Origin of the sequence: Microbacterium sp. 1S1 (assembly GCF_008271365.1) — a bacterium.
GTDB lineage: Bacteria > Actinomycetota > Actinomycetes > Actinomycetales > Microbacteriaceae > Microbacterium.
In genome coordinates, this window is the sequence record NZ_CP043430.1 from 727,608 (window position 1) to 781,944 (window position 54,337).

General features: G+C 70.5%; 59 protein-coding genes and 1 pseudogene (2 of these 60 only partly in view). 25 read left to right on the forward strand and 35 right to left on the reverse strand.

Going from position 1 to position 54,337, the window contains the following annotated elements; translation table 11 throughout:
* Positions 1-432: the 5' end (the start) of a carbohydrate ABC transporter permease gene (locus tag FY549_RS03695; RefSeq protein ID WP_149083882.1), read on the reverse strand. It extends 501 nt beyond the left edge of the window; the window shows 432 of its 933 coding nt (coding positions 1-432); its start codon is at positions 430-432; its stop codon lies off the left edge, out of view.
* On the reverse strand, positions 429-1,757 hold the full coding sequence (locus FY549_RS03700) for an ABC transporter substrate-binding protein (RefSeq protein WP_187614918.1): 1,329 nt from the start codon (positions 1,755-1,757) through the stop codon (positions 429-431). The genes FY549_RS03695 and FY549_RS03700 overlap by 4 nt, the downstream gene beginning before the upstream one ends.
* A 96-nt stretch (positions 1,758-1,853) precedes the next feature.
* On the opposite strand from FY549_RS03700, the gene FY549_RS03705 reads away from it, so the two are divergent.
* The gene (locus FY549_RS03705; protein WP_149083883.1) at positions 1,854-3,074 is read left to right on the forward strand and encodes an ROK family protein; all 1,221 of its coding nucleotides are present in this window, start codon (positions 1,854-1,856) and stop codon (positions 3,072-3,074) included.
* 129 nt (positions 3,075-3,203) lie between these two features.
* Positions 3,204-3,548, forward strand: a complete 345-nt coding sequence (locus FY549_RS03710; RefSeq protein WP_149083884.1) for a hypothetical protein — start codon at positions 3,204-3,206, stop codon at positions 3,546-3,548.
* A gap of 31 nt (positions 3,549-3,579) precedes the next feature.
* Here FY549_RS03710 and FY549_RS03715 read toward each other — a convergent pair whose 3' ends face one another.
* The 5 genes from FY549_RS03715 to FY549_RS03735 form a co-directional block, all read right to left on the reverse strand.
* Positions 3,580-3,852: a hypothetical protein gene (locus FY549_RS03715; protein WP_149083885.1), complete on the reverse strand. Its 273-nt coding sequence runs from the start codon at positions 3,850-3,852 to the stop codon at positions 3,580-3,582.
* Between the two features lie 54 nt (positions 3,853-3,906).
* Entirely contained in the window at positions 3,907-5,256 is a 1,350-nt protein-coding gene (locus tag FY549_RS03720; RefSeq protein ID WP_149083886.1) for a dihydrolipoamide acetyltransferase family protein, read from the reverse strand.
* 122 nt (positions 5,257-5,378) lie between these two features.
* On the reverse strand, positions 5,379-6,344 hold the full coding sequence (locus tag FY549_RS03725) for an alpha-ketoacid dehydrogenase subunit beta (RefSeq protein ID WP_149085979.1): 966 nt from the start codon (positions 6,342-6,344) through the stop codon (positions 5,379-5,381).
* Positions 6,345-6,355: 11 nt separating this feature from the next.
* The gene (locus FY549_RS03730; protein ID WP_149083887.1) at positions 6,356-7,483 is read right to left on the reverse strand and encodes a thiamine pyrophosphate-dependent dehydrogenase E1 component subunit alpha; all 1,128 of its coding nucleotides are present in this window, start codon (positions 7,481-7,483) and stop codon (positions 6,356-6,358) included.
* 104 nt (positions 7,484-7,587) lie between these two features.
* On the reverse strand, positions 7,588-8,655 hold the full coding sequence (locus FY549_RS03735) for a histidinol-phosphate transaminase (RefSeq protein ID WP_149083888.1): 1,068 nt from the start codon (positions 8,653-8,655) through the stop codon (positions 7,588-7,590).
* A gap of 94 nt (positions 8,656-8,749) precedes the next feature.
* Between FY549_RS03735 and FY549_RS03740 the strand changes: the two genes are divergently transcribed.
* Positions 8,750-9,154, forward strand: a complete 405-nt coding sequence (locus FY549_RS03740) for a phage holin family protein (RefSeq protein WP_149083889.1) — start codon at positions 8,750-8,752, stop codon at positions 9,152-9,154.
* Positions 9,155-9,186: 32 nt separating this feature from the next.
* Here FY549_RS03740 and FY549_RS03745 read toward each other — a convergent pair whose 3' ends face one another.
* Both FY549_RS03745 and FY549_RS03750 read right to left on the reverse strand, forming a co-directional pair.
* Positions 9,187-10,482, reverse strand: a complete 1,296-nt coding sequence (locus FY549_RS03745; protein ID WP_149083890.1) for a hypothetical protein — start codon at positions 10,480-10,482, stop codon at positions 9,187-9,189.
* A complete protein-coding gene (locus tag FY549_RS03750; RefSeq protein WP_149083891.1) occupies positions 10,479-10,733 on the reverse strand; it encodes a hypothetical protein in 255 nt (84 codons plus the stop codon). The genes FY549_RS03745 and FY549_RS03750 overlap by 4 nt, the downstream gene beginning before the upstream one ends.
* Positions 10,734-10,899: 166 nt before the next feature.
* Between FY549_RS03750 and FY549_RS03755 the strand changes: the two genes are divergently transcribed.
* Both FY549_RS03755 and purB read left to right on the forward strand, forming a co-directional pair.
* Positions 10,900-11,439, forward strand: coding sequence for a low molecular weight protein-tyrosine-phosphatase (locus FY549_RS03755; RefSeq protein WP_187614919.1), 540 nt, complete (start codon positions 10,900-10,902; stop codon positions 11,437-11,439).
* On the forward strand, positions 11,436-12,818 hold the full coding sequence (purB, locus tag FY549_RS03760) for an adenylosuccinate lyase (protein WP_149085981.1): 1,383 nt from the start codon (positions 11,436-11,438) through the stop codon (positions 12,816-12,818). The genes FY549_RS03755 and purB overlap by 4 nt, the downstream gene beginning before the upstream one ends.
* A gap of 144 nt (positions 12,819-12,962) precedes the next feature.
* On the opposite strand, the gene FY549_RS03765 is transcribed toward purB, so the two are convergent.
* Genes FY549_RS03765 through FY549_RS03775 form a run of 3 tightly spaced genes read right to left on the reverse strand, consistent with a single transcriptional unit; the run spans position 12,963 to position 15,446 of the window.
* Entirely contained in the window at positions 12,963-14,396 is a 1,434-nt protein-coding gene (locus FY549_RS03765) for an MFS transporter (protein WP_149083892.1), read from the reverse strand.
* Positions 14,397-14,445: 49 nt separating this feature from the next.
* Positions 14,446-14,799, reverse strand: a complete 354-nt coding sequence (locus FY549_RS03770) for a hypothetical protein (RefSeq protein ID WP_149083893.1) — start codon at positions 14,797-14,799, stop codon at positions 14,446-14,448.
* Positions 14,796-15,446, reverse strand: coding sequence for an acyl-CoA synthetase (locus FY549_RS03775; RefSeq protein ID WP_149083894.1), 651 nt, complete (start codon positions 15,444-15,446; stop codon positions 14,796-14,798). Before FY549_RS03775 ends, FY549_RS03770 begins: the two co-directional genes overlap by 4 nt.
* Before the next feature lie 289 nt (positions 15,447-15,735).
* On the opposite strand from FY549_RS03775, the gene FY549_RS03780 reads away from it, so the two are divergent.
* Positions 15,736-16,662, forward strand: a complete 927-nt coding sequence (locus FY549_RS03780; protein ID WP_149083895.1) for a hypothetical protein — start codon at positions 15,736-15,738, stop codon at positions 16,660-16,662.
* On the opposite strand, the gene FY549_RS03785 is transcribed toward FY549_RS03780, so the two are convergent.
* Positions 16,650-17,489 carry a sulfurtransferase gene (locus tag FY549_RS03785; RefSeq protein ID WP_149083896.1) on the reverse strand — a complete coding sequence of 280 codons (840 nt, stop codon included), beginning with the start codon at positions 17,487-17,489 and terminating at the stop codon, positions 16,650-16,652. The two genes, FY549_RS03780 and FY549_RS03785, sit on opposite strands and share 13 nt — an antisense overlap.
* 117 nt (positions 17,490-17,606) lie before the next feature.
* Here FY549_RS03785 and ribA point away from each other — a divergent pair, with 117 nt between their 5' ends.
* The 3 genes from ribA to FY549_RS03800 all read left to right on the forward strand — a co-directional run bounded on the left by ribA (position 17,607) and on the right by FY549_RS03800 (position 19,158).
* Positions 17,607-18,257 (forward strand): GTP cyclohydrolase II, encoded by a 651-nt coding sequence (ribA, locus tag FY549_RS03790; RefSeq protein ID WP_149083897.1) that lies wholly within the window; start codon positions 17,607-17,609, stop codon positions 18,255-18,257.
* A gap of 17 nt (positions 18,258-18,274) precedes the next feature.
* Complete coding sequence (locus FY549_RS03795; RefSeq protein WP_149083898.1) at positions 18,275-18,745, forward strand: MarR family winged helix-turn-helix transcriptional regulator; 471 nt, start codon at positions 18,275-18,277, stop codon at positions 18,743-18,745.
* Between the two features lie 62 nt (positions 18,746-18,807).
* Entirely contained in the window at positions 18,808-19,158 is a 351-nt protein-coding gene (locus FY549_RS03800) for a helix-turn-helix domain-containing protein (RefSeq protein WP_149083899.1), read from the forward strand.
* 128 nt (positions 19,159-19,286) lie between these two features.
* Here FY549_RS03800 and FY549_RS03805 read toward each other — a convergent pair whose 3' ends face one another.
* Positions 19,287-19,889 (reverse strand): ClpP family protease, encoded by a 603-nt coding sequence (locus FY549_RS03805; RefSeq protein WP_149083900.1) that lies wholly within the window; start codon positions 19,887-19,889, stop codon positions 19,287-19,289.
* Positions 19,886-20,500, reverse strand: a complete 615-nt coding sequence (locus tag FY549_RS03810) for a ClpP family protease (RefSeq protein WP_149083901.1) — start codon at positions 20,498-20,500, stop codon at positions 19,886-19,888. The genes FY549_RS03805 and FY549_RS03810 overlap by 4 nt, the downstream gene beginning before the upstream one ends.
* Positions 20,501-20,636: 136 nt before the next feature.
* Here FY549_RS03810 and FY549_RS03815 point away from each other — a divergent pair, with 136 nt between their 5' ends.
* Positions 20,637-21,107 (forward strand): acyl-CoA thioesterase, encoded by a 471-nt coding sequence (locus tag FY549_RS03815; protein WP_149083902.1) that lies wholly within the window; start codon positions 20,637-20,639, stop codon positions 21,105-21,107.
* Positions 21,108-21,200: 93 nt separating this feature from the next.
* On the opposite strand, the gene FY549_RS03820 is transcribed toward FY549_RS03815, so the two are convergent.
* Entirely contained in the window at positions 21,201-22,628 is a 1,428-nt protein-coding gene (locus FY549_RS03820) for a hypothetical protein (RefSeq protein ID WP_149083903.1), read from the reverse strand.
* Positions 22,629-22,778: 150 nt separating this feature from the next.
* Entirely contained in the window at positions 22,779-24,017 is a 1,239-nt protein-coding gene (locus FY549_RS03825; RefSeq protein ID WP_149083904.1) for a trans-sulfuration enzyme family protein, read from the reverse strand.
* Between the two features lie 112 nt (positions 24,018-24,129).
* On the opposite strand from FY549_RS03825, the gene FY549_RS03830 reads away from it, so the two are divergent.
* Both FY549_RS03830 and FY549_RS03835 read left to right on the forward strand, forming a co-directional pair.
* Positions 24,130-24,597: an Lrp/AsnC family transcriptional regulator gene (locus tag FY549_RS03830; RefSeq protein ID WP_149083905.1), complete on the forward strand. Its 468-nt coding sequence runs from the start codon at positions 24,130-24,132 to the stop codon at positions 24,595-24,597.
* 42 nt (positions 24,598-24,639) lie between these two features.
* A complete protein-coding gene (locus tag FY549_RS03835) occupies positions 24,640-26,349 on the forward strand; it encodes an AMP-binding protein (RefSeq protein WP_149083906.1) in 1,710 nt (569 codons plus the stop codon).
* Positions 26,350-26,352: 3 nt separating this feature from the next.
* Here FY549_RS03835 and FY549_RS03840 read toward each other — a convergent pair whose 3' ends face one another.
* Both FY549_RS03840 and FY549_RS03845 read right to left on the reverse strand, forming a co-directional pair.
* Positions 26,353-26,754 carry a hypothetical protein gene (locus FY549_RS03840; protein ID WP_149083907.1) on the reverse strand — a complete coding sequence of 134 codons (402 nt, stop codon included), beginning with the start codon at positions 26,752-26,754 and terminating at the stop codon, positions 26,353-26,355.
* Between the two features lie 114 nt (positions 26,755-26,868).
* On the reverse strand, positions 26,869-28,341 hold the full coding sequence (locus tag FY549_RS03845; protein ID WP_149083908.1) for an MATE family efflux transporter: 1,473 nt from the start codon (positions 28,339-28,341) through the stop codon (positions 26,869-26,871).
* Positions 28,342-28,540: 199 nt separating this feature from the next.
* Between FY549_RS03845 and cycA the strand changes: the two genes are divergently transcribed.
* A complete protein-coding gene (gene cycA, locus FY549_RS03850; RefSeq protein WP_200839045.1) occupies positions 28,541-30,010 on the forward strand; it encodes a D-serine/D-alanine/glycine transporter in 1,470 nt (489 codons plus the stop codon).
* A gap of 4 nt (positions 30,011-30,014) precedes the next feature.
* Here cycA and FY549_RS03855 read toward each other — a convergent pair whose 3' ends face one another.
* The 3 genes and pseudogenes from FY549_RS03855 to FY549_RS03865 all read right to left on the reverse strand — a co-directional run bounded on the left by FY549_RS03855 (position 30,015) and on the right by FY549_RS03865 (position 32,409).
* Positions 30,015-30,467: a DUF2871 domain-containing protein gene (locus FY549_RS03855; RefSeq protein WP_149083909.1), complete on the reverse strand. Its 453-nt coding sequence runs from the start codon at positions 30,465-30,467 to the stop codon at positions 30,015-30,017.
* Between the two features lie 78 nt (positions 30,468-30,545).
* A pseudogene (locus FY549_RS03860) lies at positions 30,546-31,168 on the reverse strand (response regulator).
* The gene (locus FY549_RS03865; RefSeq protein ID WP_149083910.1) at positions 31,165-32,409 is read right to left on the reverse strand and encodes a sensor histidine kinase; all 1,245 of its coding nucleotides are present in this window, start codon (positions 32,407-32,409) and stop codon (positions 31,165-31,167) included. Before FY549_RS03865 ends, FY549_RS03860 begins: the two are co-directional and overlap by 4 nt.
* 132 nt (positions 32,410-32,541) lie before the next feature.
* Here FY549_RS03865 and FY549_RS03870 point away from each other — a divergent pair, with 132 nt between their 5' ends.
* From FY549_RS03870 to FY549_RS03890, 5 genes are all read left to right on the forward strand, one after another.
* On the forward strand, positions 32,542-33,195 hold the full coding sequence (locus tag FY549_RS03870) for an IMPACT family protein (RefSeq protein ID WP_149083911.1): 654 nt from the start codon (positions 32,542-32,544) through the stop codon (positions 33,193-33,195).
* Between the two features lie 66 nt (positions 33,196-33,261).
* Complete coding sequence (locus FY549_RS03875) at positions 33,262-34,176, forward strand: J domain-containing protein (RefSeq protein ID WP_149083912.1); 915 nt, start codon at positions 33,262-33,264, stop codon at positions 34,174-34,176.
* Between the two features lie 69 nt (positions 34,177-34,245).
* Positions 34,246-34,665, forward strand: a complete 420-nt coding sequence (locus tag FY549_RS03880) for a Fur family transcriptional regulator (RefSeq protein WP_149083913.1) — start codon at positions 34,246-34,248, stop codon at positions 34,663-34,665.
* Between the two features lie 63 nt (positions 34,666-34,728).
* Positions 34,729-36,198: a catalase gene (locus FY549_RS03885; RefSeq protein WP_149083914.1), complete on the forward strand. Its 1,470-nt coding sequence runs from the start codon at positions 34,729-34,731 to the stop codon at positions 36,196-36,198.
* A gap of 110 nt (positions 36,199-36,308) precedes the next feature.
* Entirely contained in the window at positions 36,309-37,109 is an 801-nt protein-coding gene (locus tag FY549_RS03890; protein ID WP_187614920.1) for an alpha/beta fold hydrolase, read from the forward strand.
* A gap of 87 nt (positions 37,110-37,196) precedes the next feature.
* Here FY549_RS03890 and msrA read toward each other — a convergent pair whose 3' ends face one another.
* From msrA to FY549_RS03940, 10 genes are all read right to left on the reverse strand, one after another.
* The gene (msrA, locus tag FY549_RS03895; protein ID WP_149083915.1) at positions 37,197-37,739 is read right to left on the reverse strand and encodes a peptide-methionine (S)-S-oxide reductase MsrA; all 543 of its coding nucleotides are present in this window, start codon (positions 37,737-37,739) and stop codon (positions 37,197-37,199) included.
* Positions 37,736-38,203, reverse strand: a complete 468-nt coding sequence (msrB, locus tag FY549_RS03900; RefSeq protein WP_149083916.1) for a peptide-methionine (R)-S-oxide reductase MsrB — start codon at positions 38,201-38,203, stop codon at positions 37,736-37,738. The genes msrA and msrB overlap by 4 nt, the downstream gene beginning before the upstream one ends.
* 104 nt (positions 38,204-38,307) lie before the next feature.
* On the reverse strand, positions 38,308-39,225 hold the full coding sequence (locus FY549_RS03905) for a DUF4862 family protein (RefSeq protein ID WP_159463840.1): 918 nt from the start codon (positions 39,223-39,225) through the stop codon (positions 38,308-38,310).
* Complete coding sequence (locus FY549_RS03910; protein WP_149083918.1) at positions 39,222-39,908, reverse strand: N-acetylmannosamine-6-phosphate 2-epimerase; 687 nt, start codon at positions 39,906-39,908, stop codon at positions 39,222-39,224. Before FY549_RS03910 ends, FY549_RS03905 begins: the two co-directional genes overlap by 4 nt.
* Positions 39,905-40,837 carry an ROK family protein gene (locus FY549_RS03915; RefSeq protein ID WP_149085984.1) on the reverse strand — a complete coding sequence of 311 codons (933 nt, stop codon included), beginning with the start codon at positions 40,835-40,837 and terminating at the stop codon, positions 39,905-39,907. The genes FY549_RS03910 and FY549_RS03915 overlap by 4 nt, the downstream gene beginning before the upstream one ends.
* Positions 40,837-41,781, reverse strand: coding sequence for a dihydrodipicolinate synthase family protein (locus tag FY549_RS03920; RefSeq protein ID WP_149083919.1), 945 nt, complete (start codon positions 41,779-41,781; stop codon positions 40,837-40,839). The genes FY549_RS03915 and FY549_RS03920 overlap by 1 nt, the downstream gene beginning before the upstream one ends.
* Before the next feature lie 15 nt (positions 41,782-41,796).
* The gene (locus tag FY549_RS03925) at positions 41,797-42,597 is read right to left on the reverse strand and encodes an ABC transporter ATP-binding protein (protein WP_149083920.1); all 801 of its coding nucleotides are present in this window, start codon (positions 42,595-42,597) and stop codon (positions 41,797-41,799) included.
* On the reverse strand, positions 42,594-44,645 hold the full coding sequence (locus FY549_RS03930; RefSeq protein WP_149083921.1) for a dipeptide/oligopeptide/nickel ABC transporter permease/ATP-binding protein: 2,052 nt from the start codon (positions 44,643-44,645) through the stop codon (positions 42,594-42,596). The genes FY549_RS03925 and FY549_RS03930 overlap by 4 nt, the downstream gene beginning before the upstream one ends.
* A 1-nt stretch (position 44,646) precedes the next feature.
* The gene (locus FY549_RS03935) at positions 44,647-45,603 is read right to left on the reverse strand and encodes an ABC transporter permease (protein ID WP_149083922.1); all 957 of its coding nucleotides are present in this window, start codon (positions 45,601-45,603) and stop codon (positions 44,647-44,649) included.
* A gap of 76 nt (positions 45,604-45,679) precedes the next feature.
* Positions 45,680-47,275: an ABC transporter substrate-binding protein gene (locus FY549_RS03940; protein WP_149083923.1), complete on the reverse strand. Its 1,596-nt coding sequence runs from the start codon at positions 47,273-47,275 to the stop codon at positions 45,680-45,682.
* Between the two features lie 128 nt (positions 47,276-47,403).
* On the opposite strand from FY549_RS03940, the gene FY549_RS03945 reads away from it, so the two are divergent.
* The 5 genes from FY549_RS03945 (at position 47,404) to FY549_RS03965 (ending at position 51,772) form a co-directional block, all read left to right on the forward strand.
* Positions 47,404-48,126 carry a FadR/GntR family transcriptional regulator gene (locus tag FY549_RS03945; RefSeq protein ID WP_200838990.1) on the forward strand — a complete coding sequence of 241 codons (723 nt, stop codon included), beginning with the start codon at positions 47,404-47,406 and terminating at the stop codon, positions 48,124-48,126.
* 49 nt (positions 48,127-48,175) lie between these two features.
* Positions 48,176-49,093, forward strand: coding sequence for a DUF808 domain-containing protein (locus FY549_RS03950; RefSeq protein WP_149083924.1), 918 nt, complete (start codon positions 48,176-48,178; stop codon positions 49,091-49,093).
* A gap of 1 nt (position 49,094) precedes the next feature.
* Complete coding sequence (locus FY549_RS03955; protein WP_149083925.1) at positions 49,095-49,622, forward strand: GNAT family N-acetyltransferase; 528 nt, start codon at positions 49,095-49,097, stop codon at positions 49,620-49,622.
* A 3-nt stretch (positions 49,623-49,625) separates the two neighbouring features.
* On the forward strand, positions 49,626-50,333 hold the full coding sequence (gene pnuC / locus FY549_RS03960) for a nicotinamide riboside transporter PnuC (RefSeq protein ID WP_187614921.1): 708 nt from the start codon (positions 49,626-49,628) through the stop codon (positions 50,331-50,333).
* Positions 50,334-50,407: 74 nt separating this feature from the next.
* Complete coding sequence (locus FY549_RS03965) at positions 50,408-51,772, forward strand: LLM class flavin-dependent oxidoreductase (RefSeq protein WP_149083926.1); 1,365 nt, start codon at positions 50,408-50,410, stop codon at positions 51,770-51,772.
* 21 nt (positions 51,773-51,793) lie between these two features.
* Here FY549_RS03965 and FY549_RS16440 read toward each other — a convergent pair whose 3' ends face one another.
* Both FY549_RS16440 and FY549_RS03970 read right to left on the reverse strand, forming a co-directional pair.
* Complete coding sequence (locus FY549_RS16440) at positions 51,794-51,970, reverse strand: hypothetical protein (RefSeq protein WP_025102796.1); 177 nt, start codon at positions 51,968-51,970, stop codon at positions 51,794-51,796.
* A gap of 9 nt (positions 51,971-51,979) precedes the next feature.
* Positions 51,980-52,345, reverse strand: coding sequence for a DUF4406 domain-containing protein (locus FY549_RS03970; RefSeq protein ID WP_149083927.1), 366 nt, complete (start codon positions 52,343-52,345; stop codon positions 51,980-51,982).
* Between the two features lie 54 nt (positions 52,346-52,399).
* Between FY549_RS03970 and FY549_RS03975 the strand changes: the two genes are divergently transcribed.
* Positions 52,400-53,155, forward strand: a complete 756-nt coding sequence (locus tag FY549_RS03975) for a DeoR/GlpR family DNA-binding transcription regulator (protein WP_149083928.1) — start codon at positions 52,400-52,402, stop codon at positions 53,153-53,155.
* A 15-nt stretch (positions 53,156-53,170) separates the two neighbouring features.
* Here FY549_RS03975 and FY549_RS03980 read toward each other — a convergent pair whose 3' ends face one another.
* Positions 53,171-53,884 carry a MerR family transcriptional regulator gene (locus tag FY549_RS03980; protein WP_149083929.1) on the reverse strand — a complete coding sequence of 238 codons (714 nt, stop codon included), beginning with the start codon at positions 53,882-53,884 and terminating at the stop codon, positions 53,171-53,173.
* A gap of 86 nt (positions 53,885-53,970) precedes the next feature.
* On the opposite strand from FY549_RS03980, the gene FY549_RS03985 reads away from it, so the two are divergent.
* Positions 53,971-54,337 carry the 5' portion of a DUF6194 family protein gene (locus FY549_RS03985; RefSeq protein ID WP_149083930.1) on the forward strand. The gene runs 74 nt beyond the window's last position, so the window shows 367 of its 441 coding nt (coding positions 1-367); the start codon lies at positions 53,971-53,973; its stop codon lies beyond the right edge, outside the window.

Sequence of the window (54,337 nt, forward strand, 5' to 3'; positions counted from 1 at the left end):
GAAGACGTAGGCGATGATGATGCCCGAGATGACCATCGGGATCACGAAGATGGTCCGCAGCCCGGTCTTGAACCGGATCCGGGAGGTGAGCCCGACTGCGAGCAGGAACGCGATGACGTTCACCACGATCACGGTCGCGATCGAGAACCCGAAGGTGAAGAGGTAGCTCTGCAGGATCGCCGGGTCGCTGAACAGCGCGATGTAGTTCGTGAGCCCGTTGAAGCTCCACTCTCCGATGCCGATCGAGTCGGTGAAGCTGAAGAAGATGCCGACGACGCCGGGGACCGTGATCGCGAGCGTGAAGATCACCAGGGTCGGGAGCAGGAACAGGTAGTAGATCGGCTCGACGCGATGGGTGTGGCGGCGGATCTTCCGCTGCTGGCCGGTGACGATCGCGGTGGTGCTGGTGTCGGTGGTCGTCGTGGTGCTCATGACGCGGACTCCTCCGTCTCGGCCGACGCGGAATCCTCGGAGCTCGGGATGGGGGCGCGGAAGGCGATGCGAGCCCAGTCCGCGTCCATGGTGCGGAGGATGGATGACGGCGCGGCACCGAGGACCATGGCCTGCGCGTAGTTGAAGATCGGCAGGGTCTTCGGCACGAGCACCGAGGGCCCCTGATAGATCCGGCCCTCGTCGTAGTACTCGATCATGCCCTCGACGCGCGGGTCGTCCGGCGGAGCCGCGTCGGTCGTCGGGGTGAACCCGAGCTGTGAGGCGTTGTACTCCTCGATGTTCTCGGGGAGGTAGAGGTACTCCAGGAAGTCGCGCGCGGCCTCCTGATGCTGGGACTCCTCCGGGATCATGACCGCGAGGTCCATGTTGACCCGGACGGCCAGGTCGTCCGGGTCATCGGTCATCGGCAGCGGGAAGGTGCCGAGATCGAGGTCGGGGTCGGTCTTGGCGATCTCGCTGAACGCCCACGGACCCTGGAGGTACATCGCGGCCTCCCCCTTCGCGAAAGCGAGGTTCCCGTCTCCGTACGCGCGGCTCGCGGCGTCCTCGTTCGTGTACTCGTTCGCGAGCTGGATCATCTTGTCCATCGGCTCCGCGAAGTCCTTCTCGAAGGAGACCTCCGAGTCCGGTCCCACCTCGGTGCCCTCGGCGGCGAGCGCATCGAAGAACGCCAACACGTCGAGCGAGCCGCCGACCGCGTAGTCGTACCACCCCTGCCCCACGGTCCAGTCGTCCTTGAAGGTGCCGTAGAACGGGTCGATGCCGGCCTCGCGGAGGGTGTCACTGACGGCGATGAGCTCGTCCCACGTCTGCGGCACCTCCAGACCCTGCTCGTCGAAGATCTGCTTGTTGTAGATGACGGACGCGGCCATGACGGAGTAAGGCAGTGCGCTCGTGCGCCCCTCGCACGAGCCGTACTGGTCCATGAGCGGCTGCAGGTCCTCGCGGATCCCGGCGGCAGCGTCGGTGTCGGAGAGGTCGGTGAGGGCGCAGCGCTGCACGAACCGGGCGACCTCGTAGTTGTAGTTGGCGAGCATGATGTCGGGCGGGTTGCCGCGGACGAAGCTCGCGGAGACGACGTCGACACCGGACGTGTCGATCTCCACCCGCACGTCGTCCTGCGAGGCGTTGTACTCCGCGACGAGCTCCGTCATGAAGGGGATCGCCTCGCGTTTGCTGAACGTGAAGCGGATCGTCTCCGCTCCCCCGCCCGCGGCGCAGCTCGTGAGCGCAGCGCCGGTCAGCACGAGGCCGACCGCTCCGGCGGTCCAGCGCACCGCCCGTGATCGTGTTTCAGACACCATCGTCCTCCGGACCTTAGATCGAATGACTAAATCTAATGAGCGAATCTACTCGCACGAGATGTACTCTCTCATTCGGACGACAGGAAGGCAAGCGGCGTGGCAGATGTCTCGACGGGGCTCGGCACCGGGCGCGCCAGCGTGGGCGCCGTGCTCGACTTCGCCTGGACGGCGGGCGAGTTCACCGCGACGGACGCGATGACCGCGACGTCGCTGACCCGCTCGACGGCGATCGACGCGATCGAGACGCTCCTCGGCGCCGAGGTCCTGCGTGAGCTCCCCAATGCCAGGGCGGCCGGCGACTATCGCTCGGGGCGTCCCGCGCGCCGCTTCGCCCTCGCGGTCGACCTCGGTGTGGTCATCGGCCTCGACGCCGGAGACACCCACCTGGCGGTGACGGTCGCCGATCTGCTCGACCGCACGCTCGTCCACCACCGGGTCGACCTCGACCCCGCCCAGACCGCGGACGATCGTCGGGCGACGATCCTGCGGCACCTCGCCGCCGCCAGGGACGAGGCCGGGGTGTCGCCCGAGCGCGTGCTCGCGGTGTGCGCCGGCGTCGCCGCCCCCGTGAACCGCGACGGCATCTCTCCCCCTCACCCCGACGGCTTCTGGGAGCGCACGAACCCCGGCCTCGCGGACGCGCTGCGCGACTGGGCTCCCGTCGTCCAGGTCAAGAACGACGCGCAGCTCGCGGCCATCGCCGAGGGCGCGCTCGGGGGCGCCATCGGCTGCCGCGACTACGTGGCGCTGCTCGCCGGCGAGCGGTTCGGCGGAGGCGTCGTCGTCGACGGACACGTGCTGCACGGAGCGCACGGTGGTGTCGGCGAGGGCGTGGTGTTCGACCACATCGTCGGCGTCGGCTCGGCGGTGGGCCTCCGATACGCGCTGGAGGAGCAGGCCAGGGGCGCCGTCGAGGACGGGGACGCACCCTCGGAGGGGACCCTCGGTCGGCTCGTGGCGGACGGGCCCGTCGACCCCCGGCTGGTGCTGACGCTCGCCTCTTCCGGAGACCCCGACGCCCTCCGGGTGACGGAGCGGGTGGGAGCCACTCTCGCCCGCGTAGTCGGCGTGCTCGGCAGCATGTACGACCCTGCGCGCGTCATCGTCTGCGGGGCCGTCGCCGAGAGCATCGAACCCGTGCTGGCCGCCGCCCGCCGGATCCTTCCCGAGGAGTTGCACCTCCCGGCACCCGAGATCATCGCCTCGACGCTCGGCGCGGAGGTCGTGTCGGCCGGCGCGGTCGCGACCGCCCGGAAAGCGGCACGAGAGCGCGCCGTCCCCCGCCTCGCGGAGCAGCGCCTCTCGGCCACCGTCTGACGCCGACACAGGCCGACACGCGACATCAGGCGGCACTGCCCCTGGCTGCCTGTCGCGGCGCGTTTGCCTGTCACTCGCAGGTGCTGGACGCCGTCCATCATCCCCACCCCGGTCGGGTATGTTCGACTCATGGGAACAATCCAGTACGGCGGTGGGAGCGAGATCCACATCGAAGACCGTGCACTCGCACATCTCAAGGTCGCCATCTCGACCAAGCTCCGCCGCAACGAGAGCTTCACGCTCTCCTGGAGGCACCCAGAGGGGGACGCGTCCGGTCGTTCGACGATCTGGCTGCACCCGTCGATCCCGCTCCGTTTCGTCTTCGACGAGGCGGAGACACCTCAGCTCAATGCGAAGTGGATCCAGACCCTGATGATCGAGGCCAGCTCGTCGAGCGGAATCACCCTCGTCGACGAGGTCATCGACGGTCCGGGGGAGCTGGATTCCTCTCCCGTGCCTGCCGGCGCCCTCTGAGGTCGGAGCGGTCCGCCACGGCTGAGGGCGGTTACATGTCCCAGTCGAAGAAGGCGGCCGTGTCGCTTTCGGCGTCCCCGGAGTCGTTCACCCGTTCCATGGAGACCACGACGCGAGAGCTCGCCGTGATCAGAACGCTGACGAGTCGCGAGGTGGTCGCGATGTCGACGAAGGTGGGTTCAGAGCGCGCCGCTGCCTCGATGCGATGCATGAGGTCGATGACGTCGTGCTCCGCCGACACGACGAAGTCATGACCGTCGATCTCGAAGTGCGCCCGCATCGTCCCCAGACTGCCCCGACTCATCCCCCATCTTATGCGCGTGCATGAGGTGGGGTGAAGGGTAGCCTTCCTCGGCGATCAGTCGACGAGGAGTGCCGGCTCCTCGAGGATCGAGGCGACATCGGCGATGAAGCGGCTCATGCCGTCGCCGTCGATCACGCGGTGGTCGAACGAGCCGGCGACCGTGGTCACCCAGCGCGGACGCACCTCGCCGTCGACGACCCACGGCTTCTGGCTGATCGTTCCCATGGCGACGATGCCCGCCTCGCCCGGGTTGATGATCGGGGTGCCCGCATCCATCCCGAACACCCCGATGTTCGTGATGGTGATGGTGCCGCCCTGCTGGTCGGCCGGCGGGGTCTTCCCCTCGCGCGCCGTGAGGGTGAGACGGTTCAGGGCCCGGGCCAGGTCCTTCATGCTGAGGTCCTGCGCGTCCTTGATGTTCGGCACCAGCAGGCCTCGGGGCGTCGCGGCGGCGATGCCGAGGTTCACGTAGTGGCGCACGGCGATCTCAGCCCCGGCCTCCGTGTCGATCCAGGCCGCGTTGACCATGGGGGTGCGACGGACCGCCCAGATCACCGCACGGGCCATGATGAGCAGCGGCGACACCTTGATGTCGGCGTAGTCGGGCGAAGCCTTGAGGCGCTTGACGAGCTCCATCGTGCGGGTCGCGTCGATCTCCTTCCACACCGTCACGTGCGGCGCGGAGTAGGCACTCTGCACCATCGCCGACGACGTCGCCTTGCGCACGCCCTTCACCGGGATGGACTCGGTGCGGTCGTCGCCCGCCGCGGAGGGACGAACCGGAGCGAGGCCGCGGGCCAGCCCGGACGGTGCCTGCGGAGCCGGCACGGTCTCCTCCCGCACGGTGCCCCATTCGGGGGTCTCGATGTTCCGGAAGACGCTGGCCTGCGACGCGTGCTTCATGACGTCGTCGCGCGTGACCTCGCCGTCGGCACCGGTGGGCGTCACGCTCGTGAGGTCGACCCCCAGGTCGCGGGCGAGCTTCCGGATCGGCGGCTTCGCGATCACGCCGACCGAGGAGCGCACGGGACGCTCGGCCGGCCGCTTCCTCCGGGAGGTCGCCCCGCCGCCGGAACCGTAGCCGACGAGGACCGAGCCCCCGCCCTCCTCGGGCGCGGGAGCCTCCGCGGTCGCGACGACACCAGGCCCCGCGTCGTCCCTGACGTCCGTGACGAAGGTGATGATCGGCGTGCCGACCTCGACCGTCGCCCCCTCGTCGACGAGCAACTCCCCCACGACGCCGGCATGCGGCGAGGGCAGCTCGACCAGGGACTTCGCCGTCTCGATCTCACAGATCACGTCGTTGATGGCGACCCGGTCGCCCGGTGCCACCTTCCACGTGACGATCTCGGCCTCGGTCAGCCCCTCGCCGACGTCCGGAAGGGGGAAGTTCTGCGTGCTCATGCGGAGTCCTTTCGTGGGCCGCGTTCATAACTCAGGAGACTCGAATCGGAGCCCGCCCCTGCGCCCGCGCTGGACGGGTGAAGTGGGCGATTCTCCTGAGTTGTGAACATGGAACGGCGGTGTCAGTAGGCCAGGGAGCGGTCGACGGCTTCCAGGATGCGGTCGGCGTCCGGCAGGTAGGCGCCTTCGAGCTTGGCGGGCGGGAACGGGGCGTCGTAGCCGGAGACGCGCAGCACCGGGGCCTCCAGAGCGTAGAACGCGCGCTCCATCACGGTCGCTGCGATCTCGCTGCCGAGGCTCGTGAAGCCCTGCGCTTCCTGTGCGTAGACCATGCGCCCGGTCTTGCGCACCGACCTCAGGATCGGCTCGTAGTCGACCGGCGACAGCGACCGCACGTCGACGACCTCGCAGCTCATCCCCTCGGCCTCGGCGAGCGCCGCGGCCTGCAGCAGCGTCGTGACCATCGCGCCGTGCCCGACGAGTGTCACGTCGGTCCCGGTCCGCACCACTCGCGAGGAGTGCAGCGGCACGGCGGGGGCGTCGAGCTCGACCTCTCCCTTCGGCCAGTACCGGCTCTTCGGCTCCAGGAAGATCACCGGGTCGTCCGAGGCGATGGCCTCCTGGATCATCCAGTACGCGTCGTTCGCGGTCGAGGGCGACACTACGCGCAGGCCGGGGGTGTGCGTGAAGTACGCCTCCGGGCTCTCCTGGTGGTGCTCGACCGCGCCGATGTGGCCGCCGTACGGGATGCGGATCACGACGGGCAGCCGGAGCGAGCCCTCGTGCCGGTTGGTGAGCTTCGCGAGCTGGGTGGTGATCTGGTCGAACGCCGGGAAGACGAACCCGTCGAACTGGATCTCGACGACGGGACGGAACCCCGCCATTGCGAGACCGATCGCGGTGCCGACGAGACCCGACTCGGCCAGCGGGGTGTCCAGCACCCGCCGCTCGCCGAAGTCGCGTTGCAGGTGCTCGGTAATGCGGAAGACACCGCCGAGCTTGCCGATGTCCTCGCCCATGAGCAGGACCTTCGGGTCGTCCTCCATCGCCTTGCGCAGGCCGGCGTTCAGCGCCTTGCCGAGCGGCATGGTCTCCAGGGTCACTGGCCTTCTCCTTCGAACGACGCCTCGTAGCGGGCCCGCCAGGCTTTCTGCTCCTCGATCAGCGGATGCGGCTCGCTGTACACGTGGTCGAACATGAGCTCAGGGCGAGGCGGACCGAGCTGCACGGTACGCGCGCGCAGATCCTCCGCGGCATCCGCGGCCTCGGCGTCCACCTCGGCGAAGAAGCCGCCGTCGGCACCACGGTTCTCGAGGAACGCACGCATGCGGACGATCGGGTCGCGCCCGGCCCACGCGAGCTCCTCGTCGTTGCCGCGGTACTTCGTGGGGTCGTCGCTCGTCGTGTGTGCACCGAGCCGGTAGGTCACGGCCTCGATGGCGCGAGGACCGCCGCCGCCGCGCGCCTCATCGAGGGACACCCGGGACACGGCGTAGCTGGCGAGGACGTCGTTGCCGTCCACACGGACGCTGGGGATACCGTAGCCGGCACTGCGCTGCACGAGCGGCACCCGCGACTGCGTGGTGACCGGGACCGAGATCGCCCAGTGGTTGTTCTGCAGGAAGAACAGCGTCGGTGCCTGGTAGCTCGCCGCGAAGACCATCGCCTCGTGCACGTCACCCTGGCTGGAGGCACCGTCGCCGTAATAGACGACCACGGCCTCGTCCCGGTCGGCGTCCCCCGTTCCGGTGCGGCCGTCGAACGTGAGACCCATCGCGTATCCGGCAGCGTGCAGGGCCTGGGAGCCGAGCACGAGCGTGTACAGCCGGGTGTTGCCGTTCTTCGGGTCGGTCGGGTCCCAGCCGCCGTGGGAGACGCCCCGCATGAGCTTGATGATGTCGAGGGGATCGACACCGCGGATCCGCGTGACGGCGTGCTCGCGGTAGGAGGGGAAGATCGTGTCCTGCGCGCGAGCGGCACGGCCGGAGCCGACCTGGGCCGCCTCCTGTCCACGGCTCGGCGGCCACAGGGCCAGCTGCCCCTGCCGCTGCAGGTTGGTGGCCTGGGTGTCGATCGCGCGGATGCCCACCATGTCGCGGTAGAACTGCGCGAGCTCGGCGTCGGGGATCGACTCGATGAGCGGTAGGTACTGCTCGGCAGCGGGGCTCGGGGTGACCTTTCCGGTCTCGTCCAGAACGCGCACGAGGGGGATCTCAGAGGTGCTCACGGCCCCACGGTACCCACGTCGGCATGCCGGGGCGCGTATACCTAGGACGCCCTCGTATCTCGCCGGAACCCCGAGATTCCGCGGCTGAGCGGGTCTCGCGCCGCTCAGCGGAGGGCCGAGGCGACCTCCAGCACGCGGGCGATGGCCTCCTCCTCGCCGACCGAGATCCGGATGCCGTCGCCCGGGAACGGACGGACGATCAGGTCCGCGTCGACGAGGGCCGCCGCGACCTCATCCGTGCGCGCCCCGGTCGGCAGCCACACGAAGTTGCCCTGCGCGTCCGGCACGTCCCAGCCCTGGGCACGAAGCCCTTCGACGAGACGCCCGCGCCGCTCGATGATCACCGCGACCCGTTCCAGGAGCTCGGACTCCGCGTCGAGACTGGCGATGGCGGCGTTCTCCGCTGCGGACGTGACCGACAACGGGATACCCGTCGTCCGAGCCGCGTCGAGCACCTTCTCCTGGCCGATCGCGTAGCCGACCCGAAGGCCCGCGAGACCGTACGCCTTGGAGAACGTGCGGAGGACCACGACGTTCGGGTGCGCCTCGAAGACGCGCTCGGCGAGCCCGTCGACGGCGTCGGGGGCGGTGACGAACTCCGCGTAGGCCTCGTCGAGGATGATGAGCACATCGGACGGCACGCGATCCACGAACGCCGCGAACTCGGCGGAGGTGACGATGGGACCGGTCGGGTTGTTCGGGGTGCAGACGATGACGGCGCGCGTACGGTCGGTCACGGCGTCGGCCATCGCGTCGAGGTCGTGTCGGGAGTCGGGGGTCAGCGGCACCGGCACCCCGGTCGCCCCCGCCACGAGCGGCAGGCTCGGGTACGCCTCGAACGACCGCCAGGCGTAGACCACCTCGTCGCCGACGGACGCGGTGGCGAGCACGAGCTGGTGCAGGATCGCGACACTGCCCGAGGCGACGTGGACCTGCTCGGGCTCGACCCCGTAGCGGGACCCGAGTCGGGCACGGAGGCGGGCGGCCGTGGCATCCGGATACCGGTTGATCGGCGTCGTCTGCTGCAGCGCCTCGAGGACCGACGGCAGCGGATCGAACGGGTTCTCGTTGCTGGAGAGCTTGAAGGCCTCGGGACCCGCCTGCTTGCCCTGGCGGTACGGCGCGAGGGAGGCGATGGCGGGACGGATGCGGGGCAGGGTCGGCTCGGTCACGCGTCGAGTCTAGGACGTGACTCGTGCGCTCTCCGGTGCTGGAGCATCCACCGCTGCTGACACCGGAGGCCCCGCATGGGAGACTGAACGCATCATGCGCTTCATCATCCGGGTCGTCGTCAATGCGTTCGCCATCTGGGTCGTCACGCTCATCCCCGTGCTCCAGGTCACGGTGCGCGCCTTCCCTCCGGGCGAGACGCTGCAAGTGGTGCTGACGCTCCTCGCCGTCGGAGCCATCTTCGCGCTGGTGAACACCATCATCGGGACCGTCGTGAAGATCGTGGCCTTCCCGCTGTACATCATCACGTTCGGCCTCATCGGCTTCGTCATCAACGGCTTCCTGCTCTGGCTGACCGCGTGGATCACCAGCGGCTTCGGCTGGGGTCTCTCCGTCGGCTCCTTCTGGTGGGGCGTGCTCGCGGCGTTGATCATCTCGATCATCAACGGCATCTTCGGCTTCGTCCTGCGGCCGCAGAGCAAGCGCTCCCGCCGCGACTGACACCTTCCTCACCGACTGAGGGAGCACCGCGGTCACGGGACCGGCACCACGCGCTCGGCGCGGTACTCGGTGCGCTCCACGGCGACGGCGCGGTCGAGCTCTCGCCAATAGGCGTCCAGCGCCACGGCCCGAGGATCGGAGGACGCATCCACCGTCGCCGCAGTCTCGATGTAGTTCTCCAACGCGTGGGTTCTCAGGTCGAGATCCTGAGGTCCGTCATCCGGGTCGCCCACCCGGCTCGCCGTGAAGCTGTCCGGAGACCCCGCCCCCTCCGCTGAGCCGCCCGCGGCGAGCGCGGAGACCACGTCGTCGGTGTGTCGGAGCTGCACCAGGGTCTGATCGGCGCGGAGGGTCGGCTCGACGGGACTTCCGGCCGTCATCTGGGTCGTCACCGCGAATTCGCTCTCCATCGCGAGGTGCGCCGCGATCATCCCGCCCTGCGAATGGGCGACGACATCCACGCGATCGCCCGGTCTCGCGCCGGACGCACGCACCGCGTCGAGAGTCGCCTGATACGACGCGGACCTTCCCCCGGCGTAGAGCTCGACGTTGGACTTCATGTCCCAGGGCTCGGAGCCCCCGGCCTCCCGCAGCGACATCGACCGACTCCCGCTCAGGTACGCGACGTATCGCGCCGCCCCGCCGGGCATGGTGTACTTCTCGACCGCGACCTGGGCTCCGGTTGCGGCGGGCATCCTCCGGAACGCGGCCGCCAGCCCGCTCGGCGCTCCGTCCGGACGGGCCGTCGCGGCGACCGCGACACCCACCCGGTCCGCCGGCCCCCCGAGCGTCATCCCGGGCTCCACCCGGCCGAGCCCCGAGGTCATCCCGACGACGGCACCGCTCGCGAACAGCGGCGCGAGGAGGCCGCCGGGGTCGAACTGATCGACCAGACCGCGGAAGCGGCGGCCCTTCGCCTGCCGCTCCAGGGCATCGGCGAGCGGAGCCAGGCGCTCGTCGGCGGCGAGGAGACGCCCCAGTCGCGCCTCCACGGCGGCTGCGGCAGCCGCATCCGTGTGCGAAAGCGCCTCCGCCTCCGCTCGCAGCTCGACCACCTCGTACGTCTCGGCCGTCAGGAGCACGTCGGCGGCACTCCTCTCGACGCTGTCCGTCAGCGCGGCCAGCGCGGTCGCGACCGATCGCAGAGACCATGCCGCGGGATACAGATCGGTCCAGCAGGCCGAGGAGAGCAGGGCTGCGGCGCGTCCAACCGCCTCTTCCGCCTCCGTGAGCACCGGAAGAACGCCCCGCACCCGCGCCGCGAGGTCGCGCAGCTGTGCGGTGTCCACCGCGACCGCCCCGCCGTGGTCGACGCTGAGGCCGCTCACGCGTCCTCCGCGTGCTCGCGACACTCCTGCAGCATTGCCCGGGCGAGCGTGGTGTCATCCTCCAGCCGTCGAAGGGCGAGCCGCAGCGCGTCCGCCCCCTCGGACTGCCAGCCGGATTGCTCCCGAACGGCCGCCAGCACCGAGGCCGCGTCGTCCAGCCCTGCGAGGGCGGCATCCAGCTCGGCCAGGACCCCGGCGCGGAGAACGGGATCGACGCGGGACGAGAGGGGCGCGAGCGCGAAGGTCGACATGGGCTCCAGCCTCTCGCGACCGCTCCGCGATGGTGCCGCCGACAGCTCGGGCGGACGCAGCCGGTGGACAGCCGATCGATCTCCCCACCGGTGCGGGAAGCCCGAACGCCCCGCTCTCATCCGATGTCCGCTGGGCAGGATCGGCATCGACCGGCAGAATGGATCCGTGACAGCCCGAGATCCCTTCCGCGTGATCTTCGTCTGCACGGGCAACATCTGCCGCTCCCCCATGGCCGAGGTCGTCTTCCGGGACCTCGCCGACCGCCAGGGGCTCGGGTCCCGGATCGTGTCGCGGAGCGCCGGCACCGGTGATTGGCATCTCGGGGAACGCGCCGACCACCGCACCATCGACTCGCTCGCCCGCCGCGGCTACGACGGTTCGCAGCACCGCGCGCGGCAGTTCACCGCCGCGACCTTCGCCGAGAACGACCTCGTCGTGGCCCTCGACCGCACGCACGAACGGATCCTCCGCGAGTGGGCGAGGGACGAGGACGAAGACGGCAAGGTGACCCTCCTGCTCGCGTTCGACCCGGACGCCTCGACGCAGGACGTCCCCGACCCCTACTACGCGGGCCCGGAGATGTTCGATTCCGTGCTCGGTATGATCGAGACGGCGACTCGCGGCTTGTTCCGCCAGCTCGAACCGGCCCTGCGCCTGCCCCGCCCGCCCCGAACCTTCGGGGCCTCATCAGGAGGACTCCCCTGACTTTCCAGCCTTCACTCCCGCCGCAGCCCCTGAGCCCCCTCGACGGCCGCTACCGCACCGCCGTGACCGGGCTCGCCGACTTCCTCTCCGAGGCCGGGCTCAACCGCGCCCGGGTCGAGGTGGAGGTCGAGTGGCTCATCGCCCTCACGGACCGCTCGCTGTTCGAGACGTCCCCGCTGGGCGAGGCCGACAAGGACCGTCTGCGCGCGCTCTACCGCGACTTCGGGCAGGCGGAGATCGACTGGCTCGCGGAGAAGGAAGCCGTCACGCAGCACGACGTGAAGGCCGTCGAGTATCTCGTGCGGGACAGGCTGTCGGCGCTCGGCCTCGACCACATCGCCGAGCTCACCCACTTCGCCTGCACGAGCGAGGACATCAACTCCGCGTCCTACGCCCTGACCGTCAAGCGCGCGGTCGAGGAGGTCTGGCTCCCGGCCCTCGACACCGTGATCGCGAAGCTACGCGAACTCGCGGTCGAGCACGCCGACGCCGCGATGCTCTCCCGCACCCACGGCCAGCCCGCGACGCCTTCGACCATGGGCAAGGAACTCGCCGTCTTCGCCTGGCGCCTGGAGCGGGTCCGCGCGCAGATCGCCGGTTCCGACTACCTCGCGAAGTTCTCCGGCGCGACGGGCACCTGGTCCGCCCATCTCGCGGCCGACCCCGACGCCGACTGGCCGACCATCGCCCGCGAGTACATCGAGGGTCTCGGACTCGGGTTCAACCCGCTGACCACGCAGATCGAGTCGCACGACTGGCAGGTGGAGCTCTACGACCGCGTGCGCCATGCCGGTGGCATCCTGCACAACCTCGCCACCGACGTCTGGACCTACATCTCGCTCGGCTACTTCGCGCAGATCCCGGTCGCCGGCGCCACCGGCTCGTCGACCATGCCGCACAAGATCAACCCGATCCGGTTCGAGAACGCCGAAGCCAACCTCGAGATCTCCGGTGCCCTGCTCGCCTCCCTCGGCCAGACGCTGGTGACGAGCCGGCTGCAGCGCGACCTCACCGACTCCACCACGCAGCGCAACATCGGCGTCGCGTTCGGGCACTCGCTGCTCGCCCTCGACAACCTGCGCCGCGGCCTGAACGCGATCTCGCTGTCGCGCGACGTCCTGCTCGCCGACCTCGACGTGAACTGGGAGGTGCTGGCAGAGGCGATCCAGACGGTGATCCGCGCCGAGGTCGTCGCCGGCCGGTCGAGCATCCAGGACCCGTATGCGCTGTTGAAGGACCTCACCCGCGGACACCGGGTGGGTGCCGCCGACCTGGCGTCGTTCGTCGAGGGCCTGGAGATCGGGGACGCGGCCAAGCAGCGACTCCTCGCCCTCACCCCCGCGACCTACACCGGGCTGGCGGAGCGCCTGGCCCGCTGAGCCGCACCGACGGTGCCCCCGCGCTGCGCGTTCGCAGCTCAGGAGGTTCCGTGAGTGCGGAACAGCAACCGCGGTGATCGCGTACGGCCGCGGCCGAGGCGCCCACCGTTCTCCTGAGTTGTGAACGCCCTCCCGGCGGCAACGCTAGGAGCGCGACTCTCCCGAGTGTTCCTCGACCCTGTCCTTCGGCATGAACGCGGCCGCGGTCAGGGTGAGCACGGCGGTCACGGCGACCGCGACGAACACCCAGACCGACGCGTGGATGATCGTGCCGGGGTCGTCGGGCCCGGCGCCCTGCGCGATGACCGTGTTGGAGATGGCGCCGAACACGGCGACACCCACGGCGCTTCCCGCGGAGCGCGCGAACGCGTTCATCCCGGTCACCGCTCCGCGCTCACCCCAGCCGACCGAGGCCTGCGCCGCGATCAGGGTCGGCGCTGCGCTCCACCCGAGCCCGAAGCCGAGCAGGAACGCGACGCCGGCGACCACGAACGGATTCGGCCACGGGGCGACCGCCGCGAGAGCGATCGCGGCGAGCGTCGTGATGCTCATGCCGATCAGCGTCGTGCGGCGGAAGCCGATGCGCAGGTACAGGCGCCCGGCGTTCGCCGCCGCCAAAGGCCAGCCGAGCGTGAGTGCAGCGACCGCGAGACCGGAGAGCAGCGGAGCGATGCCGATGGAGCCCTCGAGGTAGGCCGGGGCGAAGCTCGTCACGCCGAGCATGAGCGCCCCGATGCCGAGCGACACGATGGTCGTCGTGAGGATGAGCCGACGCGTCACGAGGCGCAGATCGACGATCGGCTCCGCGACGCGGCGCTCGACGAACCCGAAGGCGACCAACGCGACGATCCCGATCCCGAAGCAGAGGGCGCTCGGCAGGGACAGCCATGCCCACGCGTTGCCGCCCTCGAGCATCCCGAGGATGAGCGCGGTGAGCCCGATGGTGAGCAGCACGGCTCCGCCGTAGTCGATGCTGTGCCGCTGCGTCTGCTTCTCCTCCCGATAGGTCCGCAGCAGCATCCACCCGGCGACGAGGCACAGCGGGATGTTGATCCAGAAGATCCACCGCCATGCGTCGAGCTGGGCGAAGATGCCGCCGAGCGCCGGCCCGACGACGGACGAGATCGCCCAGACGCTGGCGACGTACCCCTGTACCTTCGCGCGTTCTGCGACCGTGTAGATGTCCCCGACGATCGTCATCGACATCGGCGCGACCGCACCGGCGCCGAGCCCCTGGATGACACGGAAGGCGATGAGCGCGGGCATGCTCCAGGCGAACCCACACAGGATGGACCCGAGCAGGAAGAGCGCGATGCCCAGGAGGATGATCGGCTTCCGGCCCACGGTGTCCGCGAACCGCGAGTAGATCGGGACGCTCACCGCCTGCGCGAGCAGGTAGACCGAGAAGAGCCAGGGAAACTGCTGGTAGCTGCCGAGATCCCGGACGATGCTGGGCACCGCCGTCGCCAGGATGGTGGCGTCGATCGCGATGAGGCCGGTGGCGAGCATGAGCGCGCCGAGGATGGGTCCCCGTTCCGATCGGAGTCCGATGGAGGCGCGATCGACGGAGGCAGTCACCTCAGGGACAAGCGGATCGGTCCCGCCGATATTCCGCTCCTCGCCCGAGTCAGGACGACGCGGGGCTCCCCGGCTCCTCGGGCCGGCCGTCGCCGTCGTCCTCGGCGTCGTAGAGCACGGGACGGTCGACGGTCTTCGTGACGTCTGCCGGATCGACCGCGAGCATCAGCATCGCGAGGATCAGGAGCGTCGCGATGAACGCGCCGCCACCGACGACGAGGCTCAGAGCCACCGGGGTGAGGCCTTCATAGGTGCCGTTCGCGATGGCCGTGTTCACGCGCAGGGTGAAGGCGCCGGTGGAGACGAGGGTGACCACCATGGCGAACACGCCGCACCCCAGGGCGATCCCGAGGAGGTGGAGGGGTCGCAGGATGTCCCGTCGGGTGGGCTTGTCGTCGCTCATCGCTCTCCTCCGTGCTCCACAGGAGCCGCGTCGTTCTCGGGGGCGGCAGCGACGTCATCGGCGTCCGCGCGCTTCGGGGTGAGGCCGGCGATGCCCAGGAACACGGCGACGATGGCCGCGTACCCTCCGAACATCCCGACGCCGAGGATGATGCCCGACAGTTCGAACGTGCCCGCCTTGTCGATCGTGTACTCCTGCACGAATCCCGACGGGATCAGCAGCAGGACGATGGCCAGCAGCACTCCCAGTGCCCCGACGGTGATGGCGTCTGTCGCGAGGGTGCCCCCGGCACGGCGGGCACGGATGCCGGCGAGCAGCTCGATGCCGCCGCTGAGCAGCCCCCACGCGACGAGGACGATGAAGAACATGTCGTCCGTGCGCCAGGCGGGAACACCGCTGGCCATCCCGGCGATCACGCTCACGACGGCCAGGAGGATCGCCGGCCAGCGCGACCCGGCGGGGAGCACGAGCCACGCGGCGAGCACGTGGACGAGCGCGGTGACCAGTGCGAAGCCGCTGAACACGGCCAGCCCGATCGGCGCGGAGTGGTCCGACGAGAAGGTGATCATCAGGGCGGCGACGGCGGCGAACAGCGCGCGCAGCAGTTGCACGTGGCGCAGAGTGAACGCGCGAGCAGGGGCAGACATGACGGCCAGATCCTCCGGGGTTTCCCGACCAGTCTACGCGGGGGCGCGAACCGGGAGCGCCCGTGGATGCCCGTGAAGCCCGGCTGATCTCCCCAGATCGATTGCCGGGCTTCACGACATACGCAGCAAGGGGGGCATCACTGCGTCGGGCCGCTGTCGCGGGTTCGGGCACCCTTCCCGCGATATCGCAGCCTCGTGACCCACTTGCCCACCCGTCCCCTGCGGTGCGCGCGTGCGGTCTTATGCTCACTGTAGAGGTGTGTTCTTCACATACCGGGCGGGGGCTGTGATGGGTTTTGGGGACGGCGAGAAGAGAGCGGCGACACCGGACGCGTTCGCGTCGGCACTACGCGATGCGATCAATGCCAAACCGGTCACGCTGTCGTGGTTGCAGCGCCAACTCCGAGACCGGGGCAACCGGGTCTCGATGGCGACGCTGAGCTACTGGCGGTCCGGGGCTCGGCGACCCGAGGGCGCCCAGTCGCTCGCCGCCCTCGCCGACATCGAAGACCTGCTGTGCCTGGACCCCGGGACGTTGAGCCGACTGCTCCGCCCGAACCGCACCGGACCGCTGGGCCCCCAGGGGTTCCCGCTGGAGCAGGTCGACATGGAGCGCGCTGTGCGCGAGGTGTATGCCGCCCTCGGCGCCACGTACCCCGAACCGTCGCGAGAGCTCACCGTCCACTCCGTCACGGATGTGGATGCCGACGGCGAGGTGTCCTCCTGCCTCACCCGCAGCATCGTGCAGGCGACGAGCGGGGTCATCACCGCCATCCCCGTGCTCGACCTCACCCCCGGGGTCCCCGGCCCGCCACCGCTCCTGACCGCCGTGGCCGGCGGGCGGATCACGGCCCGGTACTCCCACCCGAACGGCGAGGCGCACGGCGCCCTCTTCGAGCTGGACGTGCCACTCGAAGCACCGGACACCGCCGTGGTCGAGTGGTCGGTGCAGTACGGGCCTGGCCACGCGTCCGATCGGGAGACCGGTCACGCCGTCTCCCGACAGGCACGCGAGCTGCTGGTGTGGACCCGCTTCCACCCTGACGCGGTGCCGGACTGGTGCGAGGAGCTGGTCGAAACCGCCGCGGGCACCACGATCACGCGGCTTCCCTCGCCGCGCGGCACGTCGGTGCACCAGGTCCGCCGGGCATTCGGGCCGGGAGCACTCGGGCTGCGCTGGGGTTACGGCCCTCGTGACGGCGGTCAGCCCGGCTGATCGCCCGTCGCGACCGGCCGCCCCGGGGTGTTCGACCACTGGCTCCAGGAGCCGGGGTAGACCTTCGCGGGGATCCCGACCTCGTGCAGGACCAGTGCGGTGTGCGCCGCCGTGATGCCGGATCCGCAGTAGGCCGCGACCGGCGTGTCCTCGGCGATCCCGGCTTCGGCGAGCGTCGCGAGCACGCTGTCCCGGTCGCGGAGTCGGCCGTGCTCATCGAGGTGTCGCAGTGTCGGAAGGTTGCGGGCTCCGGGGATGTGTCCGGCGACCGGGTCGAGGGGCTCGCTCTCGCCGCGGTAGCGCTCCGGGGCGCGCACGTCGAGCAGGACGCCGCGCGCCGGGAACGTCGCCGCCTCGTCGATCGAGAGCGCCTCCTGCCCCGGGGTGGAGAGCTCGACATCCCCCATCTCCGGCACGACGTCGTCGGTCGTCAGGTCGTATCCGGCCGCTGTCCACGCGCGCAGGCCCCCGTCGAGCACCCGGACGTCGACCCCCGCCTGACGAAGCAGCCACCAGGCGCGAGCCGCCGCGAGCCCCCGCGTGTCGTCGTACGCGACCACCGCGTCTCCCTGGCGGACGCCCCAGCGCCGCGCCGCCGCCTCCAGCGTCTCCCTGGACGGGAGCGGATGACGTCCCTCCGTCGGAGCCCCCGGCGTGGAGAGTTCCTGATCCAGCGAAGCGAACACCGCGCCGGGGATGTGGCCCGAGAGGTAGTCGCTGTGACCGGCTTCGGGTCGATCGAGACGCCAACGCACGTCGATGATCCGGATCGCAGCCCCTTCGTCGATGAGGTCGTGGAGGTCGGTCGCGCTGAGGAAGTGACTCATGGTGCGAGGCTACCGAGCCTTCGGCGACCGGTGTCGGCACCCGTCACGGACGGACACGTCTCCGGGGTGCCGAGAACGCACGGGAATAGAGACGCAGCTCCGGCGTTTCCTCCTCACATGATTGAAACTTCAACGGTCGCCGCCGAGCGCACCCGTGTGCGCGTGCCCCTGCGCTTCGCGGACGGGTTCGCGACGACGGCCGACGTGGTGACGTTCGACGGTCTCGTGGACGGACGCGAGCACCTCCTGCTCGGCCTCGGCGACTGGCAGGGCGCGTTGGCCCGCGGGGCGGACGGCGGCGACGCTCCCCTCGTCCGTCCTCACAGCGAGTGCCTCACGGGCGACGTCTTCGGCTCGGAGCGCTGCGACTGCGGGCCGCAGCTGCGGGAGGCCGTCGAGCGCATCGCCGACGAGGGCGGCTTCCTCCTCTACCTGCGCCAGGAGGGTCGCGGCATCGGCCTCTACGCCAAGCTCGACGCCTACGCGCTGCAGGACGCGGGCCTCGACACGTACGAGGCGAACGTCGCACTCGGCCACGGCGAGGACGAACGGGACTACACGGTCGCCGCGCAGATGCTGCGGGCCATGGGCGTGGACAGCATCCGTCTGCTCAGCAACAACCCGGACAAGGCCGCCCAGCTCGACGCCCTCGGCGTCCGCGTCGCGGAGCGCGTCCGCACCGAGGTGCACCTGTCCGAGGCGAACACGCGCTACCTCCAGGCGAAGCGCGACCACACGGCTCACACGATCGACCTGACCGCGGCGTGACATCGAGGGAGGACGACATGAGCGGGACGCGGCACCCGCGGCGGCTCGACGACGACGAGCTGGCGACCTGGCTGCCGATCATCCGGTTCGTGCAGCTCCTGCCCCAGGTCCTCGATCGGGCGTTGAAGGACGAGGTGGGCTTGAACCACGCGCGGTACGCGATCCTCGTGACCCTCGCCGGGCAGGGCGAGGAAGCGGTCACGATGACCGAGCTCGCGCGCATCGCCGGACTGAGCAGGTCGCGCCTGAGCCACGCGCTGGATTCCTTGGAGGAGCGCGGCTGGGTGGAGCGGACGTCGTGCAGCACCGACAAGCGGACCCTCTCCGCGGCACTGACCCCTGCGGGCTGGGAGATGCTCCGTGCCGCGGCGCCGGTCCACGTGGCCCAGATCCGTGACCTCATCCTCGACCCGCTGTCCGCGGAGGATCGACAGCGGCTGCAGGACATCCTGGGGGCGCTGCTCCCCGGCGTCACGGCCGCACTCTGACGCACGTTCTGCTCTGAGCAGAACGTCTCGATCCCTCCGCAGGGGTCGGCTTATCGTGAGGCATGGCCGACATCGTCCCGTTCCCCCGCGCCCCGCGTCCCGTCCGCCCGCCGTCGAACGGCCCTGAACCGCTGTGGCGCGAGCTGCTCGGCGACCAGCTGCGGCGGCTGCGCCATGACCGCGGCGAGACCCTCACCGAGACCGCGGAGAAGGCCGGCGTCTCGCCGCAGTACCTCTCCGAGGTCGAGCGCGGTCGGAAGGAACCGTCGAGCGAGATGATCGCCGCGATCGCGGGCGCGTTGGACTCGAGCCTCATCGAGCTCACGAGCGCCGTGGCCGACGGGCTGCGTCAGGCCGCTCCCGCGACGGCCGCGGTGTCCGCCGCCCGCGGCACCTTCGCCCTCGCCGCCTGACCCGTCCCCGTCCCCGTCCCCGTCCCCCGTCCCACGTCCCGTCCCGTCCCCGCGCCGTCCCGTTTCACCTGCACGACCGGAGCACGGGTGCACGACGGATACCGGGAATCCATCGTGCACCCGTCACCTCATCGTGCGTCCGGGGCGCGGGGACCGAGCACGGTGTCGATGAGGCCGTAGTCGAGGGCACCGGCGGCCGTGAAGACCCGGTCCCGGTCGGTGTCGAGGCGGAGCTCCGCGAGGGAGCGGCCGCTGTGCCGGGCCAGGATCGTCTCCATGTCGGAGCGCACCCGCACGACCTCGTCGGCCGCGAGGATGAGGTCGGGGATGGCGCCGCGCGATTGACCGGCCGGCTGGTGCAGCACGATGCGCGCGTGGGCGAGGGCCGCTCGCTCCCCCGGTGCCCCCGCCGCGACGAGCAGCGCCGCCGGACCGATGGCCTGGCCCACGCACGTCGTCGCGATCCGCGGCCGGATGTGCTGCATGGTGTCGTAGATCGCCAGCGCGGCACCCGGGTCCCCGCCCTCGCTGTTGATGTAGAACTGGACACCGGTCTCGGGGCTGTCCGCGTCGAGGTGCAGGAGCTGCGCGATGAGTGCGTTGGCGACTCCCGCGTCGATGCCGGTGCCGAGGTAGATGACGCGTTCCGCGAGCAGATGTGAATAGACGTCCATGACACGCTCGCCCCGCGGGTGCTGCGCGATGACGTTCGGGATCGTGTAGCTGCTCATGCGTCCACCCCCAGTCCGACCCGCGCCCGCCGGCGAGGCAGAATCTCCGCGGACGACTGCACGATCTCGTCGACGAATCCGTACGCCTGCGCCTGCGCGGCGGTGTACCAGCGGTCGTGCAGGGAGTCCTCGAAGATCCGCGCGATCGGCTGCCCCGTGTCGTCGGCGATGAGCCCGAGGACGGTGTCGCGCATGTGGCGGAGGTCGTCGGCCTGCGCCTCGATCTCCACCGCGGACCCGCCGATGCCCGCAGACCCCTGATGCATGAGGATGCGGGCGTGCGGCAGCGCCCGGCGCTTGCCCTTCGTCCCCGCGGAGAGCAGGAACTGCCCCGCGCTGCAGGCGAGGCCGAGGGCGAGGGTGGAGACGTCGTTCGGGATGATCCGCATGAGGTCGCGGATGGCGAGCATCGACGGCACGGAGCCGCCGGGAGAGTGGATCCAGAGGGCGATGTCGGCCGCCGGGTCTTCCGCCGAGAGGGTGAGGAGCTGCGTCATGAGCAGCGTGCCGTTGTCGTCGTCGAGGGCGCCGTCCAGGACGAGCACCCTGTCGTGGAAGAGGGCGCGCCTGGCCTCGGGCCCGAACTGCGGGAGGTTGTTGTCTTCGCTCATGACCCCAGCATCCGGCTCGGGCTGCGGCCGCGGGGGCGAATCCGCCCGGAGCAGATCCGCTGTGGGCGGCGTCGCGTGCATCCGCCCGAAAACGCGGCGTAACACCGCCGACGCACGCCCCGCCTAGCCTCGGGGCATGGCGAAGCAGAAAGCACCCGCATGGCAGTCCGAGGACGGCCTGAACTTCCGCACCCGAAAATGGGTGCGCCCGGAGGATCTCAACGCGAACGGCACGCTGTTCGGGGGGAGCCTGTTGAAGTGGATCGACGAGGAAGCGGCGATCTACGCGATCGTGCAGCTCGGGAACTACCGCGTGGTCACCCGGCACATCTCCGCCATCACCTTCGAGGCGTCCGCCGTGCAGGGAGACCTCATCGAGATCGGTCTGCAGGCGACGCGCTTCGGCATCACCTCGCTCACGATGAGGGCCGTCGCGCGCAACATGATCACCCGTAAGCGAATCCTGACCATCGACGAGATCGTGTTCGTCAGCATCGGCGAAGACGGCCTGCCGACCCCGCACGGCTACGACGAGATCACCTACGACCGCGACCGGATGCCGACCGAGCGCATCGCCACCGGCACCATCTCCCTGCCCAAGCCCTGACTCTTCCTCGCCGACCCACCCCTTGAGGTCGACCCACCCCCATAAGTGCGTCACTTAAGGGGGTGGGTCGCGCGGAAGGGGGTAGGTCGACGGTCAGGCGACGGCGAGGACCGCGCGACGGTGGGTGACGCGGTGGCCGATCCAGAAGCCGACCGCGATCAGGCCGACCAGACCGATCCCGAGGATCCACGGGAGCAGAGAGGGCGCGGCGCCCGCCGTGGCCGTCGCGAGGGTGCCGGAGCCGTCCGCGATGCGTCCGTTACCCGCGGCGAGATCGGCAGCACCGGCGTCGAGCTTCGCGCTCCCGCCCGCCAGGGTGCCGGAACCCTCGGCGACCGCGTCCGCACCGGTGCGGAGTTCGGTCATCCCGGACCGGAGGTCGCCGGCTCCCGACTGCAGCGCGCCGACGCCCGTGGCCAGAGACCCGGCACCCTCGTCGAGCCGTGCCGCGCCGGCGCTGAGTTCTGCGGTGCCGGAGTACAGCGACGAGGCTCCGGTGGAGAGGGTCTGCAGCCCGGACGAGAGATCCGCCGCGCCCGCCGCGAGCCGGGACGTGCCGTCCTGCAGCGTCTGCGCTCCGGCGACCAGGGCGGGAGCGCCCTTCGGCGAGACCAGCGCCACGGTCCCCGGCCAGCCCTTCGAGGCGTCGCCGTTGATGAGCGCGCCGACGCCGGCCGTGAGGCGAGCGGAGCCGTCGGCGGCGCCGATGAGTCCCTGTGCGAGACCCGGAGCAGCCGCGGCGGGGGCGGCCAGCGCGCCGACCTGCTTCTCGACGCCCGCGGCAAGCACCGCGAGCTGCTGGAGCTGCACGTCGTCGGGGTTCGCGGCGAGGAGACCCTGCAGACCGGCGGCGAGCGTCCGCGCGTTGCCGGGGGCGCTCGTCGCGACGCCCGTCAGCAGGGCCTTCGTGTCCGGATGGGCGAGTTTCTGCACGTCGGCACTCACTCCGGCGCGCAGCGTGGTGCTGAGGGTCGTCGCACCCTCGAGCACACCGTTGGCGTACCGGTGGGCGCCGTCGACACCGGCGGCGAGAGTGGTCGCGCCGTCGACGAGCTGTCGGGCCCCGGCATCCGCCGCCGCCATCTTCGCGGCGAGCTCCTGCGATCCGGCGAGCGCCGTCTGCGCTCCGCCGCTCACCCGTCCGGCGCCGTCGAGAGCGGTGGCGACTCCCGCGGCGAGGGTGCCCGCGCCCTCGGCGAGGGTGGTGGCGCCCGCGGCGGCGGCGGTCGCCCCGTCGCTGAGCTTCGCTGATCCCTGCTGCGCCGTCGCGGTGCCTGCCGCGAGATCCTGCGTGCCCGCGGCCAGCTCGTCGGCTCCCGCGGCGAGGTCGGCGGCTCCCTCGGCGAGGTCCGAGGATCCTCCATGCGCGGCGGTCGTGCCCTCCGCGAGCTCCGAGGCGCCCGCGGACACCTTGCTCATCGTGGCGAAGAACAGCAGCACCATTGCCGCCAGCAGAAGACTGAGGACGATCACGGCGATGCGCATGCCGAGGCCGTGCGCGTGGGTCTTTTCACTCGTCATTGAGGACTCCCGAGGTCAGTGGCGTCGTTGCCACCCGCGACTGTAGGGCCGCCCTCTCCTCGTCCCGCCGGTTTTGCCGCCAGGTACCAAGTACCACCATCGCCGGTACTCAGTTTCTTGTCGGCCTCGCACAATCGCCGACCCGCCCCCTTATGTGCGAGCCACCCCCATATGTGACGCACTTTCCGGGGTGGGTCGCGCGGAAAGGGGTGGGTCGGCGAGAGTGGCGAAGGCGTTCGCGAGGTCGGCGAGCAGATCGTCGACGTTCTCGAGGCCGATGGACAAGCGCAGGACGTCGGCCCCGGGACGCGCCTCCGCGGGGACCGGGCGGTGCGTCAGCGCGGCGGGGTGCTGGATGAGGGAGTCCACGCCTCCGAGCGACACGGCGTGCGTGAAGAGGCGGGTCGCCCCGGCCACCGCCGCGGCCGCGGCATAGCCACCGCGCACCCGCAGGGCGATCATCGCCCCCGGTCCGCGGAGCTGGCGTTCGAGGATGCCCCGCGGATCGCCGTCGAGCCCGGGATAGAAGACCTCGGCGACCTCGGGCCGGTCGACCAGCCACTGCACGATGCGACGAGCGCTCTCTTGCTGATGCCGCACGCGGATCGGCAGAGTCGTGAGACCGCGGTGGAGCAGGTAGGCACCGAGCGGGTGCAGGAGCCCCCCGGTCACCGCACGCACTCGACGCAGCGCCTCCGCGGTCCTCTCGTCACAGGCGACGACGCCGGCGATGACATCACCGTGGCCGCCGAGGTATTTGGTGGCGCTGTGCAGCGACATCGCGGCGCCGTGGTCGATCGGGTTCTGCAGCACGGGCGTCGCGAACGTGTTGTCGACGACCACCGGCACCGCGCCCGCCTGACGCACCACGTCCGCGATGTCCGCGACCTCGAGTGTCGGATTCGCCGGGGTCTCCACCACGATCACCCCGGTGTCCGCGCGCACGGCGGCCGCGACCCCGTCGGGGCGGCAGTACGTCGTCTCCACGCCGAGCAGCCCGGAGCCGAGCAGGTGGTCGGTCCCTCCGTACAGCGGGCGCACCGCGACCACGTGCCGCGCGCCCGTGGCGCCGGTGTGCGCGAGGAGCACGGCGGTCATGGCCGCCATCCCGGAGCCGAAGGCGACGGCGGCCTCGGCGTGCTCGAGCTCGGCCAGGGCGTCCTCGAACCGCGCCACGGTCGGGTTCCAGAGCCGGGCGTAGACCATGCTGCCGTCCTGGGGCGGGCGGCCGCCGGTAGCCATCGCCTCGTACGAGTCACCGCCGCGCTCGACGTCGGGCAGCGGGTTGGTCGTGGAGAGGTCGATCGGCAGGGCGTGGACACCGAGCCCCTCGAGGTCGGCGCGGCCGCTGTGGACGGCCACGGTGTCGGGATGCAGCGGTGCGATCATCCTTCCACGGTGGCGGAATCACGACGTTCTCGCTGATCTTCGACAGAACAACTCATCGATTCGACGATCCTCGCTATTCTGTGCAAGATCCAGCGCCACGAAGGAGGACACGTTGGCGAAAGCCCAACTCGACGAGATCGACCTCGAACTACTGGCTGCGCTGAGTCGCGATGCGACCGTCACGAACAAGGCGCTCGCGCATCGCCTCGGCCTGGCGGAGTCCACCTGCGCGCACCGTATCCGCGCCTTGCGGGACCGGGGCGTGATCCGCGACACGCGCGTCCGCCTCGACGGCTCCGCCCTCGGCTACCCGCTGCAGGCCATCATCAAGGTCCGCCTCGCCCACCACACCGGGCCGAAGGTCACGGCGCTCTTCGACGCCCTCGTCGCGATCCCGCGGGTGCTCCAGGTGTTCCACGTCGCTGGCGTGGACGACTTCCTCGTGCACGTGGCCGTGCAGGACGCGACGGCCCTGCGCGACATCGTGCTCGAGCACATCACCGTGCATCCCGTGGTCCGCGGCACGGAGACCCAGCTCGTGTTCGAGCTGCGCGACGGGACCGGTTTCCTCCCCCGCTGAACGAGGGGGCAGGATGGAGGGACGCCGCTGCAAAGGAGCACCATGAGCCGTCGCGCCACCCCCGCCACCGAAGCGATCCGCCGGATGCGGAACCTCCTCTTCTCGCACGCCACGGATTACGACGCCGCCCGCCGGGACTTCGTCTGGCCGGAGCTGGACGCGTTCAACTTCGCGCTCGAGTGGTTCGACGTCATCGCAAGCGAGAAGCCCGACCGCCCGGCCGTGCAGATCGTCGAGGCCGACCTCAGCCTCCGCTCCTGGACGTACGGGGAGCTGTCCGCCCGCTCCGACCAGGTCGCCGCCTGGTTGCGCGGTCTCGGCATCGGCCGCGGCGACCACGTGATCGTCATGCTCAACAACACGATCGAGCTGTGGGAGGTGATGCTCGCGATCACGAAGCTGGGCGCGGTGTCGATCCCGACCTCGACGCTGTTGTCGGCCTCCGATCTCGCGTACCGCATCGAGCACGGCCGCGCCGGCGCCGTGGTCACCCTCGGCGCCCTCGCCGATCGCCTCACGGGCATCGACGCGGGCGTCCTGCGCATCGGGGTCGGTACGGACCTCCCCGCGGACTGGAAGCGGTTCGCCGACGCGGACGAGTCGACGGAGGAGTTCACCCCCGACGGCCCGACCCCGGCCGGCGACACCGCTCTGCTGTACTTCACGTCCGGCACGACGAACCGGCCGAAGCTCGTGCAGCACACCCACGTCTCCTACCCCGTCGGCCATCTGTCGACCATGTGGTGGCTCGGGGTGCGGCCGGACGACGTGCACCTCAACATCTCCTCCCCCGGGTGGGCCAAGCACGCCTGGTCGAGCTTCTACTCGCCCTTCCTGGCCGAGGCGACGGTGTTCGTCTACAACTACGACCGCTTCGACGCGAACACGCTCATGGAGGTCATGGACACCCACCACGTCTCGACGTTCTGCGCCCCGCCGACGGTCTGGCGCATGCTCATCCAGGCCGACCTCTCCCGGCTCACGCACCCGCCGCGCGAGCTCGTCGGCGCCGGCGAGCCGCTGAACCCCGAGGTCATCGACCGCGTGCGCGACGCCTGGGGAGGCACCATCCGGGACGGCTTCGGCCAGACGGAGATGACGGCCTGCATCGGCAACTCCCCCGGCCAGACGGTCAAGGTCGGGTCGATGGGCCGCCCGCTGCCCGGGTACCCGGTCGTGCTGCTCGATCCGGCGACCGGCGAGGTCGTGGAGGACGAGGGCGAGATCGCGCTCGACCTCACACAGCCGCCCCTCGGCCTCATGGCGGGGTACTACGACGATCCGGAGAAGACGGCGGAGTCCCGTGCCGGCGGCTTCCATCGCACCGGCGACATCGCCGTGCGCGACGCCGACGGCTACCTGACCTACGTCGGCCGCTCCGACGACGTGTTCAAGGCCTCCGACTACAAGATCTCCCCGTTCGAGCTCGAGTCCGTGCTGTTGGAGCACGAGCTCGTCGTCGAGGCGGCGGTGATCCCGAGCCCCGACCCCACGCGACTGGCGGTGCCGAAGGCCTACGTCTGCCTGACGCCCGACGCGCAGGCTGACGAGACCGCCGCTGCCCGAGCCGTGTTCGGCTATGCGCACGAGCGGCTGTCGTCCCACCTCTGGGTGCGGATCATCGAGTTCGTGCCGGAACTGCCGAAGACGATCTCCGGGAAGATCCGCCGCGTCGAGCTCCGGGCACGCGAGAGCGACCGTGTGGCCGCGGGCGACGAGTCGCGGCAGCACCGCGACCGCGACTACCGCTGAGCGCTACGAGACGACGGCGACCGGCGCCGTGGGCGTCGCGGTCGAAACGGTCTTGAGCGTGGCCGTCGTCGTGGCCGGCGTCGCAGGCTTCACCCGCGCGACCTTGCGTCGCGCCTCGAAACCGCCGGCCGTGAGCATCGCGCGCACGATCCCGCCGATCACGAGCATGCCCACGAGCGACGCTCCGGCCAGGATCAGCGGGAGCCACTGGTTCCCGAAGCTCGCGGTGAAGCTCATCAGCGCGCACACGATCCACAGGCCGACCGCGCCTCCCGCGAGCCCCCCGGCCCCGCGGATGATCGCGATCGCGGCCACGATCGCGCAGACCGCGGCCAATGCCGCCCCCACGTACCCGATCGGTACCAGGATCGAGGCCAGGTCTCTGGCCACTCCCACTGTTGTCATGACGACCCCCCGTCCGGCGGAACCCCTCCGCACCTTCGACACTAGAAGTGTCTCCCCGGGAGGCCATCCGTCTCAAGTCCGATCCGGGTCATCCTTCCGGGGGATATCCGCGGCTCAGCGCCGGCTCGGCCACCGGAGCCGGCGGGGGCGCACGACCGGAACGGGTCGGGTGACGACCGCGTCGACGACCATCGAGCCGTCGGTGGGACCGACGATCGCGATCGCGGAGGTCTCGGTCGCCTCGGCCGGTGCGACCGGCTGCGAGGCGAGCTCGCGATGCGCCTTCAGGTACGCCGGCACGAGCAGCACGATCGCTCCCACCCAGGCGAGCGGGTTGCTGAGGGCCACGCCGTCGAACCCGATCATCGCGCCGAGGACCACGGCGGCGACGACGCGCATCACGAGCTCGATCACACCGGTCACCGTCGGCACCAGCGTGTGCCCGAGCCCCTGCAGCGCGCCGCGGAGCACGAAGAGCATGCCCAGCGCCCAGTAGCCGCAGCCGTTGATGATGAGCATCCGGTGAGCCATGGCGACGACGTCGTCCGAGCCGTCGCCGACGAACAGCCGGACCATCGGCGCACCGAACGCGATGAGCAGACCGCCCAGGACGATCGCCGCGCCGACCGCCATCCAGGTGGCCTCGATCACGCCACGCCGGATGCGGTCGGGGCGACGACCACCGTGGTTCTGGGCCGCGTACATCGACACGGCCAGGCCGAGCGAGGAGAGCAGTGCCACGGCGAGGCTGTCGACCCGGGACGCGGTCGTGTAGGCCGCCACCGCGTCCGCGCCGAGCGTGTTCAGGGCGACCTGCACCGTGAGGGTGCCGATCGCGATGATAGAGGCCTGGAAGCCCATGGGGAGACCGAGGCGCAGGTGGTCGGCGATGTCGGTCCGGGAGATGCGCCAGTCCGACCGCCGCAGATGGAGCATGGGCAGCCGACGGCGCACGAACTCCAGGCAGAGGACGACCGAGACGGCCTGCGCGACGACGGTGGCGAGGGCGGCTCCCGCGACCCCCCACTCCAGCGGGCCGACCATGAGCACGACGAGGCCGACGTTGAGCGCGCACGACACCGTGAGGAAGACGAGCGGCGTCTTCGAGTCGCCGATCGCGCGGATGATGGCGGAGAGGTAGTTGAAGAACATCGTCGCGCCCGCGCCGAGGAAGCTGATCTGCGTGAACACGGTCGCCTCGGCCATGAGCTCGGGCGGCGTCTGCAGCAGCGCGAGGATCGGCCCCGCGATGAGCGGGGCGACGACGGTGAGGACCACGCTCGTGATGCCGCTGAGGAGAACGCCGGTGGCGACGGAGCGTCGGACGGCGGCGTCGTCGCGGGCGCCGAAGGCCTGGGCGATGGGGATAGCGAAGCCGCTCGTGAGACCCCAGGCGAAGCCGAGGAGCAGGAAGAGCAGGCTTCCGGTGGCGCCGACGGCGGCCAGCGACTGGACGCCGAGGTGACGTCCGACGACGATCGCGTCGGCGAACTGGTAGAGCTGCTGCACGACGTTGCCGAGCAGGAGCGGGATCGAGAAGGCGAGGATGACGCGCCACGGGCGGCCCGTGGTGAGGGTGGTGGCCATGAAGGTAGGGCTCGCAGGGAAAGGAGGGACGGATCGGGGGTGCATCCAGTTTATCGAATCGTTTCGTTCGGAGGGAACACACCGCTGTCGGTATGCCGGAGGACGAGTCTCGATTTCGGACGAGCGCACCCCGGTGGTTACTCTGCATCAGTCGCCGACGCGCGGGTGTGGGCGACGGTGTCGACGAGGACCGGAGGAGATGAGCGTGACGAAGGAAGACACGGGGGCCATCCGCCAGGGGCAGACCGGAGCCGGAGGCGAGGAGCACCTGCGGCGTGCGCTCAGCAACCGGCACATCCAGCTCCTCGCGATCGGAGGGGCGATCGGCACCGGCCTCTTCATGGGCAGCGGCAAGACGATCTCCGTCGCCGGACCGTCCGTGATCTTCGTCTACATGATCATCGGGTTCATGCTGTTCTTCGTCATGCGGGCGATGGGCGAGCTGCTGCTGTCGAACCTGAAGTACAAGTCGTTCAGCGATTTCGCGAGTGACCTCCTCGGCCCCTGGGCCGGCTTCTTCACCGGCTGGACCTACTGGTTCTGCTGGGTGGTCACGGGCGTGGCCGACGTGATCGCGATCGCCGGGTACACCGATGCGCTCATCCCCGGCATCCCCCTGTGGATCCCCGGTCTTCTCGTGGTCGTGATCCTGCTGGCGCTCAACCTGCCCACCGTCGCCGCGTTCGGCGAGATGGAGTTCTGGTTCGCCCTGATCAAGATCGTCGCGATCGTCGCCCTCATCGTCACCGGCCTCGTGATGATCGTCACCGGGTTCTCGCACGACGCCGGAACCGCGAGCTTCGCCAACCTGTGGGAGCACGGCGGCATGTTCCCGCATGGCTTCCTCGGCTTCGTCGCGGGCTTCCAGATCGCGGTGTTCGCGTTCGTGGGAATCGAACTCGTCGGCACGGCCGCCGCGGAGACCAAGGATCCGAAGCGCAACCTTCCGAAGGCCATCAACGCCATCCCCATCCGCGTCCTCCTCTTCTACGTGGGCGCGCTCATCGTGCTCATGTCCGTCACGCCGTGGACCGAGTACGTCGCCGGGGAGAGCCCCTTCATCGCGATGTTCGCCCTGGCCGGGCTCGGCATCGCGGCCACCGTCGTCAACCTCGTGGTACTGACCTCCGCGATGTCCAGCGCGAACTCGGGCATCTACTCCACGTCGCGCATGGTGTTCGGACTGGCGCAGGACGGCGACGCCCCTCGGGTCTTCGCCCGCCTCTCGCGGCGCCGCGTGCCACAGAACGCCCTGTTCCTCTCGTGCATCCTGTTGCTCTCCGGTGTGGTCCTGCTGTACGCCGGCAAGGACATCGGCACCGCGTTCGAGATGGTCACGACGGTCTCGGCCGTGTGCTTCATGTTCGTGTGGACGATCTTCCTGTGCAGCTACCTCGTGTACCGGCGCCGGCGCCCCGAGAAGGCGGCCACCTCGGCGTTCAAGATGCCGGGCGGCGTCTTCATGGTGTTCGTGGTGCTGGCGTTCTTCCTGTTCATCCTGTGGGCGCTGACCACCCAGCCGGACACGCTGACCGCCCTCCTCGTGACGCCGATCTGGTTCGCGATCCTCGTCGTCGCCTGGCTGTTCGTCCGGAAGTCCCCGCACCACCTGGAGCGCCACGCCGCCCACATCGCGTACCTGCGCGACGACTCGATCCCGGCCGACTGACGCGTCAGGCCACCGACTCGAGCGTCGGGGGCTGCGAGGTCGCGACCTTCGGTCCCACGACGCGGGGGCGGAGCGCGAGGAACAGCAGCACCATGCCGGCGGCGAGCAGCATGTGTCCCACGCCCGCGATGCCGGCGATCATCTTCGTCGACTCCTGCCCGAGAACGGTCAGGCACCCGTGCCAGACGAGCATCGCCGAGGTCAGCACGAGCCCGGTGGTGTAGGTCCAGAAGAACCAGCCGAACAGGCGGCTCTCGGAGAGCGCGAACGCCTTCTCCAGGAGCATCACGACGAGGAAGACGACGAAGCCGAGCACGAGCAGATGCGTGTGCACGAGTCCGAGCTGCGTCGGGGCCCCCTCCGGGAATCCATTGATCTTGGTGAACTCGCGGTAGAAGAGTCCGGAGGCGACGCCCACCAGCATGGAGGCGAACGCGGCGGTGAAGAGCCTGCGCATGAGTGTCCTTTCTGTCTGCCTCCAGCCTCTCCGCGCGACCCGCGCCGCGGATCCATCGAACGGTTGAGACCGGCGCGCTCAGAGCAGTCCGGTGTCGCGGGCGACCGCGACCGCCTTCGCACGGCTGTCGACCCCGAGCTTCTCGAAGACGTGCACCAGGTGCGTCTTCACGGTCGCCTCGGTGACGAACAGGGCCTTCGCGATCTCCCGGTTCGAGGCTCCGGTGTCCAGGAGCCGGAGCACGTCGAGCTCGCGTCCCGTGAGCTGCACCCGTGGGGCGCGGAGGGCCCGGCCGACGCGCGCGGTCAGTTCCGGCGTCAGCACCTGCCCGCCGGATGCGGCCTGGCGGACCGCCCGGACGATGTCCTCCGGGTCGACATCCTTGAGGAGGTAGCCTGCCGCGCCCGCCTCGATCGCGCCGAGGATCTGGGCGTCCCGGTCGAACGTCGTGAGGAGGAGAACAGCCGGGGCCGGGTCGAGAGCGCGGAGCGCCGCCGTCGTCTGCACCCCGTCCATGCCCGCCCCCAGCCGCAGATCGCAGAGGACGACATCGGGGCGGAGATGCCGGGCGAGCGTGACCGCCTCCTCCCCCGACGCCGCCTCCCCACGACCTCCGCGTCGTCGCGGCGGTCGAAGAGCGAACGGACGCCGGCGCGCACGATCGGGTGGTCGTCGACGAGAAGAACGCGCACGGGAGTCACGACCGGCCTCCGAGGGGCAGATGCGCGGAGAGCGCGGCGCCGTCCCCGGGCGTGCTCTCCACGTCGAGTCCGCCGCCGAGCTCGCGCAGCCGGGCCCGCATCGCGCGCAGCCCGTACCCACCGCCCGGCCCCGCCGACTCCAGTCGGGACGGGTCGAAGCCGCGGCCGTCATCCACCACGTCCAGTCGCACGGCGTCGCCGGCATCCGCCAGCGTCACCACCACACGGGACGCGGCGGCATGACTGCGCACATTGGCGAGCGCCGACTGCGCCGTCCGCAGCAGAGCGACCTCGGTGTCGAGACCCAGGGCCGGGAGCTCCTCATCGACGTGGAGGGCCGTCGTGATCCCGGTCTCGGCCGTCAGGCGGTCCAGCATACGTGCGAGGGCATCGCTCAGCGCGGAGCCGTCCAGCTCGACGGGCATGAGGTCGTCCACGATGCGGCGCGCGTCGGCGAGCCCCTCCGCCGCGAGCTCCCCGATCTGCCCCAGTGCCCGACCCCGGCCGTCCTCGTGCTCCTGCGCCGACCGCGCGAGCAGGACGATGGACGACAGGCTCTGGGCGACGGTGTCGTGGATGTCGCGGGACACCCTGGCACGCTCCGCTGCGGCGCCGGATTCCCGCTGGGTGCGGGCGAGCTCGTCCTGGAGGGCCGCCATCTCCCGCTGCGTGGCGACGAGGGAGGCGATGAGTCGCCGTCGCTCCCGTCCGTCGCGGACCAGTTCCAGGTAGCCGCGGGAGATGCCGAGGGCGAAGATGCCCCCCACCAGCGGTCCGATCACGTTCGCGTATGTGGTGGTCCCGGTGTGCAGCAGGGGTGCGCCGATGACGACGGCGAGGATGAGGATGCTGAGCGTGGCGGCCCAGCGCAGCCGGAGCAGGAAGCCGGCGAGCAGCCACAGCGAGAACGCGAGCCAGACGAACTCCGGCGACAGCGCCACCGCACCCAGCCAGATCACCGTGAGCCCGAGCAGCCAGCCCGCGGCGAGAGCGCGGTCGTCCGTTCGAGACGAAAGCAGGAGCCCGCCGCCGTACCAGCCGAGGAAGGCGAGGGCGATCGCGAGGAGACCCGGCATCGGGACCCCGTCGACGAGCGAGCGCACGACGCCGACGACCGTGAGGACGACGGTGATGACCGCCTGGCCGATGCGGAGCGACGTGACGAGCCGCCCCCAGGAGCGCGTGCGTGCTCCCGCCCGCCCTCCGGGGTGGTCGGTCTCCGCGATGTCTCCGGTCGGCATGCTGACATTCTCGTCCGCCGGGCCCCTGCACGCCTCCATCCTTCGGTCGACCCGGTTCGAATCGCCGGCTGGCGGCCTCCGGCCCGGATCCGGAACCCTTCAGGCGATCCGAACGGAGGTATCGTGGGGCCGATGTCGACACCGCACCCGTTCCCGGCGACGATCGCGGGGGCCGTCGACCACGAGCTCGTGATCCGCAAATCGCGGTTCCTCACCCACGTCGCACCGGTGTCGACGGTGGCCGAGGCGGAGACGGTGATCGCGGCCGTCCGGAAGCGGGCGTGGGACGCGAACCACAACTGCACCGCGATGGTGACGGGTCTGCACGGTGATCAGGCGCGGTCGTCCGACGACGGCGAGCCCTCCGGCACGGCCGGCGTCCCGATGCTCGAGGTCCTCCGGCGCCGCGGTCTCACGGATGTCGTCGCGGTGGTGACCCGGTACTTCGGCGGAGTCAAGCTCGGGTCAGGTGGCCTCATCCGCGCGTACTCCACCGCGGTGTCCGAGACGCTGGACCGGGCCGCACTCGTCCGACGCGAGGCGCTCACGCAGGCGACCGTCGACGTGCCGCACGCCGAGGCGGGCCGCTACGACAACCTGCTCCGAGACTGGGCTGCGTCCCACGGGGCGACGCTCGGCACACCGGCGTACGGGGCCTCCGCGCGACTGGAGGTCTGGGTGCCCGCCGCCGCGATGCCGCGGCTGACCGCCGACCTCGCCGCGGCGTCGGGAGGTGCCGTGGCCCCGGTGATCGGCGTCGAGCGGATCGTCGACGTCCCGGAGTGAACCGCTCCCGGCGACCGCACGCCGTCCGACGGATATCCTGGACGCCGCGGTCGCGGAAGGAGAGCGATGTTCGACAGTCCGCTCTCGGCCTCGCCGTACGAGATCCTCGGCGTGGATCCGGCGGTCGACGAGGCCGAGCTCCGCCGGGCGTATCGGCTGCGACTGCGCCAGACCCACCCCGACACCGGCGGCGATGCGGCCGTGTTCATCCAGGTGCAACGCGCATGGGAGCTCGTCGGCACCGCCGAGGACCGCGCCGCGTACGACCGCCGCGCGGGACTGACAGACGACGGCGGCGAGTGGAGCGGCTGGCGCCCGCAGACCGTGCGCACCGACACCAGGCCGCGCGCCCGCTCCTACGGACACCCCGGCGGCTGGCGCCGCGAACGCTATCTCTCCCTGATCCGCGAGTGGGCGGGCCACGGGGTCGAAGTGCCCGATCCGTACGCCCCCGCTCTCGTGCGCGCCGCCCCGCGGGAGCTCCGGCGGCTGCTCGCCGATGCGCTCGCGGAGGAGGCCACCGCCCGGACGGTCTCCGACCTCGGCATGGGCTTCACGGTGTGGCACGACGTCGCCGCCGGACAGACGCCGGAGGACAAGCTCGACCACGTGGTGCTCAGCCCCTCCGGCCTCTACGGCGTCATGTCCGAGGACTTCGGCGGGGTCGTTGGCTTCCGCCGCGGGGAGATCACCGGTCCGAGCGTCACACGAGCCCCGGTCACGGCGGCCCTCGCCCGGATGCGCGCGGTGGCGAAGGCGGCGAAGGTGAAGTTCGGCGGCGCGATCGTGGTGCTGCCGGACGACGATCTCGCCCAGGCGGTGACCCCGCTCGGGAGCAGCCGCGGGGTTCCGGTCGTCGTGGTGCGTCGCAGCGCGTTGGCGATGGTGCTGCGACAGGGCGTCCCCGGAGCGCGGGCGATCGGCGGCAACGAACTGTTCGACGTCCGCACCCGGCTCCAGCAGACGGTCCGCTTCGTCTGACGACGGCGACGCGCCCGGCATCCCGGCATGCTCTTTTGAATCACTCAAAAAACGTGTAGAGTCGGGCGCATGGAAACGGAACTCGACTCGGCGTTGCGCGACGCCGGGCTGCGTGCGACCGCGGGCCGCGTCGCCGTTCTCGAGGCTCTCGGCTCCATGGCCCACACGGATGCGGAGCGGGTCTACCGCGCCGTGTCCGACGTGCTTCCGACCACGTCGATCCAGTCGGTGCACAACATCCTCGCGGACCTGACGACGGCGGGCCTCATCCGCCGGATCGAACCGGCAGGCTCCGCGGCGCTGTACGAACGGCGCATCGACGACAACCACCACCACGTCGTCTGCACCGCCTGCGGTGCGGTCGGCGATGTGGACTGCGTCGTCGGCGAGGCGCCGTGTCTCACCCCGTCCTCGACGGGGGGCTTCACCGTGCAGACAGCTGAAGTCACCTTCTGGGGCCTCTGCCCCAGCTGCCAGAACGCCGCGTAGGCGCATCCGCCGATCCCTCCGCGAGGGGCCGTTCGGCATGTCCGCGCGCAGAAGGAGAACACCATGACCAACCCCACCGATGCGGGCCGTCCGGCCACGACGACGCAGGCCGGAGCGCCGATCGCGAGCGACACGCACTCGCTGACCGTGGGCCCCGACGGCCCCACGGCGCTGCACGACCACTACCTGGTCGAGAAGCTCGCCTCCTTCAACCGCGAGCGGGTGCCGGAGCGCAACCCGCACGCCAAGGGCGGCGGGGCGTTCGGTGAGTTCGTCGTCACCGAGGACGTCTCGAAGTACACCCGGGCCGCCGTGTTCCAGCCGGGCGCCACCTCGGAGACGCTCCTTCGCTTCTCGTCCGTCGCCGGGGAGCAGGGCTCTCCGGACACCTGGCGCGACGTGCGCGGCTTCTCGCTGCGCTTCTACACGACCGAGGGCAACCTCGACATCGTCGGCAACAACACCCCGACGTTCTTCCTCCGCGACGCCATCAAGTTCCCCGACTTCATCCACTCCCAGAAGCGCCTCGGCGACTCGGGGCTCCGTGACGCCGACATGCAGTGGGACTTCTGGACGCTCTCGCCCGAGACCGCCCACCAGGTCACCTACCTCATGGGCGAGCGCGGCCTGCCCCGTAGCTGGCGCCACATGAACGGTTACGGCTCGCACACCTACTCCTGGATCAACGCCGAGGGCGAGGTGTTCTGGGTCAAGTACCACTTCATCTCCCACCAGGGCGTCGAGGCGATGAGCCCGGAGGAGGCCGAGCAGCTCGCCGGAAGCGACGCGGATCACTACCGTCGCGACCTGTTCCAGTCGATCGCCGCGGGCGACTTCCCGAAGTGGGACCTGTACGTGCAGATCATGCCCTACGACGAGGCCAAGGACTACCGCTTCAACCCGTTCGACCTCACCAAGACGATCTCGAAGAAGGACTACCCGCGTATCAAGGTCGGCACGCTGACCCTGAACCGCAACCCCGAGAACTTCTTCGCGCAGATCGAGCAGGCCGGCTTCGCCCCGGGGAACCAGGTGCCCGGTACCGGCATCTCCCCCGACAAGATGCTCATGGGCCGCATGTTCGCCTACCCGGACGCTCAGCGTCACCGCATCGGCGCGAACTACAACCAGCTGCCGGTGAACCAGCCGCACGCCGCCGAGACCCGCAACTACCAGCACGAGGGCTCGATGCGGTACCAGTACAACGACGCCGCGCACCGCACCTATCAGCCGAACTCCTTCGGAGCCCCCGGCGGCCCCGAGGCCGACCCGGCGAAGGGCATCGAGGTGAACTGGTCGGCGGACGGCGAGCTCACCCGCTCCGCCGCGACGCTGCACGCCGAGGACGACGACTTCGGTCAGGCCGGCACGCTGTACCGCGAGGTCTTCGACGGCCCGCAGCGCGCCCGCTTCCTGGAGGTGCTGACCGGTCAGGGCCGCTCGATCACGGTCGACGCCATCCGTGAGCGCTTCTTCCAGTACTGGACGAACGTGGACGCCGAGCTCGGCGCGGCTCTCCGCGACCGCGTCTGACCCGAGACCCCTGGTTCTCCTCGAAACCCCCTCCCGCGACACCGCGGGAGGGGGTTTCGGCGTGTAACCGGGGTCTCGGCGTCGACAGACGAGAGGGGGAGGATGGTGGGGTGGCTGTTTCCCTCTCCGACCTGACCGAGATGCCCGCCCCGCAGCACGTCTACGCGGCGGACGGCGCACGACTGGCGACCTATACGTGGGGCGAGCTCGACGCGCCCGTCGTGGTGACCGTGCACGGCTTCGCCTCGGGCGCCCGCGACAACTGGGTGCTGACCGGCTGGGTGCGCGAGCTGACCAGGGCCGGGTACCGCGTGCTCGCTCTCGACCAGCGGGGCCACGGGCAGAGCGACAAGCCGCACGAGTCCGACGCGTACGCCATCCGGAACCTCGTGACCGACGTCGAGACCGTCATGGACACGTATCTCGTCGACGACGCGTTCTACCTCGGCTACTCCCTCGGCGCCCGGGTGGGCTGGGAGGTCGCCCGGGAACTCCCGCACCGGATCGGTCGTGCGGTGCTCGGCGGTGTGCCCGACGGGATCCCGCTCGCGCGCCTGGACCTCGACCAGGTCCGCGCGTACATCACGGACGGCACGCCGGTGGAGGACCGCACGACACAGAACTACATCGCGCTGACCGAGCGCGTGCCGGGAAACGACCTGCGCGCACTCGTCGCCCTCGCGGAGGGGCTCCGCGCCTCCGGCACGATCGACCCCGACCCGGCGGACGCCCCGGTCGTCCCGCTGCTGTTCGCGACGGGATCCAAGGACGCGATCATCGAGGGCTCTCGCGCTCTGGCCGCCGCCGCTCCCGACGCCCGCTTCGTCGAGCTCCCGAACCGCCACCACTTCAACGCCCCCGGCTCGCGCGACTTCAAGGAGGCCGCACTCGCCTTCTTCGCCGAGTCCTGACCCCGCCGAGACCCCGTCTACGCGCCGAGACCCCCTCCCGCACGCGTGTGCAGGAGGGGGTCTCGAAGTGAGAGCGGGGTCTCGGGATCAGGCGGTGGCTTCCTCGCGCTTCGGGAGGACCCAGCCCGCGCGGGGGAAGTGGCAGGTGTAGCCGTTCGGATACTTGATCAGGTAGTCCTGATGCTCCGGCTCCGCCTCCCAGAACGGTCCGGCGGGCTCGATCGTCGTGACGGCCTTGCCCGGCCACAGGCCCGAGGCGTCGACGTCGGCGATCGTGTCCTTGGCGACCTGCTCCTGCTCGGGGGTCAGCGGGAAGATCGCCGAGCGGTAGCTCGACCCGATGTCGTTTCCCTGACGGTTCAGCGTCGACGGGTCGTGGATCTGGAAGAAGAACGCGAGGATGTCGCGGTAGGTCGTCTGGCTCGGGTCGAACACGATCTCCACGGCCTCGGCGTGACCCGGGTGGTTGCGGTAGGTGGCGTGGTCGTTCTCCCCGCCGGTGTAGCCCACGCGAGTGTCGAGCACGCCGGGCTGGCGACGGATGAGGTCCTCCATGCCCCAGAAGCAGCCGCCCGCGAGGACGGCCGTCTCGGTCCCGGGGGTGCGGGTGATGGTTCCGGTGTCGGTCATGACTGCTCCTCAGAGGTGTGGGTGGTGAAGAGGGGGCTGTAGCGACCGTACCCCTCCTTCTCGAGATCCTCCGCCGGGATGAAGCGGAGGGCCGCCGAGTTCATGCAGTAACGGAGGCCGCCCTCCGCCGCCGGTCCGTCGTCGAAGACGTGTCCCAGGTGGCTGTCGGCCCCGGAGGACCGCGCCTCGGTGCGGGTCATCCACAGCGTGCGGTCGGTCTTCGTGGTCACGGCGTCGGCGTCGATCGGGCGCGTGAAGCTCGGCCAGCCGGTGCCGCTGTCGTACTTGTCCCGCGAAGAGAAGAGCGGCTGGCCGGAGACGACGTCGACGTAGATGCCGTCGTCGTGATTGTTCCAGTAGGCGTTGCGGAAGGGCGGCTCGGTGGCGTCCTGCTGCGTGACCTCGTACTGCAGGTTCGTGAGACCGCTGACGGCCTCGGGGGTCCTGCCGTAGTCGTTCGACATGAGTGGCTCCTTGTCCGACGCCGCTGGCTGCGGCGTCACAGAGGAGAACCACGAGAGCCCGGCTTTTGGTCCCGTGGGGCTGGGAGCGGGCTGGGAGTTTCCGGTCAGCCCGCGTCCCGGACGACGGCGAGGTTCCGCTCCGCGGTCCGCACGACCTCCGCGACCGTGCGATCCTCCGGCCGCCGCGCGACCTTGAGGCCGCGCCAGGGCACGTCGCCCGCGGCGTAGAGCCCCGCGCGGACGTGCGCCGCGTCGAGCAGCGACGCGGACGCGGGATGGGCCTCCGCGATGGGCAGGTGCGCGTCCGTCCAGGCGGGTCCGTACGGGCTCTCCACCGGAGCGGCTCCGGAGAACGCGAGCCCGGTCAGCAGCCCGGTGTCCGCCGCCTCGGCGATCTGCGCGGTCACCGCGTCCGCATCCCGCAGCTCGATCGCCGACCGCCCCCAGTTGAGCCAGAGGCCGACCGGGGCACCGGCGGACCGGATCGCCGCGATCTCGGCAGCGAGCGGGAGGAATCCCTTCTCCGGCGTCTGACCGGGAACGGCGGCGTCGCAGTGCTCGATGACGAGCCGCGCTCCGCTCCAGTCCCACGCGGCGACCTCTTCCAGCGACCGGGCGAGCGCGTCCGCCTCACCGAGCCCCCGCGGGGCGGAGTGCAGCATGACGACGGCGACGGACGCCGGGCTCTCGGCGCTGAGCCGCGCGACATCGTCCGCCACGCGGCGGAGATCCGCGAGCGCTGCCGTTCTGCCGTCCGCGTGCGGCGAGGCGAGCCCGTACGCCGGCTCCTCGCCGAGTCGGCGCATGACGAAGGGCACCGGCGTGACGGCGAGCGGCACCGCCGGCACGTGGTCGAGGAACCAGGCGGCGTCGTGCGGATGGACCGCCCCCATCCACGGCACCTCGAGCCCTGCCACCCCGGGGAGCGCGCAGAGCTCCGGCAGCAGCGCGGCCTCGAATGCCGGATCCCACCGGGCGTGCGCCGGAGACAGCGGGTACGCGCTGAGGAGCACGGGAGTCACGGACGGGCCTCGGCGAGACTCCGCGCGAACCAGGACGTGATCGTGGCGGGGTGCGTGATGGCGGTGCCGACGCACACCGCGAAGGCGCCCGCGGTCATCGCGGCGGCGGCGTGCGCCGGGGTGTGGATGCGCCCTTCGGCGACGATCGGTCGCGTGCACTGCCGGTCGATGAGGCCGATGAGGTCGAGGTCGGGGCCGTCGCCCTTCGGCCGCTCACCGGTGTAGCCGGAGAGGGTGGTGCCGAGGATGTCGGCGCCCGCGGCCTCCGCAGCGATCGCGTCGTCGAGCGAGCCGCAGTCGGCCATGATGAGCGCGTCCGAGCGCGCGCGCAGGCCGGCGATCGTCTCAGCGAGCGTGCGGCCGTCCGGCCGGGGGCGACGGGTGCCGTCGATCGCCACGATGTCCGCGCCGGCGTCGGCCACGGCCACGGCATGCTCCAGCGTCGGCGTGATGAAGACGTCCGCGTCGCCGTCCTTCCACAGTCCGATGATCGGAACCGGGAGCGCCGCCACCGCACGGATGTCGTCGATGCCCTGCACGCGGATCCCGGCGGCACCGCCGACGAGGGCGGCTTCGGCGACCTGCGCCATGGTCCGCGGGTCGCGCATCGCCTCGCCGGGGTAGGCCTGGCACGAGACGATCAGGCCGCCGCGCAGGCGTTCGAGGGTGGGGGTCGGGGTCATGGTCGCCTCCAGGCGGAAGCCGCGGCTCCTCGCAGCGGCGCGTCGTCGCCGAGCGTGCCCGGCAGGATGGGGGTGGCATGCAGAGCGTCGATGGCGTCGGCGCGGAAGGCGGCCCGCAGGGAGTCCCACCAGAGCTCACCGATCCGCGGCACACCGCCGGTGACGACGATGCGCTCCGGGTCGAGGAGCGTGGCGGCTCCCGCGAGCGCCCGGCCGACCGCGGCGGCGGAGTCCTGGACGGCGCGGACGGCGAGAGCGTCACCGGCCCCGGCTGCGGCGGCCACCGCGCGGGCGTCGGGGACTCCCGCGTCACCGCCGAGCGACAGATAGTGCCGGTGCAGCCCCACACCGGAGCCGAGGGCCTCGAGATGTCCGTTCCGGCCGCAGGGGCAGCGGAGGTGCGCGGCGCCTGGGATCGGGAGGTGTGCGAGCTCGCCCGCGACGTGGTGGGCTCCGCGCACCGGCCGGCCGTCGAAGACGATGCCTGCTCCCACCCCGGTGCCGACGGCGACGACGAGGGCGCTCGCTGTTCCGGCGGCGGCACCGTGGAGATACTCCCCCGCAGCGTGTGCGTCGACGTCGTTCTGCACGGCGACCGGCGCATCGGCGGGGAGGCGGTCCGCGAGGGCTTCCCGGATCAGAGCGGCCAGCGGAGTGCCCGGCCAGTCGGCGAAGGTCTCGGTGGCTGACACGATCGTCCCCGACTGTGCGTCGACCACGCCCGCGGTACCGATGCCGACCCCGGCGAGCACGGTCCGGTCGTCGAGCAGCCGCTCCGCGAGCGCGGCGACCGTCGCCACGACCGCGGCGGGGCCCCCGCTCGCGGGGGTCGGCGCCGCGGCGGTGCGCAGCAGCGCGTCCGCCCGGTCGGCGAGCGCCGCGGCCGTCTTGGTGCCGCCGATGTCGACGGCGAGGACGACCTGGCGCATCACACCGCGACCGGGAGGAGGCCGAGCTCGTCGAGGATCGTGCGGATGCCGGCGACGGCCTGCGGGGAGAGCGGCTCCACGGTGTCGGCCATCGCCGCGTGGTCGATGATGCCGCGGGCGTGCATCGCCGCCTTGAACGCTCCGACACCGGTCGCGTCGCCGGACAGCCCCTGCGGCTGGAACACGATGTCGAAGAGACGGTTGATGCGCTCCTGCTCGGCCCGGGCGGTCGCCCAGTCGCCCCGCTGCGCGGCCTCCCAGAGGCGCACGTAGCCCGCGGCCTCCACGTTCGCGAGGCCGGGGACGACACCCGCGGCACCGACGAGGGCCATCGCGTCGACCACGACCTCGTGCCCGGTGAGCAGCTGCAGCGGGCGGCCCGCGGCATCGTTCGCCGCGATCAGTCGACGGAAGCCGACGTCGTCGCCGGACGAGTCCTTCACCCCCTGGAGGACGCCCTCCCGGCCGAGCTGCACGAGCAGGTCGATGCCGAGCTTGGAGTGCACGCGCACCGGGACGTCGTAGGCCCACAGGGGAACGTCGATCGCGGCGGCGATCGTCCGGAAGTGCGCGGCGACCTCGGCCGGCGAGTTCAGCGTGTACAGCGGCGCGGTGGTCACGATCGCCTGCGCGCCCGCGGCGGCGAGCCGGCGCGCCGTCTCGATGATGCGAGGGGCCGTGAGCTCGATCGCCCCGGCGATGACGGGGACCCGTCCGGCGTTCGCGGCGACGATCGTCTGCAGCAGCTCGACGCGCTGGTCGTCGGTGAAGTAGGCCGTCTCGCCGGTGGAGCCGAGCGCGAACAGGCCGGAGACGCCCTCCCCGATGAGTCGCTCCACCAGACGGGTGAGCGACGCGTGGTCGATCGTCCCGCCGGGGAGCAGCGGGGTGGCGACGGGCGGGACGACGCCGGAGAACGAGAGGGCGGGAGCGGGGGAAGGCATGGGTGTTCCGTCTTTTCAGTGGTGGGGTTCGAGCAGCGAGGGCGCAGCCCCCAGCAGCGTGCGGGTGTAGGGGTCGGCGGGGTCGTCGAAGACCCGGGCGGCGTCGCCGTGCTCGACGACGCGGCCCTTGTTCATCACGGCGATCTCGTCGGAGAGGTAACGGACCGTCTGGATGTCGTGGGAGATGAAGACCATGCCCAGTCCGAGCTGCTGCTTCAGGTCGGTCAGGAGGTTCAGGATCTGCGCGCGCACGGAAACGTCGAGGGCCGAGGTCGGCTCGTCGGCCACGATGACCTGCGGGTCGAGCACGAGAGCCCTGGCGATCGCGACGCGCTGCCGCTGGCCGCCGGAGAGCTGACGGGGCAGTGCCTCCAGCGCGGAGGACGGCAGCCCTACGAGCCCGATGAGGTCGCGCACCTTGCGCTCCCGGCTCGCCGGACTCCCGAGGCGGTGCACCTGCAGGGGATCGAGCAGCGCGTCCCGCACCGTCATGCGGGCGTTCAGAGCCGTCGCGGGATCCTGGAAGACCACGGAGAGGATACGCCCCAGGCGCTGTCGTACCGCGGGCGTGAACGTGCGCACCGTCTGCCCGTCGAAGATCACCCGCCCGCTCGTGGGCTTCTCGAGACCGATCAACACCTTCGCGGAGGTGGACTTGCCGGAGCCGGACTCGCCCACGATCCCCAGCGTCTGGCCGCGGCGGACCGTCAGCGAGACCCCGGCGAGCGCGTCGACGTACTGCGGGCGGAACAACGACGAGCTGCGGGCCCGGTAGCGGACGCGCACGTCCTGCAGCTGGATGACGGGTTCGCTCATCGCCCTGCTCCGATCGGTTCGACGGGCGCATCGTCGGGATGCGCGGAGTAGTAGTGCTCGGTGCCGGCGATGTGCCGCCGCACGGGTTCCACGCCGACGTATCGCGTGGGATCCGCGGAGCGCGGGGCGAAGCGGTCGCCCTCCGGGAAGTCCCGCGGCGACGGCACGACGCCCGACACCTGGTGCAGGCGGTCAGAGCCGGCCTCGATCGAGAGCACCGCGCCCAGGAGGCCCTGCGTGTACTCGTGGACGGGCTGCGTGAGCACCTCACGCGTGGTGCCCTGCTCGACGACCTGACCCGCGTACATCACCGTGATGCGGTGCGAGAGCTCGGCGACGAGGGCGAGGTCGTGCGAGACGAACACCAGTGCGAAGCCGAGCTCCCGCTGCAGGCGTATGAGGAGCTCCACGACCTGGGCCTGCACCGTCACGTCGAGGGCCGTCGTGGGCTCGTCGGCGATCACCAGGCGCGGGTCGCGGGTCAGCGCCATCGCGATGAGCACGCGCTGCCGCTGACCGCCCGACAGCTCGTGCGGGTACGAGGCGAGCGTGCGCTTCGGGTCGAGACCGACGAGCTCCAGCAGCTCCTCCGCCGTGCGGGTGCCGCCGCGGGATGTGAGCTGCTTCATCTGCGCGCGGATCAGCATCGCGGGATTCAGCGAGCTCAGGGCGTCCTGATAGATCATCGCGATGTCGTGGCCGCGCAGCACGTTGCGCTCCTTCGGCGTCATCCGCAGCAGATCCCTGCCGTCGAACAGGATGCGCCCGCGGATGTCGGCCTTCGGATCGAGCAGGCCCATGATCGCCAGCGAGGTGATGGACTTGCCGCACCCCGACTCCCCCACGAGCGACATGGTCTCGCCGGGGCGCACGGTGAAGCTGACATGATCGACCACGTCGACGTCGCCGTGGCGCGGGAAGGAGATGCACAGGTCCTGCACCGCGAGCAGCGGCGCGGCGTCCCCCGTGTACACCAGGCGATCGGTGCGGGCGAGTTCGCGGGCGCGCAGCTCGGCGAGGCGTTCGGCCAGCGGCACCGCCTCCGCGGTGGGCACGAGCACATCGGGCACACCGCTGGGCACCGAGAGGTTGACCGCGGTGTCGACCGTCGGGATGACGTGGGTGTCGTCCGGGGCGGCGGCTTCCTCCAGGTCGTGCGTCGACTCCTCCGTGTTCGCGGCGTCGGCCGTGACCTTCCTGGCGCGTGGCGACACCATCGCGTCGGTCATCCCCTCGGACAGGATGTTGAGGCACAGCACCGTGATCATGATGAGGATGCCGGGGAAGAACGTCGCCCACCAGGCCCCGCTCATGAGCAGATTGCGGCCGGCGGCGATCACGTTGCCCCACGACGGCTCGGGGTCGGGCACACCGGCCTGCAGGAACGACAGCGAGGCCTCGAACACGATCGCGTCGGCGACGAGCACCGTGGCGAAGACGAGCACCGGCGCCATGGCGTTGCGGGCGACGTGCCGCACGATGATGCGCGGAGTTCCGGCGCCCATCACGCGGACGGCCGAGACGTAGTCCTCGCCGTACTGGTCGAGGATGTTCGCGCGGACGATGCGGGTCAGCTGCGGCACGTAGAGGAACGCGATCGTCAGCACGAGCACCGGCAGCGACTTGCCGAACACCGCCACGAACACGGCGGCGAGCGCGATGCCGGGGAACGACATGACGACATCCATGACGCGCATGAGGGTCTCGGAGATCCACTTCGGCGCGGTCGCGGCGACCGTGCCCAGCACGCAGGCGACCGCGAGGGCGACGAGGGTGGCCCCGAGCCCGATCACGAGGGAGTAGCGGGCGCCGTAGACCAGCCGGGAGAAGATGTCGCGACCCTGCCGGTCGGTGCCGAACCAGTGCTCCGCGCTCGGTGGCTGCACCGGGGAGCCGGAGGCGAGCGGGTCGTACGGCGCGATCAGCGGAGCCAGGATCGCGGCGAGCGCGATGATCGCGAGCACCGCGAGACAGACGATCGAGCCGAGGGAGAGGCGGCCCCAGCGGAGGCCGGGGACGGAGAGCCGTTCCGTGAGTCTGCGTCGCATGTCACACCGCCCGGATTCGAGGATTGATGAGCACGTACAGGAGGTCGACGACGATGTTGATCACGACGAAGGCCAGCGCGACCGCGAGCGTCACGCCCTGCACGAGATTGGGTTCGTTGTTGGTGACGCCGTTGAGGATGAGGGTGCCCATGCCGGGGATCGCGAAGATGATCTCGATCACCACGGCGCCGCCGAGCAGGTACCCGATGCGGAGACCCAGCACGGTCACGGGGGTGATCAGCGCGTTGCGCAGCACGTTGCGACCGACGACGATCACCCGCGGGATGCCGGCGCCGAGGGCGGTGCGCACGTAGTCGCGGTCGAGCTCCTCGACCATCGAGGTGCGCACGACGCGGGACAGCTGCCCGATCACGGGCACGGCGAGGGCCACCGCGGGAAGGGTCATCCGGGCGAGCCACCCGGACGGGTCGTCGGCGAAGGCCGGAAGCGGGCCCGAGGCCGGCAGCACCCCGAGCGCCAGGGTGAAGACCTGGATGAGGAGGATCGCGAGCCAGAAGGAGGGCGTGGACAGCGCGGCGACGCCGAAGACGCGGATGACCTGGTCGGGCCAGCGGTCGCGGGAGACCGCGGCGAGGACGCCGATCACGAAGGCGACGATGACCGCGATCAGGAGACCGAGGAAGGTCAGGGCGAGCGTCACCGGGAAGGCCCTGGCGACCTCGTCGACCACGGGCAGGCTGCGGGCGGAGTAGGTGCCCAGGTCGCCCTGGACCAGCCCGAACAGGAAGTTCACGTAGCGGACGAGCAGCGGGAGGTTCAGTCCGTGGTCTTCGCGGTACGCCTCCAGCGCTTCGGGGGAGGCGGTCTCGCCGAGCGCAGTGCGCGCCGGGTCGACGGGTGAGAAGGACATCACGAAGAAGACCAGGAACGTGATGCCGAGGATCATCAGCGGCAACTGCAGCAGTCGCCGGCCGACGAGGCGGAGCGTGTGGGACACGTGCCGCTCCTTCCGGAGGTGGGGTGGCGGGGGCGCGCTCTTCGGGTGAGCGCACCCCCGCGCTGTCGGTCAGGTGCTACTTCGCGGCCACGCCGACGTCGAGGAACGACAGTCCGGTCGTGGGGACCGGCTGGAAGCCGACCAGCTCCTGGGAGTTCCAGGCGGTGGGCAGCTTGCGGTGGAACAGCGGGTACAGCACGGCCTGGTCCGAGATCAGGTCATAGGCCTGATTCCAGGATTCCTGCTGCTCGTCGCCCTCCTGGGTGACGGCGGTGTCCAGCAGCGTGCGCAGCTCGGCGTACTCCGGGGAGTCGGACCGGGCGGTGCGGGTCTGGGTCCAGACGTTCTCGCCGTACCACCAGTTCATGAGCAGGTCGGGGTCCACGCCGAACACCGACGGGTCACCGGGGGCGATGGCGACCGTGTAGTCGCCGGAGTCGACCTTCTCGTACATCGAGGCCGACTGACTGATGTCGAGGGTGGTGTCGATGCCGATCGCGTCGAGGGACTCCTTGATGAGCGGCGCCACCTCCTTCACCCAGCCGGTGTCGGTCATGCGCAGCGTGATCGCGAGGTCGGAGACGCCGGCTTCCTCCAGCAGCTCCTCCGCCTTCTCCGGATCGTACGAGTAGACGGTGGACGCCTCGTGGTAGTTCGGGTAGTCCTCGGGAAGGAACGACGTGGCCGGGGTGGCGTTGCCGAGCATGCCGGTCTCGATGATCTTGTCCATGTCGAGCGCGTAATGCAGCGCCTGGCGGACGCGAACGTCGTCGAACGGCTCGGCCTTCGTGTTGAACATCATGAAGAGGAGGCCGAAGGACTGCACGCTCTCGACCTCGGCCGAGGCGGCCAGTCCGTCCGCATCGATGTAGGGCACGTCCTCGATCGCCTGCACCGTGCCGGTCGACATCGCGGTGACGCGGGCGGAGGCATCGGCGAGGAGGTTCCAGTTCATGCCGGCGGCGAGCGCGGGACGGGGGCCGTTGTAGTCGTCGTACCGCTCGAAGACGATCTTGTCCTCGGGCACGGCGGAGACGAGGGCGTAGGGGCCGGAGCCGACCGGGTTCGCGCCGAAGCCCTCGGGGTCGGCTTCGACCACGGCCTTCGGCACGATCTTGACGACGCCGAGACGATCGTCGATGAGGGAGAACGGATAGTCGGTGGTGATCCGGACGGTGTCCTCATCGACGGCGGTGACGGTGTCGATGAACTCGACGAACGAGCGGAACAGCGAGTTGTTCGCCGGGTCGAGGACGCGCTCGTAGCTGAAGACCACGTCGTCGGCGGTGACCGGGTCTCCGTTCTGGAACGTCGCGCCTTCGCGGAGGTCGATGTCATAGGTCGTCTCGTCGACCTGCGTCGGGAAGTCGGCCGCAAGGGCGGGGGCGGGCTCCTGCGTGACCGGGTCGAGGTCGATGAGTCCCTCGAAGACGTGCCAGTTCGCCGAGACCGTCACGGCGCCGGACGCGACCATCGGGTCGAAGCTGCCGTTCAGGGTGTACGAGATCCCGGCCTCGATGATGCCGTCCGGGTCGATGTCGCTCGCGGCGGGGCTCTCGACGGTGCTCTCGGCACCGCCGCCGCAGCCGGCGAGCGCGAGGGACGCGGCGACCGTGCCAGCGACCGCCATCGCGAATCGACCCGCCCGGCGGCGAGTGATGTGTCGGTTCATGTGTGCTCCAGGTGATGGGGGGCGACGCCTTGAGGACATCAGACGTCTGATGTACTCTAAACACACGTTCGACCGGATCACAAGAGTGAGAGGATCGGAGCGTTTCCGGCAGGCAGGAGAGGGACCCTATGAAGTCCACCACGGGGAGGGCGTCGCGGATGCGGCGAGCCACGACGGCGGATCAGATCAAGCAGCTCATCCTCACACGCGGACTCACCCCCGGCGACCCGCTGCCGACCGAGGCCGAACTGTGCGAGGAACTCGACGTCTCGCGCTCCTCGGTCCGTGAAGCGATCCGCACGCTCTCCACGCTCGACATCGTCGACGTCCGGCACGGACACGGCACCTACGTGGGCGCGATGTCGCTGGACCCGATGGTCGAGGCGCTCGTCTTCCGCGGTGTGCTCTCCCCCGAAGGCTCACTGCAGGCGCTGCGCGAGGTCGTGGAGGTGCGCCTCGCCCTCGATCTCTCCATGGCCGAGCGCGTGGTCGGGGCCGCCCAGGCGCAGGAGGACCCGGAACTCGACGAGCTCGTCGCCGAGATGGTCGACAAGGCCGGCCGCGGCGAGTACTTCCTCGACGAGGACCGGGCGTTCCACACCCGGCTTTTCGGCGCGATCGACAACCGCCTGGTGGGCCAGCTCGTCGGAGCCTTCTGGGACGTGCACACCGCCGTGCTCCCGCAGCTCGGCATCGCCCAGCCCGATGACATCCACAAGACCGCCAAGGCGCACGGCGACATGCTGGACGCCGCACGCGCGGGCGACGTCGAGCGCTACCGCCGAGCCGTCATCGAGCACTACCAGCCGCTGCAGCGCGTGCTAGCGACAGCAGAGGACGTGCGGGCCTGAGCCCAGGACTCGGTAGTCTGACTTTCCCACCCACGGAAAGAGGACCCGCATGTCCGTTGGACTGCTCGCCGTCGTCGACGACATCCTGAGCGCCGCGATGAAGGCGTCGGCGAAGGCCGCCGGAGTCGTGATCGACGATGCCGCCGTCACCCCGCAGTACGTGCAGGGCATCACGCCGGCTCGTGAGCTCCCCGTGGTCGGCAAGATCGCCCTCGGGTCGCTGGTGAACAAGTTCGTCATCATCATCCCGATCGCCCTCCTCCTCACCGCCTTCGCGCCGTGGGTACTGCCGTACCTGCTGATCCTCGGCGGCTCGTACCTCTGCTTCGAGGGCGCGGAGAAGGTGCTCGAGTGGTTCGGCGTGCACCACGGCCACGCTGACGAGGGAGCCCGCGACGAGAGGAAGCTCGTGCTCGGTGCCGTCCGCACGGACCTCATCCTCTCGACCGAGATCATGCTCATCTCGCTCGCCAGCCTCGACAAGGGACTCGACATCTGGTCGACCCTCGCCATCCTCGCCGTGATCGCACTGCTCATGACCATCGCCGTGTACGGCGCCGTGGCTCTGCTGGTGAAGATCGACGACATCGGGCTGAAGATGGCGAAGAACCCCGTGCAGCGCGTGCGGCACACCGGTACCCGGATCGTCCGGTCGATGCCCGCGGTCTTCCGCTTCATCAGCGTGCTCGGCACCGTCGCGATGCTCTGGGTCGGCGGACACCTCGTCCTTGTCAACCTCGGCGAAGTCGGTCTGCACGCCCCGGTCGACGTGCTGCACGCGGTCGAGCACGCCCTCGAACCGCTGGGGGGCGTGATCGTGTGGGTCGTCGACACGATCATCTCGGCGATCGCCGGTCTCGTCTGGGGTCTCGTGATCGTCGGCATCGTCCTCGGCATCGCGAAGCTCTTCGGCAGGAAGCCGAGCTTCCACGAGGGCGAGGCCTCCCCCGCCGACATCCACGTCTGACATGAGCGCCGTGCATCTCAGGGACGCCGAGAACGCCGACCTCGACACGATCACCGCGATCCACAACCACGCCGTCGTGCACACGACCGCGATCTGGAACGAGGAGGCGGTGGACCGTTCCGATCGGGCAGCCTGGCTCGCCGATCGGACCGCACGCGGCTATCCCGTCGTCGTCGCCGCCGACGAGACCGGCGTGGTGGGCTACGCGTCCTACGCTCAGTGGCGCCCGCATAGCGGCTACCGCCTCACCGTGGAGCACTCCGTCTACGTGCGCGGCGACCAGCGCGGCCGAGGAATCGGCACGGCCCTCATGACGGAGCTCATCGCCCGAGCCAGGACCGACGGGATGCACGTGATGATCGGCGGGGTGGAGAGCGGCAACACCGCCTCCATCGCCCTGCACGAACGACTCGGATTCCGCGAAGTGGGGCGCATGCCCCAGGTCGGCGCGAAGTTCGGCCGCTGGCTCGACCTCAGCATGCTGCAGCTCGTGCTCGACGAGCGCCCCACCCCCGACGCGGCGCTCTAGCCGATGGGTCTCCTGCAGTGGCTGGTCGACACGTTCTCCTCCTCCTGGGTGCTGCCGGGCGGGCAGACCCTTCTGGTGCGTGAGGTCGTCGGGAACGCGTTCGGACTCGCGAGCGCCCTCGGCGGCATGCGGCGGAAGGTCTGGGCCTGGCCGGTCGGCATCGTCGGCAACGTCCTGCTGCTGACGGTGTTCCTCGGTTCCGCGCTCAGCCCCGATCCCTCTCTCCCGCATCTGCTCGGGCAGGCCGGGCGACAGGTCATGTTCATCGCCGTCGCGATCTACGGATGGATCCGCTGGCGGAACGCCGACGGCGGCCGCGTCGTGCCACGGTGGGCGCCGGCCCGCGCCCGGATCGGGTTGGTGCTCGCGCTCGCCATCGGAACCGTCGCCCTGACGCCGGTGTTCCGCGCCCTCGGTTCGTGGGAACCGGTCTGGGCCGATGCCTGGACCTTCGTCGGGTCGCTGCTCGCGACGTACGGCATGGCCAAGGGATGGACCGAGTTCTGGCTCATCTGGATCGCCGTCGACGTCGTCGGGGTGCCCCTGCTCTTCAGCGCGGGCTACTACGCGACGGGGCTCATGTACGTCTTCTACGGCCTCTTCACCGCGGTCGGCTTCGTGATCTGGTGGCGGGCGCAGCGCCAGGCCGCTCCCCCGATCGTGATCCTCCCGCCCGACCCGAGTCCTCGCCGTCCGGACGGCGAGGTCTGATCCACGCCGCCGATTGTTTCGGTGCGTGTCGCCACCGCTCGCCTCGACGCGGTCCCGTCCCGTTTCATGGGGGCATGACCCGGCAGATCCGCTTCAACGCCTTCGACATGAACTGCGTCGCCCACCAGTCGTCCGGCCTGTGGCGGCATCCCGACGACCGGTCGCGGCAGTACAACACCCTCTCCTACTGGACCGAGCTGGCGAAGCTCCTGGAGAGCGCGACCTTCGACGGGATCTTCATCGCCGACGTCCTCGGCACCTACGACGTCTACGGCGGCACGAACGAGGCCGCGATCCGCAACGGTGCCCAAGTGCCGGTGAACGACCCGATCCTCCTGGTCAGCGCGATGGCCGCGGTGACGGAGCATCTGGGGTTCGGCGTCACCGCCGGCACCGCGTTCGAGCATCCCTATCCGTTCGCGCGCCGGCTGAGCACACTCGACCATCTGACTCAGGGGCGCGTCGGGTGGAATGTCGTGACGGGCTATCTGCCGAGCGCCGCCCGGAACATGGGTCAGGAGGACCAGCTCGCCCACGACGACCGCTACGACCATGCGGACGAGTACGTCGAGGTGCTCTACAAGCTCTGGGAGGGCTCGTGGGAGGACGACGCCGTCGTGGAGGACCGCGAGCGCGGCATCTTCACCGACCCGTCGAAGGTGCACCCGATCCGCCACGAGGGCAAGCACTTCTCGGTGCCCGGCATCCACATCTCCGAGCCGTCGCCGCAGCGCACCCCGGTGATCTATCAGGCCGGTGCAAGCCCCCGCGGCGTCAGGTTCGCGGCGGAGAACGCCGAGGCCATCTTCGTCGCCGCCCCCTCCAAGGAGGTGCTCGCCGGAACCGTGAAGCGGATCCGGGACGCCCTCGAGGCCGCGGGGCGCGGCCGGTACGACGCGCGCATCTACACACTGCTCACCGTCATCACTGCCGCGACGAGCGCAGAGGCGACTGCGAAGCACGCCGAGTACCTCTCGTACGCGAGTCCCGAGGGGGCGCTGACGTTCATGTCCGGGTGGATGGGCGTCGACCTCTCGCAGTACGCCGAGGACGAGCCGGTCGGGAACGTCGAGTCGAACGCGATCCAGTCGGTGCTGCAGCACCTGAAGGAGGAGGCCGACCTCGGTCGTGAGTGGACGGTCGGGGACTTCGGCCGCCACAACGCCATCGGCGGGCTCGGGCCGACGATCGTCGGCTCCGGGGTCGAGATCGCCGACGAACTGCAGTCGTGGGTCGAGGAGACCGACATCGACGGCTTCAACCTCGCGTACGCCGTCACCCCCGGCACCTGGCAGGACGTCATCGAGCACGTCATCCCGGTGCTGCGGGAGCGCGGCGCCTATCCCGAGGAGTACGTCCCCGGCACACTGCGCCACAAGCTGCACGGTCGCGGCGACCGGGTCCAGCCCACGCACCGCGCCGCGCAGTACCGCCTCTGACCCGTTCGAGCCGAAGGCGGATCAGTCGGCGTCGCGGGTGAAGAGACTCCGCAGCACGAGGAAGACCACCACGGCGACGACCGCGACGATGGCGAGCTTCGCGATGAACCAGAGCACCGAGAACAGCGCGCTGACGATCCACCACGCGATGACGACGGCGAGGATGACGCCGAGGACGGTCCAGATGTTCTTGGTCATGCCTCCAGCCTACGGAGTCGCGGCGGCCGGGATCTCGTCCAGCGAGCGGTAGACGGGCAGTCCGCGCTCGTGGGCGATGGCGACGTCCTGGTCCGCGCCCGCCGATTCCCCCGGCAGGCGCAGCACCGCGTCGCAGTGCTGGAGGAGGCGATGGGCAGTCTCGTACATTACGTCGCCGCCTCCCGCGTCGGCCTCGTCGAGGGTGCGGAGGATGGGCAGGGCGGCCCACTCCCCGATCATCGGCACGTGCCCGAGGCGGAAGATCGGGCCTGCGGCCTCTTCGAGGGACGCGAGATTGCGGGCGATGAGGGCGGGATCGCCGCCTGTTCCCGAGCGGTACGGACCGGCGATGAGGATGAGGAGTGGTTTCGTCATGCCGATGACTGTAGTCTGAATCATGCAAGAACGTGCAACTTCGTGAGGAAACACATGCTCGCCGCCCAGCGCAAGGATCACCTGCTCGCCCTCCTCGACCGCGAGGGGCGCGTCGTGGCGAAAGATGTGGCTGCGGATCTCGGCGTCTCGGAGGACGCGATCCGCCGCGATCTCCGCGAGCTCGCCGAAGAGGGCCGGCTGCTCCGCGTCTACGGCGGCGCCATCCCCGTGCCCGCTGCGGATCGGCCGGTGGTCGAGCGCGCCACCGTGGCCACCGAGAGCAAGGAGCGCGTCGCCCGCGCGGCCGTCGCGCACATCCGGCCCGGGTCCACCATCGTGCTGGACGGCGGCACCACCACGCTGGCCCTGGCCGCCCTCCTCCCCGCCGAAGCCGGTCTCACGGTCATCACACCGAGTCCGGCGGTGGCTCTGTCGGTGGCTGCGCACTCCGATGCGCGCGTGATCCTCATCGGCGGCGAGCTGACTCGGCACTCGATGGTGGCCGGCGGTGCCCTGGCGATGGAGGCCGTGCAACATCTGGCCGCGGACGTCTTCTTCCTGGGCGTGACCGGCGCCGACCCCGGCGCCGGCTTCACCACCGGCGAGCTGGACGATGCCGTCACGAAGCGGGCTCTCGCGACGCGGTGCGCGGAGACCATCGTGCTGGCGAGCGAGGAGAAGATCGGCGCGGTCTCGCGGTACCCGGTCCTGCCGCTCGATGCGGTGGACGCGGTCATCACCGACCCCCTCGACGAGAACCCGCTGATCGCCGAGCTTCACACGCAGGTCGGGGGCCCGAACGCCGCGTGATCGCCGCCACCGCCGTCAGTCCGCGGACGCCGCGCCCGTCCGGTCGCCGAGGAGGTCGTGGAGATGCCCGGCGGCCGCAAGCAGCGCGACGCTGCGGCGCGTGAGGTCGGCCAGGCGGGCGGCGAGGACGTCCCGCACTTCCGCCGGACCGCTCCGCGCCCGCACCCGCTCGACGAGGACGGAGATCGCCGGGATGCCATAGCCACCCGCACGCAGAGCTGCGACGATCCGCGCCTCCGTGATGGCGGTCGCACCGTACGTCCGCGAGGAGGCGGCGGTCGTGGTGCGCGCGGGCCGCACGAGGCCCTCGCGCTCCCAATGCCGCAGCGCCGAGGGACGAACGCCGAGCGCCTGTGCGAGCTCGCCGATGCTCAGGGCGTCCTCGGTCAGGAACACCTCGTCGGCCTCGGCGAGCGCGACGTCCAGTGCCCGCACCGCCTCGTTCACCCGAGCCCGTTCGGCCGCCAGCTCCGCGTGCAGGACGTCGATCCGCTCGGCAGCCTCCGCGACCGTCCCGGCGACGAGGCCCGGCACGAGCGCCCGCGCCGGGACCGGGCCGAGTGCGGCGGCCATCGCACGGTAGACGCGCAGTGCCATGAGATGTCGGGCGCCGAACTGTCGGTATCCGTTCACCGCTCGCACGGCCGGCGGGATCACGCCCAGGCGTTCGAGGTCGCGGACTTGCTGCACGGAGTAGCCGACGCGGGCGGCCAATGCGCGTGTGCTCATCACCTCCTCTGGAGGGTTCAGCATGGTTCTCTCCCGCAATATCCGCCTCCAGCCCTCCATAAGGACATCAACCCGATCATTGAAGCATGGACAGGCAGCAGATCATCGACCATGTGCGGTCCCTCGACGGCGCCCTCGCCGTGACCCCCGAGCCGGGCAGCGACTTCCCGGAACTCGCCTGGGGAGACTCCTTCTTCTTCCACGCCCCCGACGGCCGGATGCCCGAGCGCACGCAGCCGTTCGGCACCATCGTCACAAAGGACTATCCCGAAGACGCGTCCTCCGCACTCGACAGCTCCGGACGTTTCCGCGTCAACATCCACGTCGGTCGGGAACGTGCCGCTGCGCTCGTTTCCACCGATCCCGCACCCACGGCAGTCGACGTCTTCCGTCGCCACCCCCTCTACGGTGACGCGGGCTGGATCTGCGTCATCAACCCGGCGGAGGCCACAG

Excerpts from the sequence above, each read along its gene's own strand:
- FY549_RS03700 (WP_187614918.1), bottom strand. The coding sequence starts at position 1,757 with ATGGTGTCTGAAACACGATCACGGGCGGTGCGCTGGACCGCCGGAGCG.
- FY549_RS03710 (WP_149083884.1), top strand. The coding sequence starts at position 3,204 with ATGGGAACAATCCAGTACGGCGGTGGGAGCGAGATCCACATCGAAGAC.
- FY549_RS03715 (WP_149083885.1), bottom strand. The coding sequence starts at position 3,852 with ATGAGTCGGGGCAGTCTGGGGACGATGCGGGCGCACTTCGAGATCGAC.
- FY549_RS03720 (WP_149083886.1), bottom strand. The coding sequence starts at position 5,256 with ATGAGCACGCAGAACTTCCCCCTTCCGGACGTCGGCGAGGGGCTGACC.
- FY549_RS03725 (WP_149085979.1), bottom strand. The coding sequence starts at position 6,344 with ATGCCGCTCGGCAAGGCGCTGAACGCCGGCCTGCGCAAGGCGATGGAG.
- FY549_RS03740 (WP_149083889.1), top strand. The coding sequence starts at position 8,750 with ATGCGCTTCATCATCCGGGTCGTCGTCAATGCGTTCGCCATCTGGGTC.
- FY549_RS03750 (WP_149083891.1), bottom strand. The coding sequence starts at position 10,733 with ATGTCGACCTTCGCGCTCGCGCCCCTCTCGTCCCGCGTCGATCCCGTT.
- FY549_RS03770 (WP_149083893.1), bottom strand. The coding sequence starts at position 14,799 with ATGAGCGACGACAAGCCCACCCGACGGGACATCCTGCGACCCCTCCAC.
- FY549_RS03775 (WP_149083894.1), bottom strand. The coding sequence starts at position 15,446 with ATGTCTGCCCCTGCTCGCGCGTTCACTCTGCGCCACGTGCAACTGCTG.
- FY549_RS03780 (WP_149083895.1), top strand. The coding sequence starts at position 15,736 with ATGGGTTTTGGGGACGGCGAGAAGAGAGCGGCGACACCGGACGCGTTC.
- FY549_RS03785 (WP_149083896.1), bottom strand. The coding sequence starts at position 17,489 with ATGAGTCACTTCCTCAGCGCGACCGACCTCCACGACCTCATCGACGAA.
- ribA (WP_149083897.1), top strand. The coding sequence starts at position 17,607 with ATGATTGAAACTTCAACGGTCGCCGCCGAGCGCACCCGTGTGCGCGTG.
- FY549_RS03795 (WP_149083898.1), top strand. The coding sequence starts at position 18,275 with ATGAGCGGGACGCGGCACCCGCGGCGGCTCGACGACGACGAGCTGGCG.
- FY549_RS03800 (WP_149083899.1), top strand. The coding sequence starts at position 18,808 with ATGGCCGACATCGTCCCGTTCCCCCGCGCCCCGCGTCCCGTCCGCCCG.
- FY549_RS03805 (WP_149083900.1), bottom strand. The coding sequence starts at position 19,889 with ATGAGCAGCTACACGATCCCGAACGTCATCGCGCAGCACCCGCGGGGC.
- FY549_RS03810 (WP_149083901.1), bottom strand. The coding sequence starts at position 20,500 with ATGAGCGAAGACAACAACCTCCCGCAGTTCGGGCCCGAGGCCAGGCGC.
- FY549_RS03815 (WP_149083902.1), top strand. The coding sequence starts at position 20,637 with ATGGCGAAGCAGAAAGCACCCGCATGGCAGTCCGAGGACGGCCTGAAC.
- FY549_RS03820 (WP_149083903.1), bottom strand. The coding sequence starts at position 22,628 with ATGACGAGTGAAAAGACCCACGCGCACGGCCTCGGCATGCGCATCGCC.
- FY549_RS03825 (WP_149083904.1), bottom strand. The coding sequence starts at position 24,017 with ATGATCGCACCGCTGCATCCCGACACCGTGGCCGTCCACAGCGGCCGC.
- FY549_RS03835 (WP_149083906.1), top strand. The coding sequence starts at position 24,640 with ATGAGCCGTCGCGCCACCCCCGCCACCGAAGCGATCCGCCGGATGCGG.
- FY549_RS03840 (WP_149083907.1), bottom strand. The coding sequence starts at position 26,754 with ATGACAACAGTGGGAGTGGCCAGAGACCTGGCCTCGATCCTGGTACCG.
- FY549_RS03845 (WP_149083908.1), bottom strand. The coding sequence starts at position 28,341 with ATGGCCACCACCCTCACCACGGGCCGCCCGTGGCGCGTCATCCTCGCC.
- cycA (WP_200839045.1), top strand. The coding sequence starts at position 28,541 with ATGAGCGTGACGAAGGAAGACACGGGGGCCATCCGCCAGGGGCAGACC.
- FY549_RS03855 (WP_149083909.1), bottom strand. The coding sequence starts at position 30,467 with ATGCGCAGGCTCTTCACCGCCGCGTTCGCCTCCATGCTGGTGGGCGTC.
- FY549_RS03865 (WP_149083910.1), bottom strand. The coding sequence starts at position 32,409 with ATGCCGACCGGAGACATCGCGGAGACCGACCACCCCGGAGGGCGGGCG.
- FY549_RS03870 (WP_149083911.1), top strand. The coding sequence starts at position 32,542 with ATGTCGACACCGCACCCGTTCCCGGCGACGATCGCGGGGGCCGTCGAC.
- FY549_RS03875 (WP_149083912.1), top strand. The coding sequence starts at position 33,262 with ATGTTCGACAGTCCGCTCTCGGCCTCGCCGTACGAGATCCTCGGCGTG.
- FY549_RS03880 (WP_149083913.1), top strand. The coding sequence starts at position 34,246 with ATGGAAACGGAACTCGACTCGGCGTTGCGCGACGCCGGGCTGCGTGCG.
- FY549_RS03885 (WP_149083914.1), top strand. The coding sequence starts at position 34,729 with ATGACCAACCCCACCGATGCGGGCCGTCCGGCCACGACGACGCAGGCC.
- msrA (WP_149083915.1), bottom strand. The coding sequence starts at position 37,739 with ATGACCGACACCGGAACCATCACCCGCACCCCCGGGACCGAGACGGCC.
- msrB (WP_149083916.1), bottom strand. The coding sequence starts at position 38,203 with ATGTCGAACGACTACGGCAGGACCCCCGAGGCCGTCAGCGGTCTCACG.
- FY549_RS03910 (WP_149083918.1), bottom strand. The coding sequence starts at position 39,908 with ATGACCCCGACCCCCACCCTCGAACGCCTGCGCGGCGGCCTGATCGTC.
- FY549_RS03915 (WP_149085984.1), bottom strand. The coding sequence starts at position 40,837 with ATGCGCCAGGTCGTCCTCGCCGTCGACATCGGCGGCACCAAGACGGCC.
- FY549_RS03920 (WP_149083919.1), bottom strand. The coding sequence starts at position 41,781 with ATGCCTTCCCCCGCTCCCGCCCTCTCGTTCTCCGGCGTCGTCCCGCCC.
- FY549_RS03925 (WP_149083920.1), bottom strand. The coding sequence starts at position 42,597 with ATGAGCGAACCCGTCATCCAGCTGCAGGACGTGCGCGTCCGCTACCGG.
- FY549_RS03930 (WP_149083921.1), bottom strand. The coding sequence starts at position 44,645 with ATGCGACGCAGACTCACGGAACGGCTCTCCGTCCCCGGCCTCCGCTGG.
- FY549_RS03940 (WP_149083923.1), bottom strand. The coding sequence starts at position 47,275 with ATGAACCGACACATCACTCGCCGCCGGGCGGGTCGATTCGCGATGGCG.
- FY549_RS03945 (WP_200838990.1), top strand. The coding sequence starts at position 47,404 with ATGAAGTCCACCACGGGGAGGGCGTCGCGGATGCGGCGAGCCACGACG.
- FY549_RS03950 (WP_149083924.1), top strand. The coding sequence starts at position 48,176 with ATGTCCGTTGGACTGCTCGCCGTCGTCGACGACATCCTGAGCGCCGCG.
- FY549_RS03955 (WP_149083925.1), top strand. The coding sequence starts at position 49,095 with ATGAGCGCCGTGCATCTCAGGGACGCCGAGAACGCCGACCTCGACACG.
- pnuC (WP_187614921.1), top strand. The coding sequence starts at position 49,626 with ATGGGTCTCCTGCAGTGGCTGGTCGACACGTTCTCCTCCTCCTGGGTG.
- FY549_RS03965 (WP_149083926.1), top strand. The coding sequence starts at position 50,408 with ATGACCCGGCAGATCCGCTTCAACGCCTTCGACATGAACTGCGTCGCC.
- FY549_RS16440 (WP_025102796.1), bottom strand. The coding sequence starts at position 51,970 with ATGACCAAGAACATCTGGACCGTCCTCGGCGTCATCCTCGCCGTCGTC.
- FY549_RS03970 (WP_149083927.1), bottom strand. The coding sequence starts at position 52,345 with ATGACGAAACCACTCCTCATCCTCATCGCCGGTCCGTACCGCTCGGGA.
- FY549_RS03975 (WP_149083928.1), top strand. The coding sequence starts at position 52,400 with ATGCTCGCCGCCCAGCGCAAGGATCACCTGCTCGCCCTCCTCGACCGC.
- FY549_RS03980 (WP_149083929.1), bottom strand. The coding sequence starts at position 53,884 with ATGAGCACACGCGCATTGGCCGCCCGCGTCGGCTACTCCGTGCAGCAA.